A 46746-nucleotide genomic window follows, 5' to 3' on the forward strand; every position below is an offset into this window, starting at 1 on the left:
GGGGCTCGCTCGTCACATGGACCGGGCGGAGCCCGCTCACCTGGCTGAACGCGTCCCGTTCGTGCATTTCGGGGTGGGCGAGCGGGTGCAGGGCGACCGTGGGATCGCCGGTGCGGCCGGCCCAGCAGCGCAGGGCGACCTGCTGCGCCATGGTGCCGGTGGGGAAGAAGGCCGCGGCCTCCTTGCCGAGCAGTGCGGCGACCCGCTTCTCCAGGACCTCGACGACGCCGTTGCCGTACATGTCCGAGGGCTCGTCCAGGTCGTACAGCCCGGCCGCCTCCTGGAGGAACGCGAGCCGCTCCCGGAGGGGCTCGGTGAAGGGGTAGCGGGCGAGGGCGCGCTCCGCGGCGCGGTTCGCGGCGGTGCGCCGCGCGCGGCGCGTCAGGGCGCGTTCCTCGTCGGTGGCCGCCTCTGTCGCCCGGTCACTCTGCTCAGCCTGTTCCGCCGTATCGCTCATGCTCCGGATGATGCCTGGCGCGGGTCCGCGGGAACACCTGGTTTTCCCGGGCTCTCCCGTGCGGCGGCGATGTGTGTGACAACCCACAGCCTGTGGACAACCGGACGCCCCTCGAACCGATCGCGTTAACATGACGAGAAATCGTCCGGTACCCGGAGCGGACTGGAACGGGAAGGCCGCCGTCGCGTGAGTACATTCCAACAGCCAGAGCCCAAGGACCGCCCCGCGCGGCTCGCCGTCGGTGTCGTCGGCGCCGGCCGGGTGGGTCCCGCGCTGGCCGCCTCCCTCCAGCTGGCCGGGCACCGCCCGGTGGCCGTCTCCGGGGTCTCCGACGCGTCCAGGCGACGGGCCGCGCTGATGCTCCCGGACGTGCCGGTCGTGACGCCCGCGCAGGTCCTGGAGCGCTCCGACCTGGTGCTGCTGACCGTCCCTGACGACGCCTTGCCCGGCCTCGTGGAGGGCCTCGCCGACACCGGGGCCGTGCGCCCCGGGCAGCTGCTCGTGCACACTTCCGGGCGGTACGGCACGCAGGTCCTGGACCCCGCGCTGCGGGCGGGCGCACTGCCGCTCGCGCTGCACCCCGCGATGACCTTCACGGGCACCCCGGTGGACGTCCAGCGGCTCGCCGGGTGCTCCTTCGGGGTCACCGCGCCCGAGGAACTGCGGCTGGCCGCCGAGGCCCTGGTGATCGAGATGGGCGGCGAGCCCGAGTGGATCGCCGAGGAGAACCGCCCGCTGTACCACGCGGCCCTCGCCCTGGGCGCCAACCACCTGGTCACCCTGGTCGCCGAGTCCATGGAGCTGCTGCGCACGGCCGGCGTCGAGGCCCCCGACCGGATGCTCGGCCCGCTGCTGGGCGCCGCCCTGGACAACGCCCTGCGCTCCGGCGACGCGGCGCTCACCGGCCCCGTCGCGCGCGGGGACGCGGGCACCGTCGCCGCGCACGTCACCGAGCTGCGCAAGCACGCCCCGCAGACCGTCGCCGGCTATCTGGCGATGGCCCGCGCCACGGCCGACCGCGCCCTGGCCCACGGGCTGCTGAAGCCGGAACTCGCCGAGGACCTCCTCGGGGTACTCGCCAACGGCGCCGAGGGAGATGCCGGATGACCACCACCCTGTTGCGCACCGCCGACGAACTGCACGCACGCACGCGTGCGGGCCGCCGCGCCGTCGTGATGACTATGGGCGCCCTGCACGAGGGCCACGCCACGCTGGTCCGCACCGCGCGCGAGGTCGCGGGACCGGACGGCGAGGTCGTGGTCACCGTCTTCGTGAACCCGCTTCAGTTCGGCCAGGGCGAGGACCTCGACCGCTATCCGCGCACCCTGGACGCCGACCTCAAGATCGCCGAACAGGCGGGCGCCGACGTCGTGTTCGCGCCCTCCGTGGACGAGGTCTACCCCGGCGGCGAACCCCAGGTGCGCATCTCCGCGGGCCCCATGGGCGAACGTCTGGAGGGCGCGGTCCGCCCGGGCCACTTCGACGGCATGCTCACCGTCGTCGCCAAGCTGCTGCACCTCACCCGCCCCGATGTCGCCCTGTTCGGCCAGAAGGACGCCCAGCAGCTGGCCCTGATCCGCCGCATGGTGCGCGACCTGAACTTCGGCACGGAGATCGTCGGCGTGCCGACCGTGCGCGAGGCCGACGGGCTGGCCCTGTCCAGCCGCAACCGCTATCTGTCCCCCCGGGAGCGGCGTACCGCGCTCGCCCTCTCCCAGGCCCTGTTCGCGGGCCGCGACCGGCACGCCGCCCAGGAGGCGCTGCGTGCCCGGGCCCGCGAGGTGCCCGCCTCGCACGCGCGTGCCGAGGCCCTCAGCGCCATCGGGGAGTCCCGCGCGGCGGCCGACGCGCACGCCGTCGCCAAGGCGGCCCCCGGCCCCGGCAGCCCGGCGTCCGTCCGCGCGGCAGCCCGCCTGGTCCTCGACGACGCGGCCCGGCTGGACCCGCCGCTCGTCCTGGACTACCTCGCCCTGGTCGACCCGTCCGACTTCACGGACGTCGACGAGGACTTCACCGGCGAGGCCGTCCTCGCGGTCGCCGCCCGGGTCGGCACGACCCGGCTGATCGACAACATCCCACTCGCTTTCGGAACCCTCGGAGCCGCCTCGTGACCAGCACAGGCATACGACTGCACGCACCCGCCCCCGGATGGTCCATCGACGCGGACGTGGTGGTCGTCGGCTCCGGAGTGGCCGGTCTGACGGCGGCCCTGCGCTGCGAGGCGGCCGGGCTGCGGACGGTCGTGGTCACCAAGGCCCGCCTCGACGACGGCTCCACCCGCTGGGCCCAGGGCGGCATCGCCGCGGCCCTCGGGGAGGGCGACACCCCCGAACAGCACCTGGACGACACCCTGGTGGCGGGCGCGGGCCTGTGCGACGAGGAGGCCGTGCGCATCCTCGTCACCGAGGGCCCCGACGCCGTACGGCGGCTCATCGAGACCGGCGCCCACTTCGACGAGTCCTCCGAAGGGGGCCTGGAGCTGGCCCGCGAGGGCGGTCACCACCGGCGCCGGATCGCGCACGCGGGCGGCGACGCGACCGGCGCTGAGGTTTCCAGGGCGCTCGTCGAGGCCGTACACGCGCGTGGCCTGCGCACGATCGAGAACGCGCTCGTGCTGGACCTCCTGACGGACGCCGAGGGGCGCACCGCGGGCGTGAGCCTGCACGTCATGGGCGAGGGCCAGCACGACGGCGTCGGCGCCGTGCACGCGCCCGCGGTGGTCCTCGCGACCGGCGGCATGGGGCAGGTCTTCTCGGCGACCACCAACCCGTCCGTGTCGACCGGTGACGGGGTCGCGCTCGCCCTCCGCGCGGGCGCCGAGGTCTCCGACCTGGAGTTCGTGCAGTTCCACCCGACCGTGCTGTTCCTCGGCGCCGACGCGGAGGGCCAGCAGCCCCTCGTCTCCGAGGCGGTGCGCGGTGAGGGTGCCCATCTGGTCGACGCCGAGGGCGTGCGCTTCATGGTGGGTCAGCACGAGCTGGCCGAGCTGGCGCCCCGGGACATCGTCGCCAAGGCCATCACGCGGCGGATGCTGGAGCAGGACGCCGAGCACATGTTCCTCGACGCCCGGCACTTCGGCGCCGACATGTGGGAGCACCGCTTCCCGACGATCCTCGCCGCCTGCCGCAGCCACGGCATCGACCCGGTCACCGAGCCCGTCCCGGTCGCCCCGGCCGCCCACTACGCCTCCGGCGGCGTCCGCACCGACTCCCGGGGCCGTACGACCGTCCCCGGGCTGTATGCCTGCGGGGAGGTCGCCTGCACCGGTGTGCACGGCGCGAACCGGCTCGCCTCGAACTCGCTCCTCGAAGGCCTCGTCTACGCCGAGCGCATCGTCGCCGACATCACCGGGAACCAGGCCGGCAACGCCCTCCACGCGCGTGTGCCCGAGCCGGTCCCGCACCCCCAGAAGCCCGCGCACCCGCTGCTCGCCCCCGAGGCCCGGTTCGCGATCCAGCGGATCATGACCGAGGGCGCGGGCGTCCTGCGCTCCGCCGACTCCCTCACCCGGGCCGCGGCACAGCTCCAGCAGCTGCACACGGACGCCCGCGACGCCCTCGACGAGAACGGCAAGACCGCCGAGCCCGGCGTCGACACCTGGGAGGCCACCAACCTCCTGTGCGTGGCCCGCGTCCTGGTCACCGCCGCCGCCCGGCGCGACGAGACCCGCGGCTGCCACTGGCGCGAGGACCACGCCGACCGTGACGACACCGCCTGGCGCCGCCACATCGTCGTACGGCTGAATCCCGACCGCACGCTGGCCGTGGACACCACGGACACCGCAGACTTCCCCCCGACCCGGCAGCACCGTCCCCAGGAGCAGTGACAGAAGTGAGCACCCACGACCTTCCCCTCGCCGAGAGCGGCGGCTGCGGCGACGGCTGTGCCTGTGGCGCGGGCGCCGACGAGGAGGCCGCAGAGTACGGGGTGTGCGGTCTCGACCCCGCGCTCGCCGAACTCCTGGCCGACGCCGGACTCGACCCCCTGGAGGTCGAGGACATCGCCAATGTCGCCGTCCAGGAGGACCTGGCGGGCGGCGTCGACGTGACGACCGTGGCGACCATCCCCGAAGAGGCCGTCGCCACCGCCGACTTCACCGCGCGCGAGGCCGGTGTCGTGGCGGGCCTCCGGATCGCCGAAGCGGTGATCTCCGTGGTCTGCACCGACGAGTTCGAGGTCGAGCGGCACGTGGAGGACGGCGACCGCGTGGAGGCCGGCCAGCAGCTCCTGTCGGTCACCACGCGCACGCGTGACCTGCTGACCGCGGAGCGCAGCGCGCTCAACCTGCTGTGCCGGCTCTCCGGCATCGCGACCGCCACGCGCGCGTGGGCGGACGCCCTGGAGGGCACCAGGACCAAGGTCCGCGACACCCGCAAGACGACACCGGGACTGCGCTCCCTGGAGAAGTACGCGGTGCGCTGCGGCGACGGGGTCAACCACCGCATGTCCCTGTCGGACGCGGCCCTCGTCAAGGACAACCACGTGGTCGCCGCCGGCGGCGTCGCCCAGGCCTTCAAGGCCGTACGGGAGGCCTTCCCGGACGTGCCGATCGAGGTCGAGGTCGACACCCTGCACCAGCTCCGCGACGTCCTGGACGCCGGCGCCGACCTGATCCTCCTGGACAACTTCACGCCCGGAGAGTGCGCGGAGGCCGTCGGCATCGTCGCCGGCCGCGCCGCCCTGGAGGCCTCGGGACGGCTCACCCTGGACAACGCCAAGGCGTACGCCGACACCGGGGTGGACTACCTCGCCGTGGGCGCCCTGACCCACTCCGCGCCGATCCTGGACATCGGCCTCGACCTCCGTGAGGCGCAGTAGTCATGCTCCTCACGATCGACGTGGGCAACACGCACACCGTCCTGGGCCTGTTCGACGGCGAGGAGATCATCGAGCACTGGCGGATCTCCACGGACGCGCGCCGCACCGCCGACGAGCTCGCCGTGCTCCTCCAGGGCCTGATGGGCATGCACCCGCTCCTCGGAGAGGAGCTGGGCGACGGCATCGACGGCATCGCGATCTGCGCCACCGTCCCGTCCGTCCTGCACGAACTGCGCGAGGTGACCCGCCGCTACTACGGCGACGTGCCCGCCGTCCTCGTCGAACCGGGCGTCAAGACCGGCGTCCCGATCCTCACCGACAACCCCAAGGAGGTCGGCGCCGACCGCATCATCAACGCGGTCGCGGCCGTCGAGCTCTACGGAGGCCCGGCGATCGTCGTCGACTTCGGTACGGCGACCACCTTCGACGCGGTCTCCGCGCGCGGGGAGTACATCGGCGGTGTCATCGCCCCCGGTATCGAGATCTCGGTCGAGGCCCTCGGCGTCAGGGGCGCCCAGCTGCGCAAGATCGAGGTGGCCAGGCCGCGCGCCGTGATCGGCAAGAACACCGTCGAGGCGATGCAGTCGGGCATCGTCTACGGCTTCGCCGGCCAGGTCGACGGCGTCGTCGGCCGCATGGCCAAGGAGCTGGCCGACGACCCGGAGGACGTCACCGTCATCGCGACGGGCGGTCTCGCTCCCATGGTCCTCGGCGAGGCCTCGGTGATCGACGAACACGAGCCCTGGCTGACGCTGATCGGCCTGCGGCTGGTCTACGAGCGCAACGTCTCGCGGATGTGACCACGCGCGCGGGACACCCAGGAGGCGGCCCGGCCACCTTGCGGGCGCCTCAGGGGTGGACCCCGCGCGCGTGCCGCCGCCCCCGGCGTGTGCCTGCGCGCGTGCCACCGCGCCCGCCGTACCCCCTCACGTATGCCCCCGCCCCGACCCGTCCCCCCGCGCATGCCAACACCCCCGCCATCAGGCGAAAACCCCCACGCCACACCCGCCCCCTATGTCGAATTTGTCTGATTAGCGCGTATCGTCGCCGCATGCCCACGCCATACGGATCCCGCGGCGGCATGGCGTTCGGTGCGGAGGAGCTGCGTGTGCTCCGTCGCGCTCTCGCCCTCGCCCTCCAGCCCCGCACCGCCTCGGCCGAGGACGTCCAGGACTGTCTCCGGCTCGCCGAATCCCTCGACGAGGCGGTACGCGAGGGAGTCCGGCTGCGCGCCTTCCTGGTCGCCGACCTCGCCCGGTACCGCGCCGCCTTGCCCGGCACCACCGCCGGCTACCTCACGCTCCTGGAGGAGGCGCTCGGCGCCGGGTACCGCCCGGACGTCGACGACCTCTCCGCGCTGAGGGCGCTGCGCGGCAACCCCTCCGCCGCCGTCCTCCTGGACCGCTGCCTCACGCTCGCCGAACACGACGTCCGCGCGCGCCTCGCCCGCCGTACGACCGCCCGGCCCGCTCCGACGGTCCCCGCGTCCCGCACCCGCCTCCTGGCGCTCCCCGGAGGCCGGTCCGGCGGTCTTCCGGGAAGTGCCGGGGATGTCGTCGGAGAGGACGCGAAGGAGCCCGTGCGCAAGCCCGTGGAGCGGCCCGGTGGACGGCCCGGTGAGCGGCCCTCGCCGAAGCCCTCGCCCGCGGCGCCGAAGCCGTCCCGGCCCATCCCCACCCCGGGTGAGGTCTTCCCCCGGCGCAAACCGGCACCGCCCCCCACGAACCCGCCGCAGCAGCTCGCGGCCGGCTGAAACGACCCCGCCCCGTCCTCCCGTGGGCCCGTGGCTACTCTGGAGGACATGGACTATGTCTCCGCGCTCGTGCCCCCGGTCGTCATGGCCGTGTTCTTCATCGGACTGATCCGGGTCATCGTGAAGACCCAGGGCGGGGCCATGAAGGCCAAGGAGGACGCGGCCGTCGACGCCGCCATCGCGCGCGCGGAGAGCGCCCGCCAGGCCTCTTCGGCCGGCGACGCCTGAACCCTCCGCTTTCCGCGGCGCCTTCAAGGGCGTACGACTCCCGCACGCGTGCGCGTGCTTTCCGAGTCGTACGCCCTTTTTGTTCCTTTTCCACTATGGTTCTGAGCTGTGCCTCGCCCATTGGGAGAACTCGAAGACTCGGTCATGACGCGGGTGTGGAAGTGGAACCGCCCGGTGACCGTTCGAGAAGTCCTGGAAGACCTTCAGCAGGAACGGTCGATCGCGTACACCACGGTCATGACCGTTCTGGACAATCTCCATCAGAAGGGCTGGGTGCGCCGTGAGGCGGAAGGCCGGGCCTATCGATATGAGGCGGTCTCCACACGAGCCGCCTACTCGGCCGCCCTGATGAACGACGCCTGGTCCCAGAGCGACAACCCCGCGGCCGCTCTCGTCGCGTTCTTCGGCATGATGAGCGACGAACAACGAGAGGCCCTGCGCAGCGCCGTACGCATCGTCCAGGGACCGGAAACACCCGAACCCGCGGATGGCGTCCAGAACCCCGGCTCCACGGCCTCGGGCGGCGGGCGATAGCGTCCGCTCATGTCAGCAGAGCACCCCGAAGTCACCGCGAAAGCCATCACTGTCCGGCGGGCCAGGACGGGCGATGTCGAGGCGGTGCGCCGACTCCTTGACGCCTACGTCCGCGGTCGCATCCTGCTCGACAAAGCGACGGTGACTCTTTACGAGGACATCCAGGAGTTCTGGGTCGCCGAACGGGACGACAACGCGGAGGTCGTCGGCTGCGGGGCACTGCATGTCATGTGGGAAGACCTCGCGGAAGTCCGCACTCTCGCGGTGAAGCCCGGCCTGAAGGGCGCCGGTGTGGGCCATCAGTTGCTGGAGAAGTTGCTGCACACGGCTCGTTGGCTAGGCGTTCGTCGCGTTTTCTGTCTCACCTTCGAAGTGGACTTCTTCTCGAAGCACGGCTTCGTGGAGATCGGTGAGACGCCGGTCGACACCGATGTCTACGCGGAGCTGTTGCGTTCCTATGACGAGGGCGTGGCGGAGTTCCTCGGTCTCGAACGAGTGAAACCGAACACCTTGGGCAACAGCCGGATGCTTCTGCATCTGTGATCGCCCCGCTCAATTCGGCCTGGCCGCCCTGCCCAGGTTCCCTATGTCCGAAACGCGCATCTTTCTGGGCCGGGGAGGTCACTGGGTCTCTCCCAGGGGTTTGTGTTTTTCCAGCAAAAGCGGTTTGCTTTCCGACGTACTGCAGTACTGCATATAACAGGGGACGGCGAAACGGCGGACGCCGCAGACCCCAGGCCCGCAAGTAATCGATGAAAGGAAATCCGGTGGCACAGAAGGTTCAGGTCCTTCTTGTCGACGACCTCGACGGCGGCGAGGCGGACGAGACGGTGACGTTCGCGCTGGACGGCAAGACGTACGAGATCGATCTCACCACCGCGAATGCGGACAAGCTCCGTGGCCTTCTCGAGGCTTACGTGAAGGGCGGGCGCCGTACCGGTGGCCGCGCTTCTGGTGGCCGTGGAAAGGCGCGCGCCGCTACCGGCGGCAGCCAGGACACCGCGCAGATTCGCGCGTGGGCCAAGGAGAACGGTTACGAGGTCAACGACCGCGGCCGTGTTCCCGCGTCCATTCGCGAGGCCTACGAGAAGGCCAACGGCTGAGCGCACGAGCGCCGCAGCCGGACCCGGTGGCACTGAGTCGCCACCGTGTCCACGAGTCGTACGAGATCAGGGGCGTCCCCGGCGCCCCCCACGGCCGACAGCGTCGGCAGCGAGGCCTCGACCTCGCACCCCGGCTCGGGGGGCCGCAGCCATACGGCGGCCCCCTGCAAGGGACGCGAGCGGCCCGGAGGAAGCGATCGGTCCTCCGCGGGCCCCGCTCCGGGCAGCGGCGCCCTCAGGGGCCGTTCCCCGGGCCTCGACGGCGCCTCCATGTGCCCGTCCGCGCCCAGCGCCACCAGATCCAGCGCCGGCGCCAGCGCGCCCCACTCCAGCCAGTCCAGCAGCCCCGGGAGTTCCTCCGCGCTGCCCGCGGCCACCAGCAGCCGCATCCGGTCGCCCCGAACGGCCACCGGGGAGTCCGGGCCCAGCCGCCACAGCGCCGCCGCGCCCGCCTCGACCGGCACGTCCAGGACGTCGAAACGCAGGCCGGTGACGAGCCTCAGCGGCTCCCCGGGCACCGTGCGCCACCCCAGTTCGTTCTCGTACCAGTGCCGCTGTCGGTCGTCCGGGTCGAGCGGGCGGCGAGGGAGCGGGACCGTGGTGCGAGGGGGGACTGTGCCAGCCATGCCAAGAGCAACCGCCGAAGCGGGCCGGGAGTTACGCTGGGTGGCCCGGCGAATGCGCTGGGTGCTGGAAAAGGGGGCGTTCGGGGGTGCCGACCGGCGCAAGGTTGTTCGCCCGTAGCGGAGGGAACCGGTGCACTCGGCATGGAGTGTCAGTGCGAACGGGTAAGACATCCCTAGTGGGAGGGGGCGACACGCAGAAAAGGGCGTCTCACGTTCGCCATCGGCGTACTCATGGTGAGGGTAACTGCCTGGCCTGCGGGAACATCGTCTCGCACCATCAGGTTGGAGCAGATGTCGGCGTTCGGGTTCAGGAGGCAGTGTTGGATCTCGGTCCGGTGTCGGCAGTTGGAATGAGCGGTCCCCGCTTGCGGGACTAAGCTGCGGAAGGACAGGGAGGGGAGCGTCCCCTTACTGCCTGACCGCTCTGAGGAGCGATTAACGATGTTCGAGAGGTTCACCGACCGCGCGCGGCGGGTTGTCGTCCTGGCTCAGGAAGAAGCCCGGATGCTCAACCACAACTACATCGGCACCGAGCACATCCTCCTGGGTCTCATCCACGAGGGTGAGGGTGTCGCCGCTAAGGCCCTGGAGAGCCTCGGGATTTCGCTCGAGGCGGTCCGCCAGCAGGTGGAGGAGATCATCGGGCAGGGGCAGCAGGCCCCGTCCGGGCACATCCCCTTCACCCCCCGTGCCAAGAAGGTCCTGGAGCTGTCGCTCCGCGAGGCCCTTCAGCTGGGCCACAACTACATCGGCACGGAGCACATCCTGCTCGGCCTGATCCGTGAGGGCGAGGGCGTAGCCGCCCAGGTCCTGGTCAAGCTGGGCGCTGATCTCAACCGTGTGCGGCAGCAGGTGATCCAGCTGCTCTCCGGTTACCAGGGCAAGGAGACCGCCACCGCCGGCGGCCCTGCGGAGGGCACCCCCTCGACGTCCCTGGTCCTCGACCAGTTCGGCCGGAACCTCACCCAGGCCGCTCGTGAGTCCAAGCTCGACCCGGTCATCGGGCGCGAGAAGGAGATCGAGCGGGTCATGCAGGTGCTGTCCCGCCGTACGAAGAACAACCCGGTCCTGATCGGTGAGCCCGGCGTCGGCAAGACCGCCGTCGTGGAGGGTCTCGCCCAGGCCATCGTCAAGGGCGAGGTGCCCGAGACCCTCAAGGACAAGCACCTCTACACCCTGGACCTCGGCGCGCTGGTCGCCGGCTCCCGCTACCGCGGTGACTTCGAGGAGCGCCTGAAGAAGGTCCTCAAGGAGATCCGCACCCGCGGCGACATCATCCTGTTCATCGACGAGCTGCACACGCTGGTCGGTGCGGGTGCCGCCGAGGGCGCCATCGACGCCGCTTCGATCCTGAAGCCGATGCTGGCCCGCGGTGAGCTCCAGACCATCGGTGCCACCACGCTGGACGAGTACCGCAAGCACCTGGAGAAGGACGCGGCCCTCGAGCGCCGCTTCCAGCCCATCCAGGTCGCGGAGCCGTCCCTGCCGCACACCATCGAGATCCTCAAGGGTCTGCGCGACCGGTACGAGGCGCACCACCGTGTATCCATCACGGACGAGGCGCTGGTGCAGGCCGCCACGCTGGCCGACCGGTACATCTCGGACCGCTTCCTGCCGGACAAGGCGATCGACCTGATCGACGAGGCCGGTTCCCGGATGCGCATCCGCCGGATGACCGCGCCGCCGGACCTCCGCGAGTTCGACGAGAAGATCGCCGGCGTCCGCCGTGACAAGGAGTCCGCGATCGACTCGCAGGACTTCGAGAAGGCCGCCTCCCTCCGCGACAAGGAGAAGCAGCTCCTGGCCGCCAAGGCCAAGCGGGAGAAGGAGTGGAAGGCCGGCGACATGGACGTCGTCGCCGAGGTCGACGGCGAGCTGATCGCCGAGGTCCTCGCGACCGCCACCGGCATCCCGGTCTTCAAGCTCACCGAGGAGGAGTCCTCGCGGCTGCTCCGCATGGAGGACGAGCTCCACAAGCGGGTCATCGGCCAGAAGGACGCCGTCAAGGCGCTCTCGAAGGCGATCCGTCGTACGCGTGCGGGCCTCAAGGACCCGAAGCGTCCCGGTGGTTCGTTCATCTTCGCCGGCCCGTCCGGTGTCGGTAAGACGGAGCTGTCCAAGGCGCTCGCCGAGTTCCTCTTCGGTGACGAGGACGCGCTGATCTCCCTCGACATGTCGGAGTTCAGCGAGAAGCACACGGTGTCGCGTCTCTTCGGTTCGCCCCCCGGATACGTGGGCTACGAAGAGGGCGGCCAGCTGACGGAGAAGGTCCGCCGCAAGCCGTTCTCGGTCGTCCTCTTCGACGAGGTCGAGAAGGCCCACCCGGACATCTTCAACTCGCTGCTCCAGATCCTGGAGGACGGTCGCCTGACCGACTCCCAGGGCCGGGTCGTGGACTTCAAGAACACGGTCATCATCATGACGACCAACCTTGGAACCCGTGACATCTCCAAGGGCTTCAACCTGGGCTTCGCGGCCACGGGTGACACGAAGTCCAACTACGAGCGCATGAAGAACAAGGTCTCGGACGAGCTCAAGCAGCACTTCCGCCCCGAGTTCCTCAACCGTGTCGACGACGTCGTCGTCTTCCCGCAGCTCACCCAGGAGGACATCCTCCAGATCGTCGACCTGATGATCGGCAAGGTGGACGAGCGCCTCAAGGACCGGGACATGGGCATCGAGCTCTCCCAGGCCGCCAAGGAGCTCCTCTCCAAGAAGGGTTACGACCCGGTGCTGGGCGCGCGTCCGCTGCGGCGCACGATCCAGCGCGAGATCGAGGACACCCTCTCGGAGAAGATCCTCTTCGGCGAACTGCGTCCCGGCCACATCGTGGTCGTCGACGTGGAGGGCGAGGGCGACGCCAAGACCTTCACCTTCCGGGGTGAGGAGAAGTCGGCGCTTCCCGACGTGCCGCCGATCGAGGATGCCGCTGCCGGTGGCGCGGGTCCGAATTTGAGCAAGGAGGCGTAAGGCCCAGCGGTTCGGGTTTTTGCGGCTGAGAAAGGGGCCGGTGCTTTTGGCACCGGCCCCTTTCGTTTGTCCGGGGGCAGGTCAGAGGCGGTCGTCGGTTACTTCGGCGGTCGGGAAGAATTCCGCGTAGGTGTCGAGAGGGACGCCTCTTCTGCCGGGTGTCTTGAGGGTCACCGTCCGCAGCCCCGGCAGGCGGGAGGCGAGGATGCGGAGGTGTTTGTCGCCCTTGCGCTGGGACGGCATGCGGAGGGTTTCGACGGAGGGCAGCTCCGGCATGAGCTCCAGGGCGTAGTGGTTGAGGGACGCGTTCAGCACGAGGCTCCGCAGGACGGGCAGTCGTGCCACGTGTCCCCAGTCCGTGGCGCTCGGTGCGGTGGGCGGTCTGGCGAGGCTCAACTCGGTGAGCGTCGGCCAGCTCTCCAGACCGCGCAGGCCGGCGGTGGCCAGCGTCTCCTGGCCCAGGAACAGGTATTCCAGGGGTGCGTCCACGGGCAGCACGTCGGAAAGGTGCCCGTCCTGGAACGTCTGGTTCAGGGAGAGCCGGGTGAGCCCGTGCAGAGCCGACAGGCCCGCCGGGGAGTTGATCTGGTTGAACGCCAGCTCGGTGAGCGGCAGTTCTGACAGGAGGGTGAGATCCCGGACGCCGAAGCAGTCCTGGAGCCACAGCGCGCGCAGGTTCCGGAAGGCCGCCAGCTCGGCCAGGGTGATCTCCCTCGTGTGGTGCTCAAGACTCAGGAGGTCGAGCTCGTCCGGATCACGGACGGCGTCGACGACGTCGCTCAGGTCGGGTGAGCCGTTGACCGTCAACCGCTGCCAGGGCCGCATGAGGCGCAGTGCCGCCAGCTGTCCGGGTGATCCGCAGCGCAGGAAGAGACCGTCGCGGTGCAGGTGGTCGAGCACCTCGATCGCGTACTCCGTGGTGTCGAACCGGTCCCAGGTGCCCGCGAGTTGACGCCGTACGTCGAAGGCCGGGTGATCGCGGAAGCGGCGCAGCACCGCCAGGGCGCCCGTGGGTTCCTGCCCGCCCAGCATCGAGGCGGTCTCGGCGACGCACCGCGCTTCCTCCGTCGTCAGTCCCTCCGGTCCCGGCAACAGCTCCAGCACCAGGGGCCCGGCATCCGTCAGCGTGCGTGCGTCCGCTGTGGTGCGCGGTGGGATCAGCGAGGCGGAACGGCTCTCGACCTCCGCCCGCACCCCGGGGTCCAACGCCGTCGCGTGCTCCAGGCAGGCCAGTGCCAGCAACGTCAGCCGGGGCTCCTTCCTGGCGAGCAACTGCCGTAGGAGTACGACCCGTTCGCGCGGCCTCGCGTGGGCCACCGCCATGCGGATGACGTCCTCCCACTGGGTGTCGTCCGCGTGGCTGGTGAGGACGTCGAGGTGCCCCTCCTCGACCGCGTAGCGCGCGCCCAGGTAGTCCTGGAAGGTGCGGTGGATGAAGTCGACCACGCCGTCGGCGGGTTGGCGGAGGAGGCCGCTTCTGAGGAGCAGGTCCCGTAGGACCGTTCTGGCGTCGCCCGTCCCCGTGACCGTGGGCAGGCAGCGTTCGACGATTCCCTCCGCCGTCTCCAGGTCCATTTCCGTGCGGCCGCTCAACACCAGCGCGTACGCGAGGCGTTGGAGGATCTCCAGCTGGGCCTCCTCGCCCAGCTCGGCGCCTTCCAGCGCGCCCATGCCCCGCTCACGGTCCCGGCGGGCCAGCAGCATGGTCAGGGCGGCGTCGTACAACTCCTTGCGGCCGGTGGGGAGATAGCCCCGGCGTTCGCGGTGGAGGGCGCAGATCAGGCCGCACATCAGGGGGTTGGTGGCGAGGCGGGCCAAGTCGCGTTTGGTGTGGAGAGAGTCGAGGAGGGGGGCCTCGTACTCGGGGGCCTCGGCCGCCGTGTGCCAGCGCTCGACGAAGGTCTTCACCTCGGGGCGGCGCATGGGGGCCAGGGTCAGTTCGCGGAAGCCCTCCGACGCCAGCCAGTCGGGGCGGACCGCGGTGGGGCGGGAGGTCAGGAGCCAGTGGTTGCCGGGGAAGGCGCCGATCAGGGAGAGGAGCCAGTCGCGGGTGCGGTGGCGGTCGGCGGACGGGATCTCGTCCAGGCCGTCGACCAGGATCAGCGCCCGGCGGGTGGTCAGGACACGTTCGGCCCAGCCCTCCGGCGGGGTGTGGGGGCAGCCGACCGCCGTCAGGAAGTCGGCAGGGGAGGGGAGTTGGCCGGTGCGGATCAGTGTGCGCAGGGGGAGCACGTACGGGATGCGGTCGCCGTCCGCCGCCGCCGTCACCGCCAGCCACTGCACCAACGTCGTCTTGCCGGAGCCCGCGTCGCCGCGCAGCAGGACCCGGTCGTGGGACACGAGAGCTTCTTCCGCGGGGAGTTGGAGGTCGTAGTGGGCGCCGGGGTGGCCCTCGGACAGGGGGCGCTCCTCCGTCGCCGTCGCCTCCAGGCTCAGGTACGCGACTTCCAGGGGCCAGCGGTCCGGGGAGTCGCGGAGGTCGATGCCGTAGATGGTGATGTGGTTGTGGCGTTCGGCGACGTACCGGAGGTAGCGGCGTTCGAAGGCGCGGTCCTGGGTGCCGGGGCGTGGGGTGCGGGCGATCAACTCGTCGACGCGCGCGATCAGTTCGGCCTGGGTGCGGGTCTGTTCGACCAGGGTGCGGGCGACGAACGTGGAGCGCCGGGTGAAGAACTCCAGGATCTGGAGGCAGGCCCACTCGGTGGCCGAGTCGAGGAAGTAGCAGGCGTCGGTGGAGAGGCCGTCGGGGGCGGGCGCCTGATAGTGGAGCTGTTTGGCGAGTTCGCGGTGACCCAGGCGTACGGCCTGGACGTCGTCCATGTCCAGGTCGCCGAGGGCGAGCAGGCGACGGGCCAACGCGTCGGCCACCGCGGTCTGTTCGGCCGACCGGAAGGGGCGTTCGCCGGGGGAGTCCATCGCCTGCTGGACGAAGTGCTGGGCCAGTCTGTGGACGTCCTTGTCGCCCAGTCTCCGCTTCTCGCCCTTGAAGGAGACCAGGCTGGACAGGCGCACCGGTTTGTCGACCAGCCCCGCGCCGGGCCCGTCCGCCACGAACAGTCTCTTCACCAGCGGCGCGATCAGGCTGGACGCCAGTTTGCCGCCGAGTACCGCGGGCTCCATCCGCCACCCCCGTAGCCGTTGGGAACGGATGGAGCCTACCGGCGATCAGGCGAGGTCCGGGCTTCTAGGACAACTGACCGTCGTAGTCCGGGAGTTTGAAGGTCTTCTCGGCGTGGCCGCCCGACAGGTCGGTGGCGCTGTTGCCGATGTTCGCGATGATCGTGTAGCCCTTGTTCTCGATCGCGGTGCGCTGGGCCGTCTTGTAGTCGGCGACGTCCTTGAAGAGGTCGAAGAGGCCGCGGACGTAGAGGCCGTCGACGTCGTAGCCGTCGTGTGTGAGGTTGTACTCGGTCGGCAGGTAGATGATGCCGGGGCGGGCCGTGACGAAGAACAGCGAAACCCCGTGCTCCTGGGCGTACTTGGCGACCGCGAGGACCGGCTTGTTGGCCGGCTGGGGCCAGCTGAAGCCGAAGTCGGTCTCCAGGGTGGTGTTGTCGATGTCGAAGACGATCGCCTGCTTCTCGCCGGGCTCGGTGGCCGCGATGCGCTGCTTCAGATAGGGCAGCGCCTGGTTCATCACCGTCTGGCAGTCGGCCTGCCACGTGGCGTAGTCGACAGCGGTGCCGGCCGCCGTCGCGGCCTGCGCGGGGACGCTCACCGCGGCGAGGGCGGCCGCGGTCACGGTGACGGTGGCGGTACGGCGGGCCCAGGGGCGTCGTCTCGTCATGGGGGTGGGGGTTCCTCTCACGTCGGTGCGCGGCCGGTGCAGAGGCATGGTCGCGGGTGCGGGTGGCGGGAGGGGAACCGTAAGGTTACTGAACGGTAGGTGCATAGAGGTCTGCGCCACATTTCCGCGGTCGGCGGCCACCCCGCCCGGTGACAAGCCGCACAGGCGATTCGACCCCTACTAGGACGGATAGTCGCCAGTCCCGATCCGGGCAAAAAGGACTTTTTGCCCGGAGGTGGATGGAACCGAATGGGCGTTTTCGCCGTCCATGGTGCGAATTCTGCCGAACGGGCGCTCTGTCAAGAAGTCGGAAGTTTTGGGATGAAGTACTAGCTTCCGTCGTAGAAGGCCTGTTTGGGGGTTTCGAGGGGCGGGGGTTACCAATGGACGTGTCATCCGGTGGCGTCCGTGCGCCGGGTGGCTTTTCTGTCCCCGTCCCCCGTGAGGTTTCGATGTTCCAGCGCGCCACGTCCCGTTCTTCCCGTACGACTTCGCTCCGCACCCGGATGGCCGTCATGGCCGTCGGACTGGGGGCCACCGCCGTGCTGGGCACCGGGGTCGCGAGCGCCGCCACCGCGAGCGTGGCGCCGAAGGCCGTCAGCGCGAAGGCCGCCGCATCCTGGGTCGACCCGGTGAAGAAGTACACGCTGTCCGCGAGCTTCGCCCAGGCCGGCGGCATGTGGCAGTCCACCCACAGCGGGCAGGACTTCGCCGTGCCGAGCGGCACCAGCGTCCTCGCCGCGCACGGCGGGACCGTCGTCAAGGCCGGCGGCAACGGCGCCGGTGACGGACCCGCGTACGGCAACGCCATCGTCATCAAGCACGGCAACGGCACCTACTCGCAGTACGCCCACCTCTCGCGCATCGACGTGAAGGTCGGCCAGGTCGTCAGGACCGGCCAGCACATCGCGCTCTCCGGCAGCACCGGCAACTCCACCGGCCCGCACCTGCACTTCGAGATCCGCACGACCGCCAACTACGGCTCGGCGATAGACCCGGTCGCGTTCCTGCGCGGCAAGGGCGTGTCCGTCTGACCCGGTCGGGCGACGACGGGAATTGTCGGACAGGCCCTAAAGCGACAGCTTGGGCTTCAGGCGGGCTTCGAGCCCGCGTGGGCCTGCGTGATCATGTCGGTGGCGACCTCCAGGACGGCCTTGCGCTTGTCCTCGGGGTCGCCTTCGAGGTCCTGCACGGCGAACATGCCGGCGTGCAGCGTGAAGATCGCGCTCAGTGAGCGGACCTGGTCGACCAGGCTCGCCCCGGGGTCGATCACGATCTCCCGGAGGCCGCGCATGCGCTCCTTGAAGCGCTCACCGATGCGCAGGTCCCGTACCGTCGCCTGGTTCTCCTGCATGAAGCGGAACAGGGGGGTCGCGCCGTCGAGCGCGTCGCCGTAGCGCCGTACGATCTCCTGCTTGGTCTCCAGGGTGTGCGGCTGGCCGCGGCCCCACTCGATGAGGTCCTCGATCGGCTTCGTCAGGTCCTCGAAGATGCTGACGAGGATCTCTTCCTTGGTCTTGAAGTGGTAGTAGAGCGCGGCCTTCGTGACGTCCAGGTGCTCGGCGATCTCGCGCAGCGAGGTCTTCTCGTAGCCCTGCTCGGCGAAGAGTTCGAGGGCCACGTCCTGGATGCGCTGGCGGGTGTCTCCGCGACGCTGCCGCTTGATGCCGTCCATGGTGCCGCCCATTCGTCTCAATGCCCCAGCAAACTTACTTGACGCCCGGCTAGTTGCGGGTCTACTTTCCCTGAGTGTAGTCAACTAGCCGGGCGGCAAGTAAGTGGTCGGCCGGAAGCAGTGCATAGGGGAGTGGGACGATGGCGGACACACAGACGGTCGACACGGGCCCGGAGGACACCGGGAAACAGCCCAGGAGCGTGCGGGTCGTCCTGCTCGCCCTGATGATCACGATGATGCTCGCGATGCTCGACAACATGATCGTGGGTACGGCGATGCCGACGATCGTCGGTGAGCTGGGGGGCCTGGAGCACCTGTCCTGGGTCGTCACCGCGTACACGCTCGCGACCGCCAGCTCCACCCCGCTGTGGGGAAAGCTCGGCGACATGTACGGGCGCAAGGGCGCCTTCATGACCTCGATCGTGATCTTCCTGGCCGGTTCCGCGCTCAGCGGCATGGCGCAGAACATGGGGCAGCTGATCGGCTTCCGGGCCATCCAGGGTCTCGGTGCCGGTGGTCTGATGGTCGGCGTCATGGCGATCATCGGCGACCTCATCCCGCCGCGTGAGCGGGGCAAGTACCAGGGCATGATGGCCGGCGTCATGGCGCTCGCGATGATCGGCGGACCGCTGGTCGGCGGCACCATCACCGACAACTGGGGCTGGCGCTGGTCCTTCTACATCAACCTGCCGCTCGGTGTCATCGCGCTCGCCGCGATCAGCGTGGTGCTGCACCTGCCGAAGAAGCGGTCGCAGGCGCGGATCGACTACCTGGGCGCGGGTCTGCTGACCCTCGGCATCACCTCCATCGTGCTCGTCACCACGTGGGGCGGCTCGCAGTACGCCTGGACCTCGGCGCGGATCATGGAGCTGATCGGCATCGGCGTGGCCTCGCTCATCGGGTTCGTGTTCTGGCAGACCAAGGCGACCGAGCCGGTCGTACCGCTGCACATCTTCCGCAGCCGCAACTTCACCCTGATGGCGATCATCGGCTTCATCACCGGGTTCGTGATGTTCGGGGCGACGCTGTTCCTGCCGCTGTACCAGCAGTCCGTGCAGGGCGCGTCCGCCACCAACTCCGGGCTGCTGCTCCTGCCGATGCTCGGGGCGATGCTCGTGACCTCGATGGTCGCGGGACGGGTGACCACCAACACCGGCAAGTACAAGGTGTTCCCGGTCGTCGGCAGCGTGTTCATGGTCGTCGGGCTGTATCTGCTCTCCACCATGGACACCGGTACGACGCGGTTCATGTCCGGTGTGTTCATGGCCGTCGTCGGGCTCGGCATGGGCTGCCTGATGCAGATCACCATGCTGGTCGCGCAGAACAGCGTCGAGATGAAGGACATGGGGGTCGCGTCCTCCACGAGCACGCTGTCCCGGACGCTCGGCTCGTCGTTCGGTGTCGCCATCATGGGGGCGCTGTTCAACCACAAGGTGCAGGACGTCATGGCCGCGCGGGCCGGGGCGATCGGGTCCAAGGTGACGGAGCAGTCCGCGCAGCTGGATGCGAAGAGTCTGGCGAAGTTGCCGGCGGTGGCGCGTGAGGCGTATCAGCACGCGGTGTCCTCCGGTATCCACTCGGCGTTCCTGCTCGGGTCCGTGGTGGCGATCGTCGCGCTGGTGGCCGCGGTGTTCGTGAAGGAGGTTCCGCTCAAGGGGGCGGGGCCCAAGACCGAGGGTTCGGACGAGGGTGTGGCGGAGCAGCTGCCGATCGTCGAAGCGGTCTGAGTCCGTCGCCTGTTGGCTGAAGGTCCCCCGGCTGGTGTCCGCCCCGGGGGGCCTTCTTCGTGTGTCCGTGGGCGCGGGTGTCGACAGGTTCGGGTGGCGACAAACCTCGGCGGAGCCGTACGTGCTGGTCGGAGACGTTGTCAGTGGTGGGTGTCACCATCGGGGGCATGGACAGGATGCGGCAGTTGCGGCTCGCCAAGGACGCCATGGATCGGGACTGGGCCGAGCCGGGGCTCGACCTCGGTGCGGTGGCCGCGCATGCCGGGTACTCGCGGTATCACTTTCTGCGGGCCTTCAAGGAGGCGTACGGCGAGACGCCCGGGCAGTATCTGACGCACCGGCGGATCGAGCGGGCCGAGGAGATGCTGCGGTGCGCCGATCTCTCGGTGACGGAGATCTGCCATCTGGTCGGCTTCAGCAGCCTCGGCACGTTCTCGGCGCGGTTCAAGGCGCTGACCGGGCTGACGCCGAGCGAGTACCGGACCAGGCATGTGGGCCGCGGGACCGCGCTCATCCCGGGGTGCTACGCGATGCTGTGGGTCGGCGGTTTCCCCAGCGCAACTTTGAAGAAGCGTCGCGCCGCCCGCCCTGCCTACGGTGAGGAACAGGAAGCAGTTTCACCCTCACCCGACTCGTCCGACAGGAGTGCGGAGACATGATCCAGGGCCTGGGCATCGCCACCGTGTGGACCTTCGACCAGCAGCGCACCAAAGCCTTCTTCACCGAGAAACTCGACTTCGAGATCCGCGACGAGATCTCGATGGGCGACATGCAGTGGGTCACCGTGGGCGCCAAGAACCAGCCCGCCCTCGCGCTCACCCTGATGAGCCTGGACGGGCCGGGCCTCGACCCCGAGTCCGCCGAGGCGCTGAAGAAGCTGGTCAGCAAGGGGGCGATAGGGGCCGGGGCGTTCACCACCGACGACTGCCGCGGTGACCACGCCACCTTCAAGGCACGCGGCGTCGAGTTCCTCCAGGAGCCGACCGAGCGGCCGTACGGCATCGAGGCGATCTTCCGAGACGACAGCGGCAACTGGTACTCGCTGACCGAGCGCCGCGCGGAACTGGACTTCTCCAAGGACTTCGCATGAGCCCTGAGCCGGTGGGGGATGCGGCGATGCCGTCCGGGGGGCGGTGAGGGTGGGCGGTACGTGAGGAGAGCGGGGTCCGGGGTCCGGGGTGCGCTGGTCGGGGAGGGCGTGCGGGGGCCGGAGATCTGAATGTGCTGGTCGGGGAGTGCGTGCCAGGACCGGAGTTTCGCCGGCGGGTAAGCGGGTGAGGGCACCGGCCGGGTCAGCGCGGAGCGATGTCGTCCGGTTCCCTGCCTGACGGTCCTCATCGACCGGCCCGCGTGGTCACGGCCCCGCCGCAGCACAGGCCGGCTACCGCCGCGTCGGACACCCCCCAGAGGGGACAGCCGCACCGGCCAACCCCAGCGAGGCTACGACCCCACCGGCCAGCCCCCTGAGGCTACGGACGCACCGGCCGGCCCCCGGAAGCCACGACCGCACCGGTCGCCCCGGGCAGCCACGCCAGCCTCCCCCCTCTCCCCCCAAGCCGCACCACCGCCGCAACCCCCCACCCCCTACGGCAACATCGGGTAACTCCCCGTACTGGTGGGCGCATGCTCCGGCAGCCAGAGCACTGCCACCGCGCCCTCCGCCGGGATGTGGTCCGGCGCCCCCGCGGGCCGTACGTTGCGGAAGGTCAGGCGGGCGCCGAGGACGCGGGCCTGGCCGGCGGCGATGGTGAGGCCGAGGCCGTGGCCGTGGCCCGCGCGGTCCGTGCTGCCGGTGCGGAAGCGGCTCGGGCCCTCCGCGAGGAGTTCCTCGGGGAAGCCGGGGCCGTGGTCGCGGACGCGGATGACCCGGCCCTCGATGGAGACCTCGATCGGCGGCTTGCCGTGGCGGGCCGCGTTGGCGAGGAGGTTGAACAGGACCCGTTCCAGGCGGCGGGGGTCGGTGGTGACCTCCGACTCGTGCACGACGTGCACCACCGCGTCCGGGTCCTTCGCGAGCACCCGGCGGCTCACGAACTCGCCCAGCATGAGGTCCTGCAACTCGGCCCGCTCGGACGCCCCGTCCAGCCGGGCCACCTCCAGCACGTCCTCGACGAGCGTGCGCATCGCCTTCGCCCGGTCCAGGACCAGCTCGGTGGGGCGGCCGGGGGGCAGGAGTTCGGCCGCCGTCAGCAGACCCGTCACCGGCGTGCGCAGCTCGTGCGCGATGTCCGCCGTCACCCGGCGCTCGGCCTCAAGCCGTTGTTGCAGCGCGTCCGTCATGGCGTCCACCGCGCGCGCGAGGTCGTCGGTCTCGTCCCGTACGACCCCGCCGATCGCGTCCCGCACCCGTACGTCCGTCTCGCCCTTGGCGACCTGGTTCGCCGCAGCCGCGGCCTTCCGCAGCCGGCGCGAGAGCTGCCCGCCGATCAGGACACCGAGCGCGCTGCCGCCGAGCACGGCCGCGATCGAGCCGATCACCAGGGCCTGGTCGAGGTCCTTGAGGATGTCCGTGCTGCGGTCGGTGAACCCGGTGTGCAGGGACATCACATGGCCGTCCTTGAGCGGTACGGCCGCCCAGATGTCCGGCACACCGCTGGGCCGGTCGGTGACATAGGTCGCCCGCCGGCCCTCCTCGACCTTCTCGCGCAGCGCCGACGGCAGGTTCTGGTCGTCGATCTTGATGCTGGGGAAGTTGGGCCGCCCGGACAGTTCGTAGTTGCGCTGCGCGATCTGGACGCGTTCGTCCGCGAGGTCGCGCGCGTTGTCCAGCATGGAGACCCGGGCCGCGTTGTGCACGACCAGGCTGAGCGCGATCGCGACCAGCGTGCCGACCAGGGCGATGGCCGCGCTGAGCTTCCATCTCAGGCCCGTGCGGATGCCCGCTCTGTCCATCAACGACGGCACCCTGCGCTGTGAATTCCCCCGCATACCCCTGCTCAGGCCTTCAACTTGTAGCCGAAACCGCGGACCGTCTCGATCCGGTCCTGGCCGATCTTCGTCCGCAGCCGCTGCACATGGACGTCCACGACCCGGGTGTCACCGCCCCAGCCGTAGTCCCACACCCGCTCCAGGAGCTTGTCCCGGGACAGCACCGTGCCCGGCGCCGAGGAGAACTCCAGCAGCAGCCGCATCTCGGTCGGGGTCAGCGCCACCGGCTGCCCGGCCCTGCGCACCTCCATGCCCTCGGTGTCGATCTCCAGGTCCCCGAAGGTCAGCACCCCACCGGCGACCGGCGCCGCGTCGGCGTCCGCCGTACGGTCGCCGCCGCTCGCGTGGCCGAAGCGGCGCAGCACCGCGCGGATGCGGGCGACCAGGACGGCGCCGTCGAAGGGCTTGGTGACGTAGTCGTCGGCGCCCGCCTCCAGGCCGAGCACCACGTCGATGGAGTCGGCGCGCGCCGACAGCATGATCACCGGAACCGTCGACTCGTCCCGGATACGGCGGCACAGGCTCACGCCGTCCAGGCCCGGGACCATCACGTCGAGCAGCGCGATGTCGGGGCGGTCGGCCCGGAACGCCTCCAGGCCCGACAGCCCGTCGGGCATCGCGGTCACCACGAAACCGTCCCGCTCCAGGGCGAGTTGGGTGGCCTCGCGGATGACGTCGTCGTCCTCGACGAACAGGACGTGGGTCTGGTCTGCCATCCCGGTGCTCTCAGTCCTCGTATGGGTCGTTCTCAGGCAGGGGACGCCCGAAGAGGCGTCCACGTTCACCGAAGGATCGGATCGGGGGGCCCGATCGGTTCAGTCGCGACCGGTCCGGCTCCGACGGCGGTCGGTTCCGGTCGGGTCAGTTCTTGCTGGGGGCGGGGGAGGCGTTGCCCCCGACCGCGTTGCTGTACTCGTTGTGCGTGCTGTACTCCTGCACGAAGCGGCCCGAGGTCCAGCGGTATGTGATCACGTTCTCACCGGACGGACTCGACACCGGGTCGCCCTTCTCGTACACCTGCTTGGTGACGACGAGATCGCCGCGGTCTATCTCCGCGTAGACCGGGGGTTCCTCGGCCTTGAACACATTCTCGTACGTCCCACCGGTCTGCCGGTACACGTACGAGCCGATTCCCACCGCATCGCCGCAGGTCATCACATTGACGACGACGTCGTTCGCGGTGCCGGCGGTCAGCACGCCGTACGACACGTCGACCGCGTACTCGTCGGCGACACACGGCTTCAGCTCGTGCTTGACCGCGGCCGAGACCTTCGGGTCGTCCATGACGAGCTTGACCGCGTCCACATGGTCGTCGGCGGTCGCGGACGGTGAGGGCGTCGCCGCCTGCGCGACCCCCGCCACCGAGTCGGAGTGCGCCGGGCCCTCGTCCCGCGCGCCGGTGCCGCCCGTGGCGCAGCCGGACACCAGAAGGGCGAGGGCGGCGAGCACGACCATCGCCGTGAACGCGGTCTCCAGGCTGCCGCGCACCCGCCCGGGCCCGGGGCCGTGGCTCGGGCCGGGCGCAAGGGTGTCGTCGCTCAGGCCGCGCAACGCTCCCGCTCCTCACGCTCCAGCGCGCGTGCGTCCAGGTCGCGGGCCTCCAGCTCCTCCCGGAGCCGGGCGAGCGCCCGGTGCAGCGTGCTCTTGACCGTACCGGCCGACATGCCCAGGGCGGCGGCCGTCTCTTCGGTGGACATTTGCTCCCAGTGTCGCAGGACGACCACACTGCGCTGCTTCGGAGCGAGAACTTTCATGATGTCCATAAGAAGCGCCCGGTCCGCGTGCTGTTCGGTCGCGTCGTCGACGCTCGCGTCCGGCAGCTGCTCGGTGGGGACCTCCTCCAGCTTGCGGGCCCGCCACCACTCGGTCCGCGTGTTGATCATGACCCGGCGCAGGTAGGCGTCCGCGAGGCGCTTGTCCTCGATGGTCTCCCAGCGGCCGTACGTCCGTACCAGCGCCGTCTGGAGCAGGTCCTGGGCGTCGACCGGGTCCGGCACCAGCCGGCGGGCGCTGCGCAGCAGCGCGTCCTGTCGGGTGCGGACGTACTCCTCGAATTCGAGCACCTCGCCCTGCGCCATGATCAACCGCCTCCATCCCCGTTTCCGACCCGCCTGCTGCCGGTTGTCCTCTGCTGCTGTCCCGCCGGTCTGCGGCACACAAAGGAAGCTACGGAGCGGTTGTCACGGCACTGTGCGGAGCAGCCTGCGGAGAGCGCTCGGCTGTCCGTCGGTTGTGTAACGGAAGTAGGTCCGGGGTAAGGGGGCGGGTCATTTGGCGTTGGTATGTGGTGATTTGGGGCCCGCGAGAGTGTGACGAGAGCTGGGTGTGGGCTGTGATGTTCCCCGGGGTGGGACGCGGGCCTGTGAAGTGACCGTGTGTCAGGCGCGGGCCGCGGGCAGCCGGTAGAAGCCGTCCGGGAGGGGTTCCACCAGGCCGTCCGAGACCAGACCGTCCAGTGCCCTGGCCCGCTGCACCGGCTCGTGCCACACCCGGTCGAGCGCCGACTGCGGCACGGGGGTGTCGGCCGCCGCCTCGCGGAGTACGGCGAGGAGCTTGCCGCGGACCTGGCGGTCCGTGCCGGCGTAAGTCTGGCCGCGGCGGGCAGGACCGTCGTGCTCCGGCTTGCCCGCGAGGTTCCAGGCGCACTGGGCGGAGATCGGGCAGCGGTGGCAGGTCTCGTTCTTCGCCGTGCAGACGAGTGCGCCGAGTTCCATGGAGGCGGCGGCCCAGCGGGCGGCGGTCGGCTCGTCCGGGGGGAGCAGGGCGCGGGCGAGCTTGCGTTCGGCGGCGGTGGTGGCGTTCGGGGGGTACTGGACGCCGGTGACCGCGCGCGCGAAGACACGGCGGACGTTGGTGTCGAGGACGGCGTGACGCTGGCCGTAGGCGAAGGACGCGACGGCGGCGGCCGTGTACTCGCCGATGCCGGGGAGCGCGAGGAGCTGTGCGTGGTCGGTGGGGACGTCGCCGCCGTGCCGTTCCGTTATGGCGGTGGCGGCGCCGTGCAGCCGCAGGGCGCGGCGCGGGTAGCCGAGCCGGCCCCAGGCGCGGACGGCCTCGCCGGGCGCGTCCTTGGCGAGGTCGGCGGGGCGCGGCCAGCGGGCGAGCCACTGCTCGTAGACCGGGAGGACACGGCTGACCGGGGTCTGCTGGAGCATGAACTCGCTGACCATCACGCCCCAGGGGCCGGCGTCGGGGCGCCGCCAGGGGAGGTCGCGGGCGTTCTCCTCGAACCAGTCGATGACCGGGGCGTGGAGGGGGGCTCCCTGGGCGGGGTCGTCGGAGGGGCTGCTGTGCGGGGGTTTCGTGGGCGCAGTCATGGCCTACCGATCCTGCCACGGCCGTGAGGGGTTGTGGTGCTTTGCCCGCGGGGGCGGCGGTACGGCGATCAGCCGCGCGGCGTACCCCCGCGAGGCCGCCCGCGCGCCGGCGATCGCGTCCGCGTGGTCCATCCCGGCCTGTTCCAGGCGGGGTTGCCGGGATGATGATCCGGAAAAGTTGGGGCTGGGGCGGCGGGTGGGGCGAGGTAACTCCCTGATCTCTCGTACAGTTTGCGGCGTGGGATCTCTGCGCAATCCGGTCGGGCCGCTTCCCTCCTCCATCTATTGGCGACGGAGGGTCCTCATGGTGTCCGTGGTCGCCCTGTTGGCACTGCTGATCACCTGGATCGTCACCTCGGGTGGCGGGGGCGGCAAGAACGGTGCGGACGGGGGCAAGAACGGCAAGACGCCCGCTCCCACGATCACCGCCGGTCCGTCGGGATCGGGTCCCGCGATCAGCCAACACCCGGGCGGGCGCGACGAGTCGAGCGGTGGAGGCTCCGGCGGCGGCAGCGGGGACGGGTCGGGTTCCGGGGGTTCCGGGGGGTCCGGAGGCGGGTCGAGTGCCGGGTCGGGCGACGGCGGCGGCAGCGGTTCCGGTGGCTCCAGTGGGTCCGGCGGATCTGGTGGGTCGTCAACTGGCGGCAGCAGTACGGGTACCACGGTTCCAGCCGACTCGACGCTGCCCAACTGCACCGGCGGCGCCGTGAAGTTGGGTCTGCGGAGCCTGCACAATTCGTACTCGCCCGATCAGACCCCGACCTTCGTGCTGACCGCCACGAACTCCTCCGGCAGTGACTGCAAGGTCGATCTCGGGCCCAAGAGCGCGGTGTTGACGATCACGGAGGCGGGCGGCGCCGCCGACTTCTGGTCCTCGGCCGACTGCCCGAAGAACTCCGGGAGCGTGTTCTACCGCGTGTCCGCCGGGAGCAGTGTCACGTACACCCTGAAGTGGGACCGCAAGCCGAGTGCCCCCGAGTGCGCGACCCCGCCCGCCGGTTCGGCCGGCGCCGGGACCTATCTGGTGGAGGCGGCGGCCTCCGGCTTCGCCAAGGCGCAGACCTCGTTCGTCCTGGCCAGCGACTAGGGGCAGTTGAGCCGGACGATCGGCGGCGGCCGGGTCGGACCTCGCGGCGAGCCGGTCGGACGTAGCTGCGGTCGGGTCAGACGTAGCGTTCGAGGATCGAGGACTCCGCCAGGCGGGAGAGGCCCTCCCGGACACTGCGTGCCCGCGCCTCGCCCACGCCGTCGACCGTCTGAAGGTCGTCGACGCTTGCCGCCAGGAGCTTCTGCAGCCCGCCGAAGTGCTCGACCAGGCGGTCGATGATCGCGCCCGGGAGGCGCGGCACCTTGGCCAGCAGCCGGAAGCCCCGGGGGGAGACCGCCGAGTCGAGGGACTCGGGGGAGCCGGTGTAGCCCAACGCACGCGCCACGGTGGGCAGTTCGAGGAGTTCAGCGTGGGAGAGGGCATCGAGTTCGGCGAGCGCCTCGTCCACCGTGCGGGATCGTTTGGCCGTGGGCTCGGGGACGTAGTCGCGTACGACGAGCTCGCGCTCCGGCTCCACGCCCGCGATCAACTCCTCCAGCTGGAGGGCGAGCAGGCGGCCGTCGGTGCCCAACTCCACTACGTACTCGGCGATTTCGGTGGCGATCAGCCGGACCATCTCCAGCCGCTGGACCACCGCGGAGACGTCCCGGACCGTCACCAGGTCCTCGATCTCCAGCGCCGACAACGTTCCCGCCACCTCGTCCAGGCGGAGTTTGTAGCGCTCCAGCGTCGCCAGGGCCTGGTTGGCGCGGGACAGGATCGCCGCCGAGTCCTCCAGGACGCGTCGCTGGCCGTCCACGTAGAGGGCGATCAGGCGCATCGACTGGGAGACCGAGACCACCGGGAAGGCGACCTGCTTGCTGACGCGGTCCGCCGTGCGGTGGCGGGTGCCCGTCTCCTCGGTGGGGATGTCCGGGTCGGGGACCAGCTGGACGCCCGCCCGGAGGATCTTGGAGAGGTCGGACGACACCACGATGCCACCGTCGAGCTTGCACAGTTCGCGCAGGCGCGTGGCCGTGAACTCGACGTCCAGGATGAAACCGCCCGTGCACATCGCCTCGACGGTCTTGTCGGAACCGAGCACGATGAGGCCGCCCGTGTTGCCGCGGAGGATGCGCTCCAGGCCGTCGCGCAGCGCCGTGCCGGGGGCCACGGCGCTCAGTGAGGCGCGCATCAGGCCATCGCCGCCGGACTTTCCGGGAGCTGACGCCCGGTCGTTGGCTGCCACTGCACTCCTCCGGTCGCAGGTGTTTCCGGTGCTCCCGTTTCCGCGCGCTCTCTTCGTACGGACGGGCGAGACCAGGGCAAAGTCTACCGGCGGTCCTCGTCGTCCCGTGGGGCCTCTCGCTTACGGGAGCGCGGAAGGACCCGGAGAGCGTCTCCTATGTCGGCCACTTCGATGACCTTCATGCCCGCCGGGATCTTGCCCGGGTCGCTCGGGACGAGGGCGTGGGTGAAGCCCAGACGGTGTGCTTCGGAGAGCCTGCGCTGGACGCCCGTGACCCGTCTGACCTCGCCCGCGAGGCCCACTTCGCCGATCGCCACCAGGTTCTTGGGAAGAGGGGTGTCGCTCGCCGCGGAGGCCAGGGCGAGCGCGATGGCGAGATCCGCCGCCGGCTCGGAGAGCTTCACCCCGCCCACCGTCGCCGAGTAGATGTCCCGCTTGCCCAGGGCGCTGATCCTGCCGCGCTGCTCCAGGACCGCGAGCATCATCGAGACGCGGGAGGTCTCCAGGCCCGAGGTGGTGCGCCGGGGAGAGGGGATCTGGGAGTCGACCGTGAGCGCCTGGACCTCGGCGACCAGGGGGCGGCGGCCCTCCAGGGTGACCGTCAGACAGGTGCCGGGGACCGGCTCCGCGCGACGGGTCAGGAACAGGCCGCTGGGGTCGGCCAGGCCGGTGATGCCCTCGTCGTGCAGCTCGAAGCAGCCGACCTCGTCGGTCGTGCCGTAGCGGTTCTTGACGCCCCGCACGAGACGCAGGCGGGCGTGGCGGTCGCCCTCGAAGGAAAGGACCACGTCCACCAGGTGCTCCAGGAGGCGGGGTCCCGCGATCGCGCCGTCCTTGGTGACGTGGCCCACCAGGAGGGTGGACATGCCGCGCTCCTTGGAGGCGCGGATCAGCGCGCCGGCCACCTCGCGGACCTGGGCCATGCCTCCGGGTGCGCCGTCGATCTCCGGGGAGGCCACCGTCTGCACGGAGTCCAGGATCAGCAGGGAGGGCTTCACCGCGTCCAAGTGGCCCAGGACCATGGCCAGATCGGTCTCGGCGGCTAGATACAGGTGGTCGTCGATCGCCTTGATGCGGTCGGCGCGCAGCCGGACCTGGCTGGCCGACTCCTCACCGGTGACATAGAGCGTGCGGTGCTCCTCGCTCGCCGACTTCGCGGCCACGTCCAGGAGGAGGGTCGACTTTCCCACGCCCGGTTCGCCCGCGACGAGGACGACCGCTCCGGGGACCAGGCCGCCGCCGAGGACGCGGTCCAGCTCGGGCACACCGGTCGAGCGGGCGGTGGCCGTGCGGCCGTCGACCTGGCCGATCGGGACCGCGGAGGTGGTGACACGGCCGGGGGCGGTGGTCCGGACCGCGGGCGCGCCGTACTCCTCGACGGTACCCCAGGCCTGGCACTCGGAGCAGCGGCCGAGCCACTTCGCCGTCTGCCAGCCGCACTCGGTGCAGCGGTAGGACGGTCGGTCCTTGGTGGTCTTCGTACGGGCAGCCATGCGTGAACCGTAACCGCCGCCACTGACAACGCGGTCGGCGGTCGGACCGCGCTCCCTCGGTATCCGGCCACCGCCCGTCGGGAACGAGTCAGGGAGGTCAGGGTGCCCGTCCCCTTTTGAGGGATCGTTTCACCCGTACGGATTAAAAGTGCTCAAGGGGGCGGAAGGGGGCATCACCTGCCGCCTACGGTCGCACGGGTGATGAGCAGCAGTCCGGAGACCTCGACCCGCACCACCGGCGCACACCGGGCGCATCGGGAGGCGCGTGACCGCGGGGCGGCGCGCACGCTGGCGCAGCGCCCGCCCGCTCGCTACGAACCGTATCTGGACGGCCTGTTCACCTACTGCCTGTCCGTGCTCTGCGACCACGACACGGCGACCGCCGCCCTGGGGGACGTACTGGCGCTCGCCGAACGCCGGAGCGCACGCGCCCCGGAGACCGCCGGCGACCGCCGCGCCTGGCTCTACGCGCTGGCCCGCTGGGCCTGTCTGCGCAAGCTCGCCGAGGCCAAGCAGAAACGTCAGGGCACGCACGCGGCCGGGCGCACCGAGGCGGAGGAACCGCCCCTCTCCGAGGAAGCGAAGGAGCAGCGGCGCCGTGAACTCGCCCTGCTCGCCTGGCCGGAGGCCGCGGGGACCACCCCGGAGCAGCGCGAGGCACTCGAACTCGCCGTGCGCCACCGGCTCGCCGCCCACGAGGTCGCCGCCGTCCTGGGCATGGACCCGGCCGGGGCACGGGAGTTGCTGGCGTCCGCGGCCTGCGAGGTGGAACGCACGCGTGCCGCCCTGGCCGTCGTGGAGACCGGGAGCTGCCCGAGCGTCGCCCGCCTCACCGGCGACCACCAGCTCGTGCTGAGCAGCGCCCTGCGCCGCGAGCTGGTCCGGCACGTCGACGACTGCCCGCACTGCCGCCGCACCGCCGAACGCGCGGTCCCCGGCACCTGGCCCGGCGCCAGTGTCACGCCCGCCGAACTGCCCGTCCTGGAGGCACCCCGCGCGGCCCTGCATGTCGCCATGGCGCACCTCCCGCGCGCGCGGGGAGCCGCCGCACCGCGCTTCGACCGGCGCGGTTTCCCGATGGACCCGAAGGACCGCGCCGCCCGGCGGGACCGTCTGCGCGCGCGTGCCGTCACGACGACCGTCGTCGCCACCGTGATCGCGGCCCCGGTCCTCGCCCTGTGGGCCGCCTACCGGGGCACCCCGACCGGCGAGGGCGTCGACGGCAGGCCCGCCACCGCGAGCGAACAGCACGGCCCCGGCGGCCTGGAGGGCGAGGTCGCGAGCGGCGGCTACGAGAACACCGGCAACGACACCACCGGCCCCCGCCCCGGCAAGGGCGGCAAGAACGACGTCTCCGTGGAGGTCGTCAGCGTCACCGGCGCCGGCAAGAAGGGCGCGGGCCACCTCGCCGTCTCGGCCGCCAACAGCGGTGACACCACGCTGATCACCCTCACCGCCTCCGGCCCGGCCCCGGTCCGCTGGTCCGTGACCACCCCGGCACCCTGGCTCTACTTCAGCCAGTCCTCGGGAACCCTCGCCCCGGGCGACTCGTTGACGATCAAGGTGTACGTCGACCATCTGCGCGAGCCCTCCGGCCACTGGTCCGCGCGCGTGGCCGTCTCCCCGGCGGGCGCCGTCGTCTCGATCGACGGCTACGGCAGCGCGCCCACCCCGACCGGCCCCACGGACCCCGGCGGCCCGCCCTCGTCCAGTCCGGACCCGACGCCCACGAGCAGCGCGCCCACCGACCCCACCCCGAGCGACCCGCCGACCTCCGCCCCCCCGACCCCGACGCCCACGGACTCGTCCCCCGCCGACCCGGGCGGCTCGACACCACCGCCCGGCGACGGCGACGACCCGAGCCCGGGTTCGTCGTAGCGGCTAGTGGACCGGGTCCGCCGGGTGCGGTGCCAGCAGCGGGAGCTGGGACGCCAGGCGCTCCTCGCACAGCTCGACCAGCCGGTGGTAGCCCGCCTTGCCCATCAGCTCGGTCAGCTCCGGGCCGTAGGACACGTAGACCGGGTCGCCCGCGCCGTGCGCCGAGGTCGCCGACGTGCACCACCAGTGCAAGTCATGGCCGCCGGGACCCCACCCCCTGCGGTCGTACTCGCCGATCGACACCTGGAGGATGCGCGTGTCGTCCGGCCGGTCGATCCACTCGTAGGTCCGCCGCACCGGCAGCTGCCAGCAGACGTCCGGCTTGGTCTCCAGCGGCTCACGGCCCTCCTTGAGGGCCAGGATGTGCAGCGAGCAGCCCGCGCCGCCGGCGAAACCGGGGCGGTTCTGGAAGATGCACGAGCCCTGGAAGGGGCGTGTCTGGCGGTCGCCGTCCTCGTCCTCGGAGATCCAGCCGTTCTCCACGCCCTCGTCGTGGTGCTGCCAGATGTCGGGCGTGAGCCTCGCCACATGCCCGGCGACCCGTTTCTCGTCGTCCTTGTCGGAGAAGTGCGCGCCCAGGGTGCAGCACCCGTCGTCCGCGCGGCCCGCCTGGATGCCCTGGCAGCCGCTTCCGAAGATGCAGTTCCAGCGAGAGGTCAGCCATGTCAGATCGCAGCGGAACAGCTGTTCCTCGTCCGCCGGATCGGGGAACTCCACCCATGCGCGCGCGAAGTCGAGCCCCTTCTCGTCCGCTTTCAGGGCCTTCTTCGACAGCTTCGGGGGCTTGGCCGACGTCACCGGCGAAAAGTCGCCGGGTGATTTGGCCGCCTTGTCGGTCTTCGCCTTTTTCGTCTTTGGCACGGGTCCAGGGTAAGTCGCCCGGGACGACCCCAGACACCGCTCCGGGGGCCGAGATAGGTGCAGGTGGCAGTAGCGTTCCGTACATGAGACTCGGTGTCCTCGACGTGGGATCGAACACGGTGCATCTGCTGGTGGTGGACGCACACCCGGGTGCGCGCCCGCTGCCCGCGCACTCGCACAAGGTGGAACTGCGCCTTGCCCAACTCCTCGACGAGGACGGCGCGATCGGCCCCGAAGGGGTCGACAAACTCGCCGGCGTCGTCCAGGAGGCGTTGCAGGCCGCCGAGGACAAGGGCGTCGAGGAACTCCTCCCGTTCGCCACCTCCGCCGTCCGCGAGGCCAGCAACGCCGACGACGTCCTCGCGCGCGTGCAGACCGAGACCGGCGTCGAACTCCAGGTCCTCACCGGCGCCGAGGAGGCCCGTCTCACCTTCCTCGCCGCCCGCCGCTGGTTCGGCTGGTCCGCCGGCAAGCTCCTCGTCCTCGACATCGGCGGCGGCTCCCTGGAGATCGCCTACGGCATCGACGAGGAACCCGACGCGGCAGCCTCCCTGCCCCTGGGCGCGGGCCGCCTCACCGCCGCCTGGCTCCCCGGCGACCCGCCGGAACCGGACGCGATAAGGGCCCTGCGCCGCCATGTGCGCGCCCAGATCGCCCGCACGGTGGGGGAGTTCAGCCGTTTCGGCGCCCCCGACCACGTCGTCGCCACGTCGAAGACCTTCAAGCAGCTCGCCCGCCTGGCCGGCGCCGCCCGCTCCGCCGACGGCCTCTACGTCCAGCGCGAGCTGAAGCGCGGCTCCCTGGAGTCGTGGGTCCCGCGCCTGGCCGGCATGACCACCGCCCAGCGCGCCCTCCTCCCCGGCGTCTCCGAGGGCCGCGCCGAACAGCTCATCGCGGGCGCGATGGTGGCCGAGGGGGCGATGGACCTGTTCGGCGTCGAGACGCTGGAGGTCTGTCCCTGGGCGCTGCGCGAGGGCGTGATCCTGCGGCGGCTTGATCAGATGCAGTCGGCGTAGGGGCGTAGGGGCATGGGGACACAGGGGGCATCGGGGCGGGGGAGCACGGCTGCGGGGCGCGCGTGAGGTGCCGTTCGTGACGTACACGCGTGTGCCCGCTTTTCGTGACGTACGCACGCGTGCCTGTTGTCCGTCCCGTACGCACGCGTGCCTGTTGTCCGTCCCGTACGCACGCGTGCCTGTTGTCCGTCCCGTACGCACGCGTGCCCGCACGGAACGCCCGCCCCGCCCCGCCGTACTGAACGCCGGACCGTAGGCCACGCGCGCGTACTGAGCGCCGGACGCTGGGCCCATGCGCGCGTACTGAACGCCGGCCCGGTACGTGACGTATCAGACCCGCATGAAGGATCGCCACAAAGCGGCCGCTCGCCGGACTTGGCCGGTTGCCGTCTCCCGCACAGCGCGCGCACAGCGACCGGCTCCCCCGCGCAAAGCACCGCCCCGTAGTCTGTCCCCCGTGGCAGAACCAGTCGTGCGCATCCCGGATGCGAAGGTCGCGCTGTCCACGGCGTCCGTGTATCCGGAGTCGACGGCGACGGCCTTCGAGATCGCCGCACGCCTCGGCTACGACGGCGTCGAGGTCATGGTGTGGACCGACCCGGTCAGCCAGGACATCGAGGCGCTGCGCAGACTCAGCGACTACCACCAGGTCCCGATCCTCGCCGTGCACGCGCCCTGCCTGCTCATCACGCAGCGGGTGTGGTCCACCGACCCGTGGATCAAGCTCCAGCGCGCCCAGGTGGCCGCGGAGAAGCTCGGCGCGAGCACGGTCGTGGTGCATCCGCCGTTCCGCTGGCAGCGCCAGTACGCGCGCGATTTCGTCAGCGGGATCTGGCGGATGGCGGACGAGACGGATGTGCGGTTCGCCGTGGAGAACATGTACCCGTGGCGCTACCGCGACCGCGAGATGCTCGCCTACGCCCCCGACTGGGACGTGACGAACGAGGACTACCGGCACTTCACGATCGACCTCAGCCACACCGCGACCGCCCGCACCGACGCGACCGAGATGATCGGGCGCATGGGCGACCGGCTCGGCCATGTCCATCTCGCCGACGGCAACGGCTCCAACAAGGACGAGCATCTCGTCCCCGGCCGCGGCACCCAGCCCTGCGCCGAGCTGCTGGAGCGGCTCGCGACGACCGGCTTCGACGGCCACGTCGTCATCGAGGTCAACACCCGGCGCGCGATGTCCAGCGCCGAACGCGAGGCCGACCTCGCGGAGGCGCTCGCCTTCACGCGGCTGCATCTGGCCTCGGCCGTGAAGGTGCCCCGGCGGTGACCGACGCCACCGCCAGGCGCCGGGGCCGGCCCCCTCGTACGGAGTCCGCCGACACCCGCGACCGCATCCTGACCGCGGCCCGCGAGGAGTTCTCCGAGCGGGGCTACGAGAAGACCTCGGTGCGCGGTATCGCGAAGGCGGCCGGGGTCGATCCGGCGCTCGTGCACCACTACTTCGGTACGAAGGAGCAGGTTTTCGAGGCGTCGATCGCGGTCGCCTTCGCCCCGGCGACGAACGCGCCGGAGGCGGTCGCCGAGGGCCCGCTGGACGGTGTCGGCGAGCGGTTGACCCGCTTCATCTTCGGCGTCTGGGAGAACCCGGCCACCCGTAAGCCCCTGCTCGCGGTCGTCCGCTCCGCCGTCAACAACGAGGCCGCCGCGGCCGTCTTCCGCCGGCTCGTGGTCTCCCAGGTGCTGGGCCGGGTCGCCGCCCAGCTGGACCTCCCGGACGCGGAGCTGCGCGCCGAACTGGCGGCCGCGCAGCTGGTGGGTACGGCGATGCTGCGGTACGTGATCAAGGTGGAACCGCTGGCGTCGGTGGACGTGGAGCTGATCATCGCGCGGGTGGCGCCGGTGGTGCAGGGGCATTTGACGGGGCCGTGAGGCCACCCCGGCGGGATGGCGAGGCTGTCCTCGGGGGACCCTGAGACGGCCCTCTCCGCGAGACAGGCATCCCGCGATACGGACACCGTGTCCGCCCCCTGGATGACCGGCGTACGCTCAATAGCAGCCCTATCTGCCTGAAGGAGCGAGCGACGATGCCCGAGCTGAGGTCCCGCACAGTCACCCACGGCCGCAACATGGCGGGCGCACGCGCCCTTATGCGCGCCTCCGGTGTACCCGGTGCGGACATCGGCCGGAAGCCGATCATCGCGGTGGCGAACAGCTTCACGGAGTTCGTGCCCGGCCACACCCACCTACAGCCCGTCGGCCGGATCGTCAGCGAGGCGATCACCGCCGCCGGCGGCATCCCGCGCGAGTTCAACACCATCGCGGTGGACGACGGCATCGCGATGGGCCACGGCGGCATGCTCTACAGCCTGCCCTCACGCGACCTGATCGCCGACTCGGTCGAGTACATGGTCGAGGCGCACTGCGCCGACGCCCTGATCTGCATCTCCAACTGCGACAAGATCACCCCGGGCATGCTGAACGCCGCCCTGCGGCTGAACATCCCGACGGTCTTCGTCTCCGGCGGCCCGATGGAGTCCGGCCGTGCCACGCTCGTCGACGGAACGGTCCGCACCCTGGACCTCGTCGACGCGATCTCGGACGCGGTGAACGACAAGATCTCGGACGAGGACATCCTCCGTATCGAGGAGAACGCCTGTCCGACCTGCGGCTCCTGTTCCGGCATGTTCACCGCCAACTCGATGAACTGCCTGACGGAGGCGATCGGCCTCTCCCTCCCCGGCAACGGCTCGGTCCTCGCGACCCACACGGCCCGCAAGGGCCTGTACCAGGACGCGGCCCGCACGATCATGGACATCACCCGCCGCTACTACGAGCAGGACGACGAGACGGTCCTGCCGCGCAACGTCGCCACCTTCGCGGCCTTCGAGAACGCGATGGCCCTCGACATCGCGATGGGCGGCTCCACCAACACGATCCTGCACCTCCTCGCCGCGGCCCAGGAGGCGGAGGTCCCCTTCGGCCTCGACGAGATCAACGCCGTCTCGCGCCGCGTCCCGTGCCTCGCGAAGGTCGCCCCGAACGTCGCGAAGAACCGCACGTACTACATGGAGGACGTCCACCGCGCGGGCGGAATCCCGGCCCTGCTGGGCGAGTTGCACCGCGCGGGCCTGCTGAACGAGGACGTCCACTCCGTCCACAGCCCGTCCCTGGCGGACTGGCTGAAGACGTGGGACGTGCGCGGCGGCTCCCCGTCCCCGGAAGCCGTGGAACTGTGGCACGCGGCACCCGGCTGTGTCCGCTCGGCCGAGGCCTTCTCCCAGTCGGAACGCTGGGAGGCGCTGGACGAGGACGCGGTCGAGGGCTGCATCCGCTCCGCCGAGCACGCGTACTCCAAGGACGGCGGCCTCGCGGTCCTCAAGGGCAACCTCGCCGTCGACGGCTGCGTCGTGAAGACGGCCGGCGTCGACGAGTCCATCTGGACCTTCGAGGGCCCGGCGGTCGTCTGCGAGTCGCAGGAAGAAGCGGTCGAGAAGATCCTCAACAAGCAGGTGACGCACGGCGATGTCGTCGTCATCCGCTACGAGGGCCCCAAGGGCGGCCCCGGCATGCAGGAGATGCTCTACCCGACGTCCTTCCTCAAGGGCCGCGGCCTCGGCAAGACCTGCGCCCTCATCACCGACGGCCGCTTCTCCGGCGGCACTTCGGGCCTCTCCATCGGCCACGCGTCCCCCGAGGCGGCCTCCGGCGGCACGATCGCCCTCGTCGAGAACGGCGACCGCATCCGCATCGACATCCCGAACCGCTCGATCGAACTCCTCGTCGACGACGCGGAGCTGGCCCGCCGCGAAGCCGCCCTGGACGGCCGCTACGCCCCGAAGCACCGCGAGCGCAAGGTGTCCGCGGCCCTGCGGGCCTACGCGGCGATGGCCACCAGCGCGGACCGCGGCGCGGTCCGAGACGTCAGCAAACTGGGCTGACGTCCTTAAGGCTCATCAAGGCGAAGGGCCGTCCCCTCCACGAGGACGGCCCTTCGCCTTGCCTGCCCTACGACTGCTACCAGGCCCCCGGAGTACGGGAGTCGACGGCGAAGACGGTGCCGTCGGGGGCGGCGGCGTAGACGTGGGTGTTGGCCAGGACGGGTTCGGGCAGCGTGGCGACCACCTGCCCGGAGTCCGCGCCGAGCCGGGCGGCCGTCTGCCCGACGAGTCGCCCGGTGCCGGCGTCGACCGCGAGGAGGCGTCCGTCCGGGGCGGTGACGTACACGTGCCGTCCGTCGGCGACCGGCACGGAACCGCGGCTCACCGACGTCTCGAGATGCCACGACCGCTTGTGGGTGTCCGCGTCGATGGCTTCCAGCGAACCGCCGGTGGCGAGCACGTACACGACGTTCCCGCGCACGGTGGCCACCGCGTCCTGACGCGGGACGGGCAGCGCCACCCGGTTCGACGTCTTGGTCCCGGGGGCGTAGCGGAGGATGGCTGTCGTGTTGCCGGTGCCCCAGTCGGTGGACAGGAAGAACACCGATCCGCCGTGGACGCCGACCGGCTCCAGCATCCCCTGCAACCGCGCCTTCCACCGCACGTCACCCGTGTCCGGGTCGATCGCGGTGGCCTGCGTGGTCGACCCGTCGTCGGACACCCTCGTCGCGTAGGCAAGCGGACTCCCGGCGAGCGACACGAAGGAGGAGACGCCGGGAAGCGGCCGACTCCACTTCGTCTTGCCCGACGCGGCGTCCATGCCTGTGACCGTGCCGTCCGCGTGAGTGAGCAGGACCATGCCGCCGACGTAGCGCACGGACTCGCTCCCGGGCACGTCCCGCTGCCAGACCCTCGCGCCCGAGGACGGATCGAGCGCTTCGAGACGCCGGCCCGCGCCGATGCTCGGATGCACGAGCCCACCGGCGACGACCGGTGCGCCGTCGGGTCTCTGCTCGGCGACGGAATGCCGCCACAGCAGGGTGCCGTCGGTCGGTGCGAGAGCGTAGACGACGCCCGGCTGCGCACACAGCAACTCGTCCGCACCGTAAGAGCATTGGGGCACACCCCCGGCCTTGGCCGCAGGCTTCACGGTCCAGGGCTTGAACAGGGCCGGGTAGGTCTTCGCGCGGGTGCTCTTCGGGGAGGAGTCCGCTTCTCCGGCCAGCTGAACCGACGCGAGGACACCGCAGGCGACCAGCACCGCGGCAACGGCCGAGAGGATCGTCAACCGGCGCCGCCGGGGCCTGCGTTCGGGCACCTCCACCGCGTCGGGCTGCGGGGCCGGTGAACCACCCGTCCGCTGTTCCGGTATGAACGCCTGCGTGTCGTAGGAGGCCGCCACGGACCGCAGTTCCCGCATCAACTCGTCCGGCGTGGGCCGGTCTTCGGGTTCCTTGGCGAGGCAACGCAGCACGAGGGGGGCCAGGTTGTCCGGCACCCCGGTCAAGTCGGGCTCGTCGTGCACGACTTGGTACGCCACGACGTACGGACTGTCCGAGTCGAACGGCCCCCGCCCGGTCGCGGCGTGCACCATCACCGACCCGAGGGCGAAGATGTCCGCGGCGGGCCCGACCTCCCTCGGCCGCCGGAACTGTTCGGGCGCCATGAACGGCGGTGTCCCGATCAACTTGCCGGTCTCGGTGCGCAGTTCGCTGTCCTTTGGCCGGGAAATGCCGAAGTCGATGACCTTCGGCCCGTCCTCGGCGAGCAGCACATTGCTCGGCTTGAGATCTCTGTGTACGACGCCGACCCGATGGATGTCGCGGAGCGCCTCGGCGAGCCCGGCCATCAGCTGGCGCAACTGGGCCGGTGCCATGGGCCCGTTCCGCTTCACATGCTCGGACAGGGTGGAGCCGGGGATGAACAGCGTCGCCATCCAAGGCCGTTGTGCCTCGGGATCGGCATCGACCACCGGCGCGGTGAAGGCCCCGCTCACCCGCCGCGCGGCAGCCACCTCCTGCCGGAACCGTCCCCTGAACTCAGGGTCTTGGGCGTACTCCGCGTGGACGACCTTCACGGCGAGCTTCATCCCCGAGGTGCTCTGCGCCAGATGCACCACGCCCATACCGCCAGAGCCCAGGCAGGACTCCAGGCGGTAGTGACCGGCGTACTCGGGAAGTTCCGCTTCCGCGCCCGCTCCGGTGTTGCGCTGTGGCGCCATGGAACCACCCCCGTGCTGTTCGTTCGCGCGCGCGACGCACGGAGCCTAGTCGATGACCCGCACGGGACAGAGGAGGCTTGCTAGCCTCCGCGTGCGAGTTGCGTACATGTGTTTCATGGCGTGATTTAGGGGAATCAACGGGACCCCATGGCAGTCATGGGGTGCAACGGGGGAGGATTTTCATGTCTGTTGACCGTGTCCAGGAGACGCAGAGCAGCGAGACCGAGGCCATCGCGACGGCAGCCGCTGTGCACTACTACACGACCGCCGACGTCCGCCTCAACGTCCGCAGCGGCCCGGGGACGAACTACAGCATCGTCGGCTCGCTGCCCGGGGGGTCGAGCGTCCCGATCTACTGCCAGACGCCGGGCACGACCGTCACCGGCACCTACGGCACGTCGAACATCTGGGACAACATCAGCAGCGGCGAGTACGTCTCGGACGCCTATGTGCAAACCGGCAGCGACGGCTACGTGACCTCCCGCTGCTCCTGATCCCACGTCTCCGACCCGAAGGACACGCATGTCATCCCGCAGACGTAGATCCGTCTTACTCGCCGGCGCGGCCGGAGCTCTGCTCATGGTGATGGGCTCACCGGCTCAGGCCAACGCGGCCGCGGCGGTCACGTACTACTCGACCGCACCCGGCACCAGCATCAACGTCCGCAGCGGCCCCGGCACCGGCTACGCCATCGTCCGCGTCCTGGCCGCCGGCTCCAAGGTCCCCATCTACTGCCAGGCACCGGGCACGACCGTCACCGGCTACTACGGCACGTCGAGCATCTGGGACAACATCGACACCGGCGAGTACATCTCGGACGCCTACGTGAACACAGGCAGCGACGGCTACATCCGTCCGCGCTGCGCCTGAGCACCCAACGGGAGCCCGCCCCCACCCCCGGAGCCATAATCGTCCCGTGAACGACGAGACGACCGGCACCCAGGACACCCCCGCGGGCTCCCCAGGCGAAGGCACGGGCCCCCGCCCCGAGCCCCTCCGCTTCTACGGCACCACCTGGGTGAACCACGACAACGGCTACACCGCGCGCCGCATCGGAACGGCCGTCGGCTCCCTCGCCGCCGCGGCCGCCGCCTGCCTGGTCCTCCGCTTCGCGTACCAGGGCATCCAGATCGCGAACGTCGGCAGCTTCGTCACCCTCCTCATCATCGTGATGTTCGCGATCTGTAGCGCCCTCGCCTTCGGCCACACCTGGGAAACCTTCAAGAAGCGCCCCGACCCCGACCGCCAGGCCTCCCTCCGCGGCCTCCTGGCCATCGGCTTCGTCGGCTCCCTCCTCGCGTACTTCTTCCGCTCCCTCACCGAGGCCCCCGGCGAAAAACTCCACCGCCAGGAGTACGAAACGGCAGTGGCCCAACACGAAAAGCGCACGTCCCGCCGCACCCGCAACCCGTCGAAGAAGCGCCGCCCCTGACCCAAGGGCCGACAGCATTCGGCCGAGGGCTACGACCCGCCGGGCGCACCCCTCACCGAACCCACGAGAGCCGAACCCCCGCCAGGCCACGCCACGCCACACAACCCCGGCGATCGGCAGCAGCTTCGAACCCGCGAGGACCGATCACACGCCACGGCGCCTCACCCCCGGCGATCGGCAGCACCCTCCCGAAGCTGAGCGACGTCCGGCCACCCGGACCCCGCGACACCGAACACCCATGTCCTACGACGCACGGGTGCCCCCGCTCGACGTCAGCCAGGCGAACCCGGCCCAGTGCGACCGCCCCGGTACCCACGGCTCACGCACCCGAGCAACTCCGCCGAACCCCACACCTCTCTCACTGCCCCTCACCGCCCCACCCAACGGCACCCGCGCCCCACCCCACCCCCATCCCTCACCAAAAACCACCTGCACCCTGCACCCACCCCGGCAACCATGGCCGTATGACCACTTCCCCGAATCCCCCCTCACCGGCCGCCCGAGCCCACTCCTTCAACGCCGCCGCAGCCCAGTACGCCCAGAACCGCCCCTCCTACCCACCCGCCCTCTTCGACGCCATCGAGGAACTCGCGGACCGCCCCCTCACCGGCGCCCGAGTCGCGGACGTCGGCGCGGGCACCGGCATCGCGACAGCCCTGCTGCACGCCCGAGGCGCCGAAGTGGTCGCGGTCGAACCCGGCGAGGGCATGGCGGCCCAGTTCCGCCGCACCCTCCCCGACATCCCGATCGTCCGGGGCAACGGCAACGCCCTCCCCCTCACCACCCACTCCGTCGACTTCCTCACCTACGCCCAGGCCTGGCACTGGACCGACCCCGCCCGATCGGTCCCGGAAGCGCTCCGCGTCCTGCGCCCCGGCGGCGCACTCGCCCTGTGGTGGAACACCGGGGCCCTCGACGTCCCCTGGATCGCGGACCAGTCGGAACGCATCAGGCTCCACTTCGGCATCGACCGCGTCGTCGAGCAGAACGGCAGCGGCCTGCGCTCCGCCCTCGCCGACCCCACCGGCCGACTCGACTTCGCCCACCGCAAGGTCCGCTGGAGCCGCCGCGTCCCGATCGACACCCACCTCGCCAACATCGGCAGCCACTCGGCCTTCCTGGTCCACGACGAGGCCAGCGCGACCGCCTTCCTCAACGAGGAGCGCGCCCACCTGCTCACCACGTTCCCCGACGGAACAGTGGAGGAGACCTACGTCGTGGAACTCGTCGTCGCCCGCACGCCATGACCCCCTGACCCGCCGCCGGGCCGGTGTCGTGGCCGGGCCGGCGAATCAGTGGACGGTGCCACCACGGCCACCACGGCCACCACGGTCACCAGTGCCCCGGGGGCGCGGCGAACTGAAGTCCGTTATCAGCGACGCCAGTTGACCCCGCCCCCTTCCGCGCCACCACCCCGCACACACGGAAGCCCCCACACCGGCCCCCCTTTCGACCGCCCCCGCTTCCGACCGCCCCCTTCCGTTCGCACCCCACGCGCCCGCGTCCCCCTCACCCTGCTTGACGCCCCCACCCGCTGAGAGCATTATTCATCACATGATGAATTACCTCCCGGGCCCAACGGGCTCCCCCGACACGACACCCGGCACCCCACCCAGCACCGCACATGCCACCGCCACCACCTCCCCCCACCCAGACCCCGAACCCGCCGTCCGAGCCGAAGCCCTCACCGTCCTCCGCGGCCCCCGCACCGTCCTGCGCGCCCTCGACTTCACCGTCCCGCGCGGCCAGATCACCGGCCTGCTCGGACCCTCCGGCTGCGGCAAATCGACCCTGATGCGCTCGATCGTCGGTACCCAGGCCAAAGTCACCGGCACCTTGAACGTCCTCGGCCACCCCGCGGGCCACCCCACCCTCCGCACCCGCATCGGCTACGTCACCCAAGCCCCCTCCGTCTACGACGACTTGACGGTCCGGCAGAACCTCGACTACTTCGCCGCGATCCTCGACCCCGGCCGCGCCGCGGCCACCCGCCGCCACGACGACGTCACCCGCGTCATCACCGACGTCGACCTCACCACCCACGCCGACTCCCTCGCCGGCAACCTCTCCGGCGGCCAACGCAGCCGCGTCTCCCTGGCCGTGGCGCTCCTCGGCACCCCGGAACTCCTCGTCCTGGACGAACCCACCGTCGGCCTCGACCCCGTTCTCCGCCGCGACCTCTGGGCCCTCTTCCACGACATCGCCGCCTCCCGCGGCGCCACGCTCCTCATCTCCTCCCACGTCATGGACGAGGCCGAGCGCTGCCACCGCCTCCTGCTGATGCGCGAGGGCGAGATCCTCGCCGACGACACCCCGGACGCCCTCCGCGCCGGCACCGGCTCGGACACGGTCGAAGCCGCCTTCCTGCACCTGGTCGACGAGGCCGCAGCCACAGCCCGCCAGAAGGAGACGTCCCGATGACCACGACCCAGACCGCGACCGCGGCCCCGACCGCTACGACGACCCCCGCCCCCACCCGCGCCCTCAGCGCCTCCCGCACCACCGCCACCGCGGCCCGAGTCCTGCGCCAGCTCCGCCACGACCCCCGCACGATCGCGCTGCTGATCCTCATCCCGTGCGTGATGCTCTTCCTGCTGCGCTACGTCTTCGACGGCAACCCGCGCACCTTCGACAGCATCGGCGCCTCACTCCTCGGCATCTTCCCCCTCATCACGATGTTCCTGGTCACGTCCATCGCCACCCTGCGCGAACGTACCTCCGGCACCCTGGAGCGCCTCCTCGCCATGCCCCTCGGCAAGGGCGACCTGATCGCTGGCTACGCCCTCGCCTTCGGCATCCTCGCGATCATCCAGTCCGCCCTGGCCACCGGTCTCGCCGTCTGGGTCCTGGGCCTCGACGTCACCGGCAGCCCCTGGCTCCTCCTTCTGGTCGCTCTCCTCGACGCCCTGCTCGGCACCGCCCTCGGCCTCTTCGTCTCGGCCTTCGCCGCCTCCGAATTCCAGGCCGTCCAGTTCATGCCGGCGGTGATCTTCCCCCAGCTCCTCCTCTGCGGCCTCTTCACTCCCCGCTCCGAGATGCACCCCGCCCTGGAAGCCGTCTCCGACGTCCTCCCCATGTCGTACGCCGTCGACGGCATGAACGAGGTCCTCAAGCACACCGACATGACCGCCACCTTCGTCCGCGACGTACTGATCGTGGCCGGCTGCGCGCTGCTGGTGCTGTGCCTGGGCGCGGCCACACTGCGGAGGCGTACGGCATAGGCACCACGGTGTTCCGCCAGCCGGACAGCCGTCTCAAGGGCGCACCGCCGGTGCGAGGATGAACCCATGACCCAGAAAGTCGCAGTCCTCGGCACCGGCAAGATCGGTGAAGCCCTGCTCAGCGGAATGATCCGGGCGGGCTGGGCCCCGGCCGACCTGCTGGTCACCGCCCGCCGCCCCGAGCGCGCCGAAGAACTCCGTACCCGCCACGGAGTCACCCCGGTCACCAACCCGGAGGCCGCGAAGACCGCCGACACCCTGATCCTCACGGTCAAGCCGCAGGACATGGGCACCCTCCTCGACGAACTCGCCCCGCACCTCCCCGCCGACCGCCTGATCATCAGCGGCGCGGCGGGCATCCCCACCTCCTTCTTCGAGGAGCGCCTGGCCGCGGGCACCCCCGTCGTCCGGGTCATGACGAACACCCCCGCCCTCGTCGACGAGGCCATGTCCGTCATCTCCGCCGGCAGCCACGCCACCGAGGCCCATCTCGCGCACGCCGACGAGATCTTCGGCGCCGTAGGAAAGACGCTCCGCGTCCCCGAGTCCCAGCAGGACGCCTGCACCGCCCTCTCCGGCTCCGGCCCGGCCTACTTCTTCTACCTGGTCGAGGCCATGACGGACGCCGGCATCCTGCTCGGCCTGCCGCGCGACAAGGCCCACGACCTCATCGTCCAGTCCGCGATCGGCGCCGCCGTCATGCTCCGCGACAGCGGCGAGCACCCGGTGAAGCTCCGCGAGAACGTCACCTCGCCCGCCGGCACGACGATCAACGCCATCCGCGAACTCGAGAACCACGGCGTACGCGCCGCACTCATCGCCGCCCTGGAGGCCGCCCGCGACCGCAGCCGCGAACTGGCCTCCGGAAACAGCTGACCGGCTGACCGTCCGACCGGCCGACCGGTGAACCGCTCACGCGACTACGCAGGCAGAAGCCCGATGGCTCGATACGCGCTGTCGACCATCGGCTTCGCCATCTCTCTCGCCTTCTCCGCCCCGTCCCGCAAGACCCCTTCCACATAAGCGGGGTCCACGCACAACTCCTTGTGCCTCTCCTGCACGGGCCTGAGCAGCTCGACCACGGCCTCCGCCGTGTCCTTCTTCAGAGTCCCGTACGACTCGTACACACCGCTCAGGTCCTCGGGGTTCCCACCTCCGCAAGCGGCCAGGATCTCCAGCAGATTGGCCACCCCCGGCCGCGCCTCCCGGTCGTAGACGACCTCCGCCGCACTGTCGGTCACGGCCCGCATGACCTTCTTCCGTACGGCCTCGGGCTCGTCCAGCAGATAGACGATCCCCGGCCCGGAGTCGTCCGACTTCCCCATCTTCGACGTCGGCTCCTGAAGGTTCATCACCCGAGCCGCCACCCCGGGCCGGGTCGCCCGAGGCACGACGAACGTGTGCCCGTACCGCTGGTTGAACCGCACCGCCAGATCCCGCGCCAGCTCCACATGCTGCGTCTGGTCGTCCCCGACCGGCACCTCGTCCGTCCCGTACGCCAGGATGTCCGCCGCCATCAGCACGGGATACGTCAGCAACGACAGCCGCACACTCCCGCCCCGCTCCCGCTCGCGCGCGGCCTTCTCCTTGTACTGGATCATCCGCCGCATCTCACCGTCGGTCGCCACACACTCCATGACGTACGACAGCCGCGCGTGCTCGTCCACATGACTCTGTACGAACACGGTGCACAGCTTGGGATCCAGCCCCGCCGCCAGCAACAGCGTCGCCGCCTGCCTACTGAGCCTGCGCACCCGTGCCGGATCGTGGTCCACGGTCAGCGCGTGCAGATCGACCACGCAGAACAGCGCGTCGCTCTGCCGCTGATCCACGTCGACCCACCGCCGGATCGCGCCCAGGTAGTTCCCCAGCGTCAGGTGCCCGGTCGGCTTGATCCCACTGAAGACCCGTGTCATCTCTCCACCTCCTGGTCGAGACCGCCGCTCTCGGCCGGCCGACCCTCAGGAGGGAGAAACGCGAACGGCCGCCGAGGCGGCGGCCGTTGAGTACATACGTGTGTACGGCCGCCGTCAGGCGGCCCACCACTGCTGGGTGCACGTATGGGTAGTCACGTCACACAGGGTACGCCTCCGCACTGCTCTCCGGAGCGGAGTTGACACGCCCCCACCAGCTACGTAGTGTTCTCCGAGTTGTCCGACGTGAGCGCCGACTCCGGTCGGTCCCCGGACAGCCATTCCGCAAGTACCTACAGACAATCGACGATCCGTCGTCGCGTTGTATTGGCATGCGTATTTGCGAAATGAGGAATCCGCGTTCGAAAGGACGCACCGCCCCGATTCGCTCGGGACTCAGGAATCCGCTAAAGTCTCGCTCGTCGGAACGGCCCAACAGCCGCGAAGGCAACCCCCTCTGACTGGGAGTCAGGCCCGAAAGGATCTGATAGAGTCGGAACCGCCGGAAAGGGAAACGCGAAAGCGGAAACCTGGAAAGCACCGAGGAAATCGGAACCGGAAACGGTCTGATAGAGTCGGAAACCCAAGACCGAAGGGAAAAGCCCGGAGGAAAGCCCGAGAGGGTGAGTACAAAGGAAGCGTCCGTTCCTTGAGAACTCAACAGCGTGCCAAAAATCAA

The 46746-nt window shown here is 70.6% G+C and carries 43 protein-coding genes (1 of these 43 running past the window's edge); 28 read left to right on the forward strand and 15 right to left on the reverse strand.

The annotated features are described in order from the left end of the window. Positions 1-457: the start of a threonine aldolase family protein gene (locus ACIRB1_RS32775; RefSeq protein WP_403467929.1), read on the reverse strand. It extends 752 nt beyond the left edge of the window; 457 of the gene's 1209 nt are visible here — the first part of the coding sequence; the start codon lies at positions 455-457; its stop codon lies off the left edge, out of view. 186 nt (positions 458-643) lie between these two features. On the opposite strand from ACIRB1_RS32775, the gene ACIRB1_RS32780 reads away from it, so the two are divergent. The 10 genes from ACIRB1_RS32780 to ACIRB1_RS32825 all read left to right on the forward strand — a co-directional run bounded on the left by ACIRB1_RS32780 (position 644) and on the right by ACIRB1_RS32825 (position 8893). Further along, complete coding sequence (locus ACIRB1_RS32780; RefSeq protein ID WP_352184049.1) at positions 644-1564, forward strand: DUF2520 domain-containing protein; 921 nt, start codon at positions 644-646, stop codon at positions 1562-1564. Next, entirely contained in the window at positions 1561-2568 is a 1008-nt protein-coding gene (gene panC, locus ACIRB1_RS32785) for a pantoate--beta-alanine ligase (RefSeq protein WP_352184050.1), read from the forward strand. The genes ACIRB1_RS32780 and panC overlap by 4 nt, the downstream gene beginning before the upstream one ends. After that, positions 2565-4283 carry an L-aspartate oxidase gene (locus ACIRB1_RS32790; protein WP_403467930.1) on the forward strand — a complete coding sequence of 573 codons (1719 nt, stop codon included), beginning with the start codon at positions 2565-2567 and terminating at the stop codon, positions 4281-4283. Before panC ends, ACIRB1_RS32790 begins: the two co-directional genes overlap by 4 nt. 5 nt (positions 4284-4288) lie before the next feature. Beyond that, positions 4289-5275, forward strand: coding sequence for a carboxylating nicotinate-nucleotide diphosphorylase (gene nadC, locus ACIRB1_RS32795; RefSeq protein ID WP_403467931.1), 987 nt, complete (start codon positions 4289-4291; stop codon positions 5273-5275). A 2-nt stretch (positions 5276-5277) separates the two neighbouring features. Continuing rightward, positions 5278-6075, forward strand: a complete 798-nt coding sequence (locus tag ACIRB1_RS32800) for a type III pantothenate kinase (protein WP_352184053.1) — start codon at positions 5278-5280, stop codon at positions 6073-6075. A 281-nt stretch (positions 6076-6356) separates the two neighbouring features. After that, positions 6357-7028 (forward strand): hypothetical protein, encoded by a 672-nt coding sequence (locus ACIRB1_RS32805; protein WP_403467951.1) that lies wholly within the window; start codon positions 6357-6359, stop codon positions 7026-7028. A 48-nt stretch (positions 7029-7076) separates the two neighbouring features. Beyond that, positions 7077-7256: a hypothetical protein gene (locus tag ACIRB1_RS32810; RefSeq protein ID WP_266769788.1), complete on the forward strand. Its 180-nt coding sequence runs from the start codon at positions 7077-7079 to the stop codon at positions 7254-7256. 144 nt (positions 7257-7400) lie between these two features. Further along, entirely contained in the window at positions 7401-7790 is a 390-nt protein-coding gene (locus ACIRB1_RS32815; RefSeq protein ID WP_403467932.1) for a BlaI/MecI/CopY family transcriptional regulator, read from the forward strand. A 9-nt stretch (positions 7791-7799) separates the two neighbouring features. Beyond that, entirely contained in the window at positions 7800-8333 is a 534-nt protein-coding gene (locus tag ACIRB1_RS32820) for an amino-acid N-acetyltransferase (protein ID WP_019064250.1), read from the forward strand. A 224-nt stretch (positions 8334-8557) separates the two neighbouring features. Beyond that, entirely contained in the window at positions 8558-8893 is a 336-nt protein-coding gene (locus ACIRB1_RS32825) for an Lsr2 family protein (RefSeq protein ID WP_055512928.1), read from the forward strand. Here ACIRB1_RS32825 and ACIRB1_RS32830 read toward each other — a convergent pair. Continuing rightward, entirely contained in the window at positions 8872-9519 is a 648-nt protein-coding gene (locus ACIRB1_RS32830) for an SCO3374 family protein (RefSeq protein ID WP_403467933.1), read from the reverse strand. The two genes, ACIRB1_RS32825 and ACIRB1_RS32830, sit on opposite strands and share 22 nt — an antisense overlap. A gap of 441 nt (positions 9520-9960) precedes the next feature. Between ACIRB1_RS32830 and ACIRB1_RS32835 the strand changes: the two genes are divergently transcribed. Beyond that, positions 9961-12489 (forward strand): ATP-dependent Clp protease ATP-binding subunit, encoded by a 2529-nt coding sequence (locus tag ACIRB1_RS32835; protein WP_328830748.1) that lies wholly within the window; start codon positions 9961-9963, stop codon positions 12487-12489. Between the two features lie 81 nt (positions 12490-12570). On the opposite strand, the gene ACIRB1_RS32840 is transcribed toward ACIRB1_RS32835, so the two are convergent. Continuing rightward, positions 12571-15609, reverse strand: coding sequence for an NACHT domain-containing protein (locus ACIRB1_RS32840; protein ID WP_403467934.1), 3039 nt, complete (start codon positions 15607-15609; stop codon positions 12571-12573). A 64-nt stretch (positions 15610-15673) separates the two neighbouring features. Beyond that, positions 15674-16276, reverse strand: coding sequence for an HAD family acid phosphatase (locus tag ACIRB1_RS32845; protein ID WP_403467935.1), 603 nt, complete (start codon positions 16274-16276; stop codon positions 15674-15676). 452 nt (positions 16277-16728) lie between these two features. Here ACIRB1_RS32845 and ACIRB1_RS32850 point away from each other — a divergent pair, with 452 nt between their 5' ends. Further along, the gene (locus ACIRB1_RS32850; protein ID WP_352184058.1) at positions 16729-17310 is read left to right on the forward strand and encodes a M23 family metallopeptidase; all 582 of its coding nucleotides are present in this window, start codon (positions 16729-16731) and stop codon (positions 17308-17310) included. 56 nt (positions 17311-17366) lie between these two features. Here ACIRB1_RS32850 and ACIRB1_RS32855 read toward each other — a convergent pair whose 3' ends face one another. Beyond that, the gene (locus ACIRB1_RS32855) at positions 17367-17963 is read right to left on the reverse strand and encodes a TetR/AcrR family transcriptional regulator (protein WP_352184092.1); all 597 of its coding nucleotides are present in this window, start codon (positions 17961-17963) and stop codon (positions 17367-17369) included. Between the two features lie 128 nt (positions 17964-18091). Between ACIRB1_RS32855 and ACIRB1_RS32860 the strand changes: the two genes are divergently transcribed. From ACIRB1_RS32860 to ACIRB1_RS32870, 3 genes are all read left to right on the forward strand, one after another. Next, a complete protein-coding gene (locus ACIRB1_RS32860; protein WP_403467936.1) occupies positions 18092-19678 on the forward strand; it encodes an MDR family MFS transporter in 1587 nt (528 codons plus the stop codon). 176 nt (positions 19679-19854) lie between these two features. After that, positions 19855-20337, forward strand: a complete 483-nt coding sequence (locus ACIRB1_RS32865) for a helix-turn-helix transcriptional regulator (RefSeq protein WP_403467952.1) — start codon at positions 19855-19857, stop codon at positions 20335-20337. Beyond that, a complete protein-coding gene (locus ACIRB1_RS32870; RefSeq protein ID WP_352184060.1) occupies positions 20334-20768 on the forward strand; it encodes a VOC family protein in 435 nt (144 codons plus the stop codon). Before ACIRB1_RS32865 ends, ACIRB1_RS32870 begins: the two co-directional genes overlap by 4 nt. Before the next feature lie 494 nt (positions 20769-21262). Here the strand turns inward: ACIRB1_RS32870 and cseC are convergent, their stop codons facing one another. From cseC to ACIRB1_RS32895, 5 genes are all read right to left on the reverse strand, one after another. Beyond that, positions 21263-22570 (reverse strand): two-component system sensor histidine kinase CseC, encoded by a 1308-nt coding sequence (gene cseC / locus ACIRB1_RS32875; RefSeq protein ID WP_403467937.1) that lies wholly within the window; start codon positions 22568-22570, stop codon positions 21263-21265. Between the two features lie 44 nt (positions 22571-22614). Then, positions 22615-23322: a two-component system response regulator CseB gene (gene cseB / locus ACIRB1_RS32880; RefSeq protein ID WP_352184062.1), complete on the reverse strand. Its 708-nt coding sequence runs from the start codon at positions 23320-23322 to the stop codon at positions 22615-22617. A 145-nt stretch (positions 23323-23467) separates the two neighbouring features. Further along, complete coding sequence (locus ACIRB1_RS32885; protein ID WP_403467938.1) at positions 23468-24157, reverse strand: hypothetical protein; 690 nt, start codon at positions 24155-24157, stop codon at positions 23468-23470. Continuing rightward, positions 24145-24684, reverse strand: a complete 540-nt coding sequence (locus ACIRB1_RS32890) for a SigE family RNA polymerase sigma factor (RefSeq protein ID WP_019064956.1) — start codon at positions 24682-24684, stop codon at positions 24145-24147. The genes ACIRB1_RS32885 and ACIRB1_RS32890 overlap by 13 nt, the downstream gene beginning before the upstream one ends. A gap of 300 nt (positions 24685-24984) precedes the next feature. Continuing rightward, on the reverse strand, positions 24985-25923 hold the full coding sequence (locus tag ACIRB1_RS32895) for an A/G-specific adenine glycosylase (RefSeq protein WP_352184063.1): 939 nt from the start codon (positions 25921-25923) through the stop codon (positions 24985-24987). Between the two features lie 238 nt (positions 25924-26161). Here ACIRB1_RS32895 and ACIRB1_RS32900 point away from each other — a divergent pair, with 238 nt between their 5' ends. Then, positions 26162-27010, forward strand: a complete 849-nt coding sequence (locus tag ACIRB1_RS32900; protein ID WP_403467939.1) for a hypothetical protein — start codon at positions 26162-26164, stop codon at positions 27008-27010. Between the two features lie 76 nt (positions 27011-27086). Here ACIRB1_RS32900 and disA read toward each other — a convergent pair whose 3' ends face one another. Both disA and radA read right to left on the reverse strand, forming a co-directional pair. Continuing rightward, complete coding sequence (gene disA, locus ACIRB1_RS32905) at positions 27087-28145, reverse strand: DNA integrity scanning diadenylate cyclase DisA (RefSeq protein ID WP_352184095.1); 1059 nt, start codon at positions 28143-28145, stop codon at positions 27087-27089. A 137-nt stretch (positions 28146-28282) separates the two neighbouring features. Continuing rightward, the gene (radA, locus tag ACIRB1_RS32910; RefSeq protein ID WP_352184065.1) at positions 28283-29692 is read right to left on the reverse strand and encodes a DNA repair protein RadA; all 1410 of its coding nucleotides are present in this window, start codon (positions 29690-29692) and stop codon (positions 28283-28285) included. Positions 29693-29890: 198 nt separating this feature from the next. On the opposite strand from radA, the gene ACIRB1_RS32915 reads away from it, so the two are divergent. Continuing rightward, positions 29891-31570, forward strand: a complete 1680-nt coding sequence (locus ACIRB1_RS32915) for a hypothetical protein (protein WP_403467940.1) — start codon at positions 29891-29893, stop codon at positions 31568-31570. A gap of 3 nt (positions 31571-31573) precedes the next feature. Here the strand turns inward: ACIRB1_RS32915 and ACIRB1_RS32920 are convergent, their stop codons facing one another. Further along, a complete protein-coding gene (locus ACIRB1_RS32920) occupies positions 31574-32431 on the reverse strand; it encodes a hypothetical protein (RefSeq protein WP_403467941.1) in 858 nt (285 codons plus the stop codon). 83 nt (positions 32432-32514) lie between these two features. On the opposite strand from ACIRB1_RS32920, the gene ACIRB1_RS32925 reads away from it, so the two are divergent. The 4 genes from ACIRB1_RS32925 (at position 32515) to ilvD (ending at position 37340) form a co-directional block, all read left to right on the forward strand. Then, positions 32515-33447: a Ppx/GppA family phosphatase gene (locus tag ACIRB1_RS32925; RefSeq protein ID WP_403467942.1), complete on the forward strand. Its 933-nt coding sequence runs from the start codon at positions 32515-32517 to the stop codon at positions 33445-33447. A gap of 457 nt (positions 33448-33904) precedes the next feature. Next, a complete protein-coding gene (locus ACIRB1_RS32930) occupies positions 33905-34729 on the forward strand; it encodes a sugar phosphate isomerase/epimerase (protein ID WP_352184069.1) in 825 nt (274 codons plus the stop codon). Next, positions 34726-35331, forward strand: a complete 606-nt coding sequence (locus ACIRB1_RS32935; protein ID WP_352184070.1) for a TetR family transcriptional regulator — start codon at positions 34726-34728, stop codon at positions 35329-35331. The genes ACIRB1_RS32930 and ACIRB1_RS32935 overlap by 4 nt, the downstream gene beginning before the upstream one ends. Positions 35332-35486: 155 nt before the next feature. Then, positions 35487-37340 carry a dihydroxy-acid dehydratase gene (gene ilvD / locus ACIRB1_RS32940; RefSeq protein ID WP_352184071.1) on the forward strand — a complete coding sequence of 618 codons (1854 nt, stop codon included), beginning with the start codon at positions 35487-35489 and terminating at the stop codon, positions 37338-37340. Between the two features lie 76 nt (positions 37341-37416). Here the strand turns inward: ilvD and ACIRB1_RS32945 are convergent, their stop codons facing one another. Further along, positions 37417-39501, reverse strand: a complete 2085-nt coding sequence (locus ACIRB1_RS32945) for a serine/threonine-protein kinase (protein ID WP_403467943.1) — start codon at positions 39499-39501, stop codon at positions 37417-37419. A gap of 182 nt (positions 39502-39683) precedes the next feature. Here ACIRB1_RS32945 and ACIRB1_RS32950 point away from each other — a divergent pair, with 182 nt between their 5' ends. From ACIRB1_RS32950 to proC, 7 genes are all read left to right on the forward strand, one after another. After that, the gene (locus ACIRB1_RS32950; RefSeq protein ID WP_403467944.1) at positions 39684-39995 is read left to right on the forward strand and encodes an SH3 domain-containing protein; all 312 of its coding nucleotides are present in this window, start codon (positions 39684-39686) and stop codon (positions 39993-39995) included. Positions 39996-40023: 28 nt separating this feature from the next. Next, on the forward strand, positions 40024-40371 hold the full coding sequence (locus tag ACIRB1_RS32955; protein ID WP_403467945.1) for a hypothetical protein: 348 nt from the start codon (positions 40024-40026) through the stop codon (positions 40369-40371). Positions 40372-40417: 46 nt separating this feature from the next. Then, entirely contained in the window at positions 40418-40933 is a 516-nt protein-coding gene (locus ACIRB1_RS32960; RefSeq protein ID WP_403467946.1) for an EamA/RhaT family transporter, read from the forward strand. A gap of 464 nt (positions 40934-41397) precedes the next feature. Then, a complete protein-coding gene (locus tag ACIRB1_RS32965; RefSeq protein ID WP_352184076.1) occupies positions 41398-42180 on the forward strand; it encodes a class I SAM-dependent methyltransferase in 783 nt (260 codons plus the stop codon). A 307-nt stretch (positions 42181-42487) separates the two neighbouring features. Next, a complete protein-coding gene (locus ACIRB1_RS32970; RefSeq protein WP_403467947.1) occupies positions 42488-43354 on the forward strand; it encodes an ABC transporter ATP-binding protein in 867 nt (288 codons plus the stop codon). Then, on the forward strand, positions 43351-44154 hold the full coding sequence (locus ACIRB1_RS32975; protein WP_352184078.1) for an ABC transporter permease: 804 nt from the start codon (positions 43351-43353) through the stop codon (positions 44152-44154). The genes ACIRB1_RS32970 and ACIRB1_RS32975 overlap by 4 nt, the downstream gene beginning before the upstream one ends. A gap of 66 nt (positions 44155-44220) precedes the next feature. Next, entirely contained in the window at positions 44221-45030 is an 810-nt protein-coding gene (gene proC, locus ACIRB1_RS32980; protein ID WP_352184079.1) for a pyrroline-5-carboxylate reductase, read from the forward strand. A gap of 44 nt (positions 45031-45074) precedes the next feature. Here proC and trpS read toward each other — a convergent pair whose 3' ends face one another. Further along, positions 45075-46070 (reverse strand): tryptophan--tRNA ligase, encoded by a 996-nt coding sequence (gene trpS / locus ACIRB1_RS32985; protein ID WP_403467948.1) that lies wholly within the window; start codon positions 46068-46070, stop codon positions 45075-45077. Positions 46071-46746 lie beyond the last annotated feature (676 nt).

Origin of the sequence: Streptomyces sp. NPDC096013, from assembly GCF_044763565.1 — a bacterium.
Lineage (GTDB): Bacteria > Actinomycetota > Actinomycetes > Streptomycetales > Streptomycetaceae > Streptomyces.

Coding starts and splice junctions, on each gene's coding strand:
- ACIRB1_RS32870 (WP_352184060.1), top strand. CDS start 20,334: ATGATCCAGGGCCTGGGCATCGCCACCGTGTGGACCTTCGACCAGCAG.
- ACIRB1_RS32925 (WP_403467942.1), top strand. CDS start 32,515: ATGAGACTCGGTGTCCTCGACGTGGGATCGAACACGGTGCATCTGCTG.
- ACIRB1_RS32955 (WP_403467945.1), top strand. CDS start 40,024: ATGTCATCCCGCAGACGTAGATCCGTCTTACTCGCCGGCGCGGCCGGA.
- cseB (WP_352184062.1), bottom strand. CDS start 23,322: ATGGCAGACCAGACCCACGTCCTGTTCGTCGAGGACGACGACGTCATC.
- radA (WP_352184065.1), bottom strand. CDS start 29,692: ATGGCTGCCCGTACGAAGACCACCAAGGACCGACCGTCCTACCGCTGC.
- ACIRB1_RS32810 (WP_266769788.1), top strand. CDS start 7,077: ATGGACTATGTCTCCGCGCTCGTGCCCCCGGTCGTCATGGCCGTGTTC.
- ACIRB1_RS32950 (WP_403467944.1), top strand. CDS start 39,684: ATGTCTGTTGACCGTGTCCAGGAGACGCAGAGCAGCGAGACCGAGGCC.
- ilvD (WP_352184071.1), top strand. CDS start 35,487: ATGCCCGAGCTGAGGTCCCGCACAGTCACCCACGGCCGCAACATGGCG.
- ACIRB1_RS32815 (WP_403467932.1), top strand. CDS start 7,401: ATGACGCGGGTGTGGAAGTGGAACCGCCCGGTGACCGTTCGAGAAGTC.
- ACIRB1_RS32820 (WP_019064250.1), top strand. CDS start 7,800: ATGTCAGCAGAGCACCCCGAAGTCACCGCGAAAGCCATCACTGTCCGG.
- ACIRB1_RS32975 (WP_352184078.1), top strand. CDS start 43,351: ATGACCACGACCCAGACCGCGACCGCGGCCCCGACCGCTACGACGACC.
- ACIRB1_RS32845 (WP_403467935.1), bottom strand. CDS start 16,276: ATGACGAGACGACGCCCCTGGGCCCGCCGTACCGCCACCGTCACCGTG.
- ACIRB1_RS32965 (WP_352184076.1), top strand. CDS start 41,398: ATGACCACTTCCCCGAATCCCCCCTCACCGGCCGCCCGAGCCCACTCC.
- ACIRB1_RS32945 (WP_403467943.1), bottom strand. CDS start 39,501: ATGGCGCCACAGCGCAACACCGGAGCGGGCGCGGAAGCGGAACTTCCC.
- ACIRB1_RS32970 (WP_403467947.1), top strand. CDS start 42,488: ATGATGAATTACCTCCCGGGCCCAACGGGCTCCCCCGACACGACACCC.
- ACIRB1_RS32805 (WP_403467951.1), top strand. CDS start 6,357: ATGGCGTTCGGTGCGGAGGAGCTGCGTGTGCTCCGTCGCGCTCTCGCC.
- ACIRB1_RS32865 (WP_403467952.1), top strand. CDS start 19,855: ATGCGGCAGTTGCGGCTCGCCAAGGACGCCATGGATCGGGACTGGGCC.
- ACIRB1_RS32855 (WP_352184092.1), bottom strand. CDS start 17,963: ATGGGCGGCACCATGGACGGCATCAAGCGGCAGCGTCGCGGAGACACC.
- ACIRB1_RS32835 (WP_328830748.1), top strand. CDS start 9,961: ATGTTCGAGAGGTTCACCGACCGCGCGCGGCGGGTTGTCGTCCTGGCT.
- ACIRB1_RS32890 (WP_019064956.1), bottom strand. CDS start 24,684: ATGGCGCAGGGCGAGGTGCTCGAATTCGAGGAGTACGTCCGCACCCGA.
- trpS (WP_403467948.1), bottom strand. CDS start 46,070: ATGACACGGGTCTTCAGTGGGATCAAGCCGACCGGGCACCTGACGCTG.
- proC (WP_352184079.1), top strand. CDS start 44,221: ATGACCCAGAAAGTCGCAGTCCTCGGCACCGGCAAGATCGGTGAAGCC.
- ACIRB1_RS32895 (WP_352184063.1), bottom strand. CDS start 25,923: ATGACTGCGCCCACGAAACCCCCGCACAGCAGCCCCTCCGACGACCCC.
- disA (WP_352184095.1), bottom strand. CDS start 28,145: ATGCGCGCCTCACTGAGCGCCGTGGCCCCCGGCACGGCGCTGCGCGAC.
- cseC (WP_403467937.1), bottom strand. CDS start 22,570: ATGGACAGAGCGGGCATCCGCACGGGCCTGAGATGGAAGCTCAGCGCG.
- ACIRB1_RS32800 (WP_352184053.1), top strand. CDS start 5,278: ATGCTCCTCACGATCGACGTGGGCAACACGCACACCGTCCTGGGCCTG.
- ACIRB1_RS32850 (WP_352184058.1), top strand. CDS start 16,729: ATGTTCCAGCGCGCCACGTCCCGTTCTTCCCGTACGACTTCGCTCCGC.
- ACIRB1_RS32860 (WP_403467936.1), top strand. CDS start 18,092: ATGGCGGACACACAGACGGTCGACACGGGCCCGGAGGACACCGGGAAA.
- panC (WP_352184050.1), top strand. CDS start 1,561: ATGACCACCACCCTGTTGCGCACCGCCGACGAACTGCACGCACGCACG.
- ACIRB1_RS32830 (WP_403467933.1), bottom strand. CDS start 9,519: ATGGCTGGCACAGTCCCCCCTCGCACCACGGTCCCGCTCCCTCGCCGC.
- ACIRB1_RS32840 (WP_403467934.1), bottom strand. CDS start 15,609: ATGGAGCCCGCGGTACTCGGCGGCAAACTGGCGTCCAGCCTGATCGCG.